The following is a 50724-nucleotide window of genomic DNA, read 5'->3' as shown; positions in this document are numbered from 1 at the left end:
CACCGGCACGTGCACCGGCGCCTGCACCGTGTTCCCGGAGCCCACACCGGGCGAGCCCTCGGCGTCTCCGCCGGCGTGCGAGCCGCCGTGGCCGCCGTGGCCGCCGGAGTCGCCGTACCCGCCCGAGGAGGAGCCACCCTGGTTGGCGCAGGAGTTCCCCACCGACGGATTGAGGACGCCGGCCACGTCGACCGTGTTCCCGCAGACGTTCACCGGCACGTGCACCGGCGCCTGCACCGTGTTCCCGGAGCCCACACCGGGCGAGCCCTCGGCGTCTCCGCCGGCGTGCGAGCCGCCGTGGCCGCCGGAGTCGCCGTACCCGCCCGAGGAGGAGCCACCCTGGTTGGCGCAGGAGTTCCCCACGGCCGGGTTGAGGACGCCGACGACGTTGACCGTGTTCCCGCAGACGTTCACCGGCACGTGCACCGGCGCCTGCACCGTGTTCCCGGAGAGTACGCCGGGCGAGCCGCCGGAATGGCCCGTCGCGCCGGAGTCGGCGTGGGCGGCCCCGCCCGCGGCGGCGAGTACGCCCGTGGCGGCCGCCATTGTCATCAGGCCCTTGCGGGTAACCTGTCGCATTGCTGAAATCCCTGCTCTCGACCTGGTGCCGGGAATCGGCGTTCCGCAGGATTCCCGGTGTTCCGACGTTCGATGAGACCGGACGGCCCCGGAGCGCATGGCGCGCGCTCCGGGGCCGACGGGCTCAAGCCCTCAGCGGGCACGCCCTGGAGGGCGAGGCACAACGTCAGGCGTTGACGCAGGTGTTGCCGAAGGCGGGGTTCAGCAGACCGATCACGGAGATCGTGTTGCCGCAGGCGTTCACCGGGATGTGGATCGGGGCCTGCACGACGTTGCCGGAGAGGACACCCGGGGAGTGCACGGCGGCACCCTGGGCACCGGAGTCGGCGGCGGCCATGCCCGCGCCCGCGAGAACCAGACCACCGGTGGCGGCAGCGACGGCGACGACCTTCTTGAACATTATTCCTCCTTGTTGGCAAAGCGATCCAAAGTCGCGGATCACATCACGGCTAACGAGGACGGAGTAATGAGGCTACGAGCTTATGGTCGCATTCACTCTTTTCAGTCAACTCCGCACGTCTGGACGATTATTGAGGTCATCGGGTAACCGTCTCAGCACGCGTCGAGGAAGCGGTCGAGCACCCGCACGCCGAACTTCAGGCCGTCCACCGGCACCCGCTCGTCGACCCCGTGGAACATGCCGGCGAAGTCCAGCTCCGGGGGCAGCTTCAGCGGCGCGAAGCCGAAGCCCCGGATACCGAGGTCGTCGAAGGACTTGGCGTCCGTCCCGCCGGAGAGCATGTACGGGACGGCCCTGGCGGCCGGGTCCTCGGCCACCAGCGCGGACTGCATCGCGTCCACGAGGGCCCCGTCGAACGTGGTCTCGACGGCCTTGTCGGAGTGGACGTCCTCGCGCCGCACCTTCGGACCGAGGATCCGGTCGAGGTCGGCGAGGAACTCCTCCTCGTGTCCGGGCAGGAAACGGCCGTCCACATGCGCGGTCGCCTCGCCCGGGATGACGTTGACCTTGTAGCCCGCGCCCAGCTGGGTGGGATTGGCGGTGTTGCTCAGCGTCGCGCCGATGAGCTTGGCGATGCCGCCGAGCCTGGCGAGGGTCCCCTCCATGTTCTCCGGGTCGAGCTCGGTCCCGAGGGCGTCGCCCAGTTCGTCGAGGAAGGCCCGGGTCGTCTTCGTGACGCGGACGGGGAACGTGTGCCGGCCGAGGCGCGCGACGGCCTCCGACAGCTCGGTGATGGCGTTGTCGCGGTGGATCATCGACCCGTGCCCGGCGGTGCCGGCCACGGTCAGCTTCATCCAGTGCATGCCCTTCTCGGCCGTCTGGATCAGATACAGGCGGCGCTGCTCGCTGACGGTGAACGAGAAGCCGCCCACCTCGCTGATCGCCTCGGTGACGCCTTCGAAGAGGTGCGGGTGGTTGTCGACCAGGTGGCGGGCCCCGTACGTGCCGCCGGCCTCCTCGTCGGCGAGGAACGCCAGCACGACGTCCCGGGGCGGCCTGCGTCCGCTGCGCAGCCGGTCGCGGACGACCGCGAGGGTCATGGCGTCCATGTCCTTCATGTCGACGGCCCCGCGTCCCCACACGCATCCGTCGGCGATCTCGCCGGAGAAGGGGTGGTGGGTCCAGTCGTCGGCGTTGGCCGGTACGACGTCGGTGTGGCCGTGGATGAGGAGCGCGGGCCGGGAGGGGTCCTCGCCCTCGATCCGGGCCACCGTGGAGGCGCGCCCCGGGTGCGACTCGAAGATCTGCGGTTCGAGTCCCACCTCGGCGAGCTTCTCGGCGACGTACTCGGCCGCCTTGCGCTCGCCGGGGCCCGAGTGGTCGCCGTAGTTGCTGGTGTCGATCCGGATCAGCTCGCGGCAGAGGTCCACGACCTCGTCCTCACCGGTGACGCTCCTGGCCGTGTCCGTCTCGCTCACGTGCTTCCTCCCGCTGCTGGTGTTCACGCCGGTGGGTCGTCCCCATCCTCTCTCCCCCGCGGGCGCGCCCCAAGACCCGGCCCCGCCCGTCATCCGCCGTTCACACGACGACGCGGCCGGGCGGGTGTGATCGGCCACCCCGGAACACCTGGTAATGTTTACTCCGTCGCCGCAGGGGGAAACCCGCGCGACAGACACCTTGTCCGGGTGGCGGAATGGCAGACGCGCTAGCTTGAGGTGCTAGTGCCCTTTATCGGGCGTGGGGGTTCAAGTCCCCCCTCGGACACATGAAGCGCGAGGGCCGCGACCACGAGGTCGCGGCCCTCGGGCGTTGTCGCGGAGGCCGACCATGACCACACCTTCCTGCCCCTGCGGGCTCCCCGAGGCGTACGCGGACTGCTGCGGCCGGTTCCACACCGGGGCCGCCGCCGCTCCCACCGCCGAGCGGCTGATGCGGTCGCGGTACTGCGCGTTCGTGCGGCGGGACGGCGCGTACCTGCTGCGGACCTGGCATCCGCGGACGCGGCCGGAGCGGGTCGACTTCGATCCCGGGATGCGCTGGACCGGGCTGGAGATCCTGGACACCGACGGCGGGTCCGCCTTCCACTCCGGCGGGACGGTGACGTTCCGGGCGTCCTACCGGGGCGGCTCGCTGCACGAGCGCAGCCGGTTCGAGCGGGTCGACGGGGCGTGGGTGTACGTCGACGGGGACTTCCTGAGCTGAGGCCAAAGGCGCCGACGGCCCCGGTAGGCCGGCGGCGTGCGAGGAGCAGGCCTCAAGCGGGCAGCCTCGTGTCGACGACGAAACCGATCTCGACGAGCCGGCCGGGCCCCATCGGGCCGGGGCCTCGCGCCGCCCGGCGGCGGCGCGGTCAGGGCGCCAGGATGTCCAGTTCCTGGAGGGCGCCCTCGGTGATCTCGCGGGTCAGCTTCTCCGCGCGGGTGGCGTCGCGTTCGCGGACCGCCTCCGCGAGCCGGACGTGCAAAGTGACGGCGGCCGGGTCGGGGTCCTCGAACATCACGTCGTGGTGGGTGCGGCCGGACAGCACCTCCGCGACGACGTCGCCGAGGCGGGCGAACATCTCGTTGCCCGAGGCGGTCAGGATCACGCGGTGGAACGCCACGTCGTGGAGGAGGTACCCCTCCAGCCGGTGACCGCTGGAGTTGGCGACCATGCCGAGCGCGCACTCGGTCAGTTCGGCGCACTGCTCGGGGGTGGCGTTGCGGGCGGCCAGGCCCGCCGCGACCGGCTCGATCGCCGAGCGCAGCACCGTGAGGGAGCGCAGCTGGCGGGGGCGGTCCGCGCCGGCCAGGCGCCAGCGGATGACCTGCGGGTCGTACACGTTCCACTCGGGGGTCGGCAGGACCGTCACGCCGACGCGGCGCCGGGACTCGACCAGGTGCATGGACTCCAGGACGCGGACGACCTCGCGCATCACGGAACGTGACACGTCGAAACGCTGTGCGAGCTCGTCGGTGCGCAGGACGCTGCCCGGCGGATACTCCCCCGCGGTGATCTCGGGGCCGAGGGTGTCCAGTACGCGGCCGTGCAGCCCCCGGCCCGTGGTGCTCATGCACTCAGAGTACGGGGCGGATCACGGGAACAAAAAGTCAGACTTATATGTCACAGGCTCTTGAATTCGTCGTACCTAATGAGCTTCAGTTGCGTCGACATCACGTGTCGACGAAGACAGCAGACAGTGAGGCAGCGATGAAGACCCCCCATGTCGTCGTGGTCATGGGCGTCGCGGGCACCGGCAAGACCACCATCGGTCCCCTGCTCGCGGCCCGGTACGGCGTCCCGTACGCCGAGGGCGACGACTTCCACCCGCCGGCCAACATCGCCAAGATGTCGGCCGGCACCCCGCTCACCGACGACGACCGGTGGCCCTGGCTGGACGCCCTCGGCGAGTGGGCCCACGGCCGGGCCGGTCTCGGCGGGGTGGTCAGCTGCTCGGCGCTGAAGCGGTCGTACCGCGACCGGCTGCGGGCCGCCGCGCCCGGCGTCGTCTTCGTGCACCTCACCGGTGACCGCGCGCTCGTCGAGGACCGGATGTCGCACCGGCAGGGCCACTTCATGCCCACGGCACTGCTCGACTCCCAGTTCGCCACGCTCCAGCCGCTGGAGCGGGACGAGGCCGGGGTCGCCGTGGACGTGGCGGGCAGCCCCGAGGAGATCACCGCACGGGCGGCCGCCGCCCTGGAGTCCCTCCCCGAGCCGGCCGCTTAGGTCCCTGGCCGGACACCAGTTCCCGGGGCGCCCCCACCTCCCCGGCCCCTCCCCGCCCCCCGTACCCACAAGGAACCACCGTGACCAGACTCAGCGTTGAGATGCTGGCAGCGGACGCACCCGAGCCGATCACCTCGGCCGGCCACGCCCAGCTGGGCATCGCCGTGCTGCTGGGCATCGCCGTCATCGTCCTGCTCATCACCAAGTTCAAGCTGCACGCCTTCCTGTCGCTGACCATCGGGACACTGGCGCTCGGCGCGTTCGCCGGCGCGCCGCTCGACAAGGTCATCACCAGCTTCAGTGCCGGACTCGGCTCCACCGTCGCCGGTGTGGGCGTGCTGATCGCCCTCGGCGCGATCCTCGGCAAGATGCTCGCCGACTCCGGCGGCGCCGACCAGATCGTCGACACCATCCTCGCCAAGGCGGGCGGCCGTTCCATGCCGTGGGCGATGGTGCTGATCGCCTCGGTGATCGGTCTGCCGCTGTTCTTCGAGGTCGGCGTCGTGCTGCTGATCCCAGTGGTGCTGATGGTCGCCAAGCGCGGCAGCTACTCCCTGATGCGCATCGGCATCCCGGCGCTCGCCGGTCTGTCCGTGATGCACGGTCTGGTCCCGCCGCACCCCGGCCCGCTGGTCGCGATCGACGCCGTCGGCGCCAACCTCGGGGTGACGCTGGCGCTGGGCGTGCTCGTCGCCATACCGACGGTCGTCATCGCCGGTCCGCTGTTCTCGAAGTACGCCGCCCGCTGGGTGGACGTCCCGGCCCCGGAGCGGATGATCCCGCAGCGGCCCTCCGAGGACCTGGAGAAGCGTCCGAGCTTCGGCGCGACGCTGGCCACGATCCTGCTGCCGGTCGTGCTGATGCTGGCCAAGGCGCTGGTCGACATCGTCGTCGACGATCCCGAGAACAGCGTGCAGCGCGTGTTCGACGTGATCGGCTCCCCGCTGATCGCACTGCTCGCGGCCGTGCTGGTCGGCATCTTCACCCTCGGCATGCCCGCCGGGTTCAGCAGGGAGCGGATGCAGCAGCTGGTCGAGAGGAGTCTCGCGCCGATCGCGGGCATCCTGCTGATCGTCGGCGCGGGCGGCGGTTTCAAGCAGACGCTGATCGACACCGGCGTGGGCCGGATGATCCTGGAGATCTCCGAGGACTGGTCGATCCCGGCGCTGCTGCTGGCCTGGCTGATCGCGGTGGCGATCCGGCTGGCGACCGGTTCGGCGACGGTGGCGACCGTCTCGGCGGCCGGTCTGGTGGCGCCGCTGGCGGCCGACATGTCGACCACGCACGCGGCCCTGCTGGTGCTGGCGATCGGTGCCGGTTCGCTGTTCTTCAGCCATGTCAACGACGCCGGGTTCTGGCTGGTGAAGGAGTACTTCGGGCTGAACGTCGGACAGACGATCAAGACCTGGTCGATCATGGAGACGATCATCTCGGTGGTCGCCGGCGCCCTGGTGCTGCTGCTGTCGCTGATCATTTAGGTGTCCGGCTGATCATTCGGACGCAGGCCGGCCACGGGCCCCGGCACCTCGACGAGGTGCCGGGGCCCGTGCGCGTTCCGGGGGCGCGACAGCGTCCTACGGGGTGCGCTCGGCCTCCTTCTCCAGCTGGAACGCCTCGTTGCCGAGCCCGATGCGGGCGTGCTTCTCGGGGGCGCGGGCGCGCAGGACGGCGCCCTGGACCAGACCGACGACCAGGGCGAGCCCGATGACGCCGGGCAGGATCCAGCTGAGCGAGGAGTCGGGGCCGGTGCCGACCAGGACGTCGAAGTCCTTGACCGTGTACCCCGCGATGACCACCAGGGCGATGCCCGCCAGCGCGGAGGTGACCAGCCGCCAGCCCTGCGCGCCCGCGGCGCCGCGCCGGACGAAGAAGACGACGACGGACAGGGAGGCGGTCGCCATCAGCACGATCACGCCGAGCGCGCCGATGTTGCCGCCCCAGGTGAACAGGTGCAGGACGGGCGCGGTCGGGTCGCCGGTCGGCTTGTCGTCGGTGAGCGCGAAGGCGAGGACGAGCACGGCGGCGACGGCGGTCTGGAGCAGGGAGCCGGTGCCGGGGGCGCCGCTGGTGCCGGTGGTGCGGCCGAAGGCGGCGGGCAGCAGGCCCTCGCGGCCCATGGCGAAGGCGTACCGGGCGACGACGTTGTGGAAGCTGAGCATGGCCGCGAACATGCCGGTCACGAAGAGGACGTGCAGGACGTCGGTGAAGGTGGAGCCGAGCCGGTCCTCGGTGAGGAAGAACAGCAGTCCCGCGCTCTGCTCCCGGGAGGCGCCGACGATCCCGGCGGGGCCGGTGGCGACGGTGAGGGCCCAGCTGCTGAGGGCGAAGAAGACGGCGACGCCGGTGACCGCGAGGAACATCACGCGCGGCACGAGGACGTGCGGCCTGCTGGTCTCCTCGGCGTAGACGGGGGCCTGTTCGAAGCCGAGGAAGGCCGCGATGCAGAAGCACAGGGCGGTGCCGACGCCGGCGCCGGTGAGCGTGTCCGGGTCGAAGGCGTGCAGCGACAGGCCCTCCGTGCCGGGGTCGGCGACGGCGGCGATGTCGAAGACGACGACCAGCAGCACTTCGACGACCAGCAGCACGCCGAGCACGCGCGCGTTGACGTCGATCTTCAGCCAGCCCAGCGCGCCGACGGCGAGCACGGCCACGAGCGCCGGTATCCACCAGGCGACCTCGAGGTCGGCGTAGGTGGCGAAGAGGCCGGACACCTCGAAGCCGAAGATGCCGTAGATGCCGACCTGGAGGGAGTTGTAGGCGACGAGCGCGACGAGCGCGGCGCCCGCTCCGGCGGTGCCGCCGAGTCCGCGGGAGATGTAGGCGTAGAAGGCGCCGGCGTTGTGGACGTGCCGGCTCATCTCGGCGTAGCCGAGGCTGAAGAGGACCAGGACGACGCCGAGGGCCACGAAGAGCAGCGGCTGGCCGACGATGCCCATCACCGCGAATGTGGTGGGCATGACACCCGCGACCACCATGAGGGGGGCGGTCGCGGCGAGGACGGAGAGCAGCAGGCCCCCCGTGCCGAGGCGGTCGGCGCGCAGGGCGCGCTCCTGCCCCTTGAAGGTGCTGATGCCGTCGGCTGTGGCTCTGCGCGTGCTCGAACTGTCCGTCGTCATCGGAAGGCCGTCCTTGGTCGGTCGTGGTGGTGGCGGGTGGGTGCGGGGGGTGGGTGGGGCGTGGGGGTTGGGTGGGGCGTGGGGTCAGGTCGTGCCCAGGGCCGCGGCACGGGCGGTGCGGAAGGCGGTCAGGGCGTCCCGGTCGGGATAGGACCAGGGGGTGGGCGTGGCGTGGTCGCCGATGCGGTGGAAGAGGGCGGCGGCCTCGGCGCCCCGGCCTTCGCAGACCTTGGCGTGGGCGAGGAAGTTGAGGTCGACCAGGCGGCGCGGGTGGCCTTCGTGCTCCCACTCCAGCCACCAGTCGAAGGCGGCCTTCATCACCTGCCGGGCGCGGCGGCCGACCCAGTGGCCGGAGGCGACCGGGTCGGCGGGTTCGTGTCCGGCGGCGGCCAGGGTGCGGTAGCGCTCGGCGTGCGCGACGACCGGCAGGATCGCCAGCGGCGAGTCGGCGGGTGCCTGCTCGGCGGCCCAGTTGGCGAAGTCGTACACCTCGTGCAGCGGGTCCGGGCCCGCCTCCACGCGGCGCTCGGCGAGCCAGGCGACCACCAGGTGGTGGGCGTGGTGGTGGTCCGCGTACCGGGTGCGGATCTGCTCGAAGAGCCGGACCACGTCCCCCTCGGCCCCCTGGGCGCACTCCAGCAGGAGCAGTCCGAGCCAGGGGGTGGGGTCGGCGGGCACGAGTCCCGCCGCCCGGTGGCAGGCCTCGCGGGCCCGGGCCGGATTCTCCTTCCCGTGCAGCGCACGCCGCGCCTGGGCCAGGGCGAGCAGGACGGACGCGTCACCGGAGTCGGGCTCGGCGAGCAGCCACTCGCGGGCCCAGGCGGCGCAGTACGGCTCCCGGGCGAGCACCGTGACGCGGTGGCCCCGGCGGTCCCAGTCCTCCCCCGTACGGACCAGCAGCGAGCGGGTGTTCTGCCATCGGCCCTGTGCCAAAGCGGTCCGCGCGGCGGCGAGTTCGGCGTCGTCGAGGGCCTCGTCGAAGGTCTGTGCGGCCCGTCTGCGGGCACGGCCGAGGGGAGGCGGGGGTGGGGACACCGCGGAACTTCCTCACGCGCTCTTCTTGGGGTCGCCGGCTCACGGCGGGTGGTCGGTACGGCAGTGGTCGGCTGCCGAACGCCATGGCCCGGTCACTCACAGCAAACCGTCAGCCGGTGGATCACGTCAAGGGCACCCCAGGCGTTACTCGCGTCAACTTCGGTCACAGACACACCACTTGTGACGTCCGGGGCCGGAGAGCCGCCCAGGTGGGGCGGGCGGCGGGGGCCGGCCGCTGCTTGGATGGCCGTATGAGTGCTGAGGAGATCATCGACATCGTCGACGAGAACGACCGGGTGGTCGGGCGGTCCCCGCGCGGGGAGGCCTACGCGCGGGGTCTGCGCCACCGCTGCGCCTTCATCCTCGTCCGGGACGCCGAGGGGCGGGTCTTCGTCCATCGCCGCACCCCGACCAAGCTGGTCTTCCCCTCCTTGTACGACATGTTCGTCGGCGGGGTCGTCGGCGCGGGCGAGGGCTACGACGAGGCGGCGCTGCGGGAGGCCGAGGAGGAGCTGGGCGTGAGCGGGCTGCCGCGCCCCGAGCACCTCTTCACGTTCCTGTACGACGACGGGGCGGGCCGCAGCTGGTGGTCGGCGGTGTACGAGGTGCGCTGCGACCGGCCCGTACGGCCGCAGGCGGAGGAGGTGGCCTGGGGGGACTTCCTGTCGGAGGCGGAGCTGGAGCGGCGGCTCGGGGAGTGGGAGTGGACGCCGGACGGGCTGGCGGCGTACGAGCGGCTCAAGGCGTTCCGGGCGGGGCGGGCGGAGCCGTCGGGGCAGGTGGGGCCGTCGGGGCGGGTGGGGCCGTCGGGGCGGGCGGAGGGCTGAGAAGGCCCTCGTCACCGGCCGTCGGACCGGCGGGAGGGCGGCCCCGGTAGGGTCGCGGCGTGATCGACTTTGTGCGGAACGTCCGGTTGTGGTTCGCGCCCGGCGAGGTGCGGCGGGAGGGCGACACGCCCGACTACCGGTTCTCCCTGGCGAACGAGCGGACGTTCCTCGCGTGGTTGCGCACCGCGCTCGCGTTGATCGGGGGTGGGTTCGCCGTGGACCAGTTCCTGCCGGATCTGCGGTGGGGGTGGCGGATCGGGCTGGCGCTGGCGCTGCTGGCCGTGGGGGCGTTGTGCGCGTTGCGGGCGGTCAACCACTGGGTGCGGTGCGAGCGGGCGATGCGGCGGGGGGAGGATCTGCCGGTGTCGCGGTTCCCGGCGCTGCTGAGCCTGGTGGTGGCGGTGGTGGCCGTGGCGATGGTCGCCGTCGTGCTCTTCGGGTGGAACGGATGAACGAAGCGGCGGACCGGGATCCGGGGCTGCAGCCCGAGCGGACCCGGCTCGCGTGGCGGCGTACGACGCTGTCGACCACGGTCACGGCCGTGCTGGCCGTGAAGACGACCCTGGCGGGCGGGGTGTCGGCGGCCGGGGTGGTCGCGTGCGCGCTGTGCTGTGCCTGCTGGCTCGGGTTCCTGTGGATCGCCCACCGGCGGATCCGGGGGCTGGCGGCCGTGAGCGCGCCGGGGGCGCTTGTTCCGCCGTACGCGGCGGGTGCGGTGGTCTGCACGGTGGCCATGGCCGTGTGCGGGGCGGTGCTTGTCGGGTCGGGGTGAGGGGGCTCGGTGGGTTTTTCGCCCCCGCCGCCCCTTCCCTTCCCGTCCCTGGGGCTGCGCCCCAGACCCCGTTCGGTCCTGAAGGGGCCTTGTCCTCAAACGCCGGACGGGCTGGTTGAGCCGGACGGGCTGTCGGTGCCGGGCGGGGTCATTCGCCCACCGTCACCACGATCTTGCCGCGGGTGCGGCCCTCCTGGTTCAGGCGGTGGGCGTCCGCCGCTCGCTCCAGGGGGAAGGTTTCCGAGACGTGGACGGTGACCGTGCCCTGGTCCGCCAGGTCGGAGAGGTGCTGGAGGTCCTGGGGGTCGGGGCGGACGAACCAGTAGCGGCCGCCGTAGCCCACCACCTCGGGGTCGGTGACCGAGGCCAGGCGGCCCTCGGGGGCCAACAGGTTCGCGGAGTCCCTGAGGGCGTCGCCGCCGACCGTGTCGAACACCGCGTCCACGCCCTCGGGGGCCAGCCCCCGCACCCGTTCGGCCAGGCCCTCGCCGTGGCTCACCGGCTCCCCGCCCAGCCCGCGGACGAAGTCGTGGTTGCGCTCGCTCGCCGTGCCGATGACCCGGGCGCCCAGGTGGGCGGCGAGCTGGACGGCGACGGACCCGACGCCGCCGGCCGCGGCGTGCACCAGGACGGTCTCGCCCCGCCTGACCTCGAGGACGCGGTGCAGCACCTGGTACGCGGTGAGCCCCGCGAGCGGGAGGCCGGCCGCCTCCTCGAAGGACAGGGCGCGCGGCTTGCGCGCGAGGGCGCGCACCGGGGCGGCCACGTACTCGGCGAAGGTGCCGTGCGCGAGGACGTCCTGGCGCACATAGCCGATGACCTCGTCGCCGACGGCGAACTCCGGCACGGCGGGACCGGGCTGGACGACCACGCCCGAGACGTCCCAGCCGGGGACGACCGGGAACACCGGCTGGAGGACCGAGTCGAGGTAGCCCTCCCGGCACTTCCAGTCGACCGGGTTGACGGCCGCCGCCCGCACCTTCACCAGGACCGAGTCGGGGCCGACCCTGGGGTCGTCGACCTCCCCGAGTCCGAGCACTTCGGGGCCGCCGTACCGCGAGTAGCTGATCGCCTTCATGGGTCCGACCCTCCGGTGTCCGCGCGTGCCGTGCAAGCCGAATGGCTCGATATACGCCATTCGCGTGGCGGCCGGACGGGGCGCGGGCGCGACGAGCGCCTATCGTGGCACCGGTCACGTTCGGCCGCCCCTCTGGACGACATACCGACCGGTCGGCATCATGAGCGGGTACTGTTCCCTGCCCGTAGGAGCGACGATGAGCCCCGACCACCCGCCCGGACTCGATCTCGACCGGCTGCGCGGCCTGCTCGAACGGGAGCGGCCCGGCCTGGTGAACGGCCCGCTCTCCGGCCGGCTGATCGAGGGCGGCAGGTCGAACCTCACGTACGCGGTCTCCGACGGCAGTGCGAAGTGGGTCGTACGGCGTCCCCCGCTCGGCCACGTCCTGGCCACCGCGCACGACATGAGGCGCGAGCACCGGGTGATCAGCGCGCTGCAGCCGACCGCCGTGCCGGTGCCGCGCACCGTGCTGCTGTGCGAGGACGAGGAGGTGCTCGGGGCGCCGTTCTACGTCATGGACTTCGTCGAGGGCACTCCGTACCGGACGGCGGGCCAGCTCGCCCCGCTCGGCGCCGGGCGCACCCGGGACGCGGTGCTGAACCTGGTGGACACGCTGGTCGAGCTGCACGCGGTGGAGCCCGGCGAGGTGGGTCTTGCGGACTTCGGCCGTCCCGAGGGCTTCCTGGACCGGCAGCTGCGGCGCTGGGGCAAGCAGCTGGACGCCTCCCGCAACCGGGAGCTGGCCGGGATCGACGAGCTGCACGCGGCGCTCGGGCGCGAGCTGCCCGCCTCCCCCGCGCCCGCCGTGGTGCACGGCGACTACCGCCTCGACAACGTGCTGATCGGGGAGGACGACACGATCAGGGCCGTCCTCGACTGGGAGATGTCCACGCTCGGCGATCCGCTGACGGACCTGGGACTGCTGGTGATGTACAGCATGCCGCTGGGCATGCCGGACTCCCCCGTCTCCACGACCGCCGAGGCCCCCGGGCACCCCGCGCCCGCCGAGCTGATCGAGCGGTACGCCGCGCGGTCGGGGCGCGACGTCTCCGCGGTGTCCTGGTACACGGCGTTCGCCTGGTTCAAGCTCGCCGTGATCCTGGAGGGCATCCACTACCGCTACACGCTGGGCCGGACGGTGGGCCGCGGCTTCGACCGCATCGGCGATCTGGTCCCGGTCTTCATCCGGCACGGTCTGACCACCCTTCAGGAAGGCTGACGAACCATGGACTTCGCGTTCGACGCGCGCACCGAGGAGCTGCGCGCCAAGCTGCTCGCCTTCATGGACGAGTACGTCTACCCGGCCGAAGCGGTCGTCCACGAGCAGCGTGCCGGGCTGGCCTCGCCGTGGCAGAACGTCCCCGTGGTGGAGGAGCTGAAGGCCGAGGCCCGCCGGCAGGGCCTGTGGAACCTGTTCCTGCCCGACTCCGAGTACGGTGCCGGGCTGACGAACCTGCAGTACGCGCCGCTCGCCGAGATCATGGGCCGCTCCCCGCAGATCGCGCCCACCGTCACCAACTGCGCGGCGCCCGACACCGGGAACATGGAGGTGCTGGCGCAGTTCGGCGACGAGGCGCAGAAGAAGCAGTGGCTGGAGCCGCTGCTGGCCGGTGAGATCCGCTCGGCGTTCGCGATGACCGAGCCGGAGGTGGCCTCCTCGGACGCCACCAACATCACCACGCACATCGAGCGGGACGGCGACGAGTACGTCGTCACCGGCCGCAAGTGGTACATCTCCGGGGCGATGCACCCGGACTGCGGCGTCTTCATCGTGATGGGCAAGACCGACCCCGGCGGGGCGGACATCCGCCGCCAGCAGTCCATGGTCCTCGTCCCGCGCGACACCCCGGGCGTCACCGTCGAGCGCGCCATGCAGGTGTTCGGCTACGAGGACCACTACCACGGCGGGCACGCCGAGGTGGTCTTCGACCACGCGCGCGTGCCGGTGGCGAACCTGATCGGCGAGGAGGGCGGCGGTTTCGCGATCGCGCAGGCCCGGCTCGGCCCCGGCCGGATCCACCACTGCATGCGGCTGATCGGCATGGCCGAGCGGGCCATCGAGCTGATGTGCCGGCGGGCGGTGTCGCGTGACGCCTTCGGCAAGGCGCTGGCGCAGCAGGGCGTGGTGCAGAACTGGATCGCCGACGCGCGCGTGGCGGTCGAGCAGCTGCGGCTGCTGGTGCTGAAGACGGCCTGGATGATGGACACCGTCGGCAACCGGGGCGCCCACACGGAGATCCAGGCCATCAAGATCGCCACCCCGCGCACGGTCGTCGGCATCCTCGACCGCGCGATCCAGCTGTACGGCGCGGGCGGGGTCAGCCAGGACTTCCCGCTGGCCGAGCTGTACGCCGGCGCCCGCACGCTGATGATCGCCGACGGCCCGGACGAGGTGCACCAGCGGTCGCTGGCGCGCCGGGAGCTGAAGAAGTACCTGTAGGGGTCCCTCCGGCAGCCACCGCACCACGGACCGTGGTGCGGTGGGGCCGTCCGGGGCGGCTCAGGGGCGCAGCGCCCGCAGCAGCAGGTCCGCCAGGTGGTCGGCGACCTCCTGCGGGCCGAGCGGGCCGTCGGGGCGGTACCAGGTCGACAGGTGGTGCACGGAGCCGAAGTGGTAGTCGACCACCAGGTCGGCCGGGGTCGCCGTGGAGAAGACGCCCTCGCGCTGGCCCTCCTCGATCAGCGCGCGGAAGCGTTCGTGGTAGCGGCGGCGCTCGGCGCGCACCTGCTTGTTCTTCTCCGGTCCCAGGTGGTGCATGGAGCGGAAGAAGATCGACGCGTCGTCGAGGTTCTCGATCGTGGTGACGACGACGTCGGCCGCCGCGCCGCGCAGCCGCTTCTCGATCGGCTCGTCGGCGTCCGCGAAGTGGTCCAGGCGTTCCTGCTGGAGGCGCAGCACGCGCGCGTACACCTCGTGCAGCAGGTCGTCCTTGGAGCCGAAGTAGTGGTAGAGCGCCCCCTTGGTGACGCCGGCCGCCTCGACGATCTCCTGCACCGAGGTGCGGTCGTAGCCCTGCTCGGCGAAGAGCCGGGTGGCGGCCGCCAGGAGCCGCTGCGGCACAGGAGCCCCGTCACCGTCCGTCGTCCTGGGCACTGCCGCCACCCGCCTTTCCGTGTCGCTGCTAGTCGTCGTGGGTCAGGGAACGCAGTTCCCGCCGGAGGATCTTCCCACTGGCCGTCTTCGGCAGGTCGGGCAGGATCTCCACCTGGCGCGGGTACTTGTAGGCGGCCAGTCTCTCCCTGCAGTACGCGGCGAGCGCGTCCGGGTCCGTGTCGGCGCCGGGGAGCAGGCTGATGAAGGCCTTGACGGTCTCCCCGCGGTATCCGTCGGGCACGCCCACGACGGCCGCCTCGCGCACCGCCGGGTGCGTGTGGAGCACGTCCTCGACCTCGCGCGGCCACACCTTGAAACCGGACGCGTTGATCATGTCCTTCTTGCGGTCGACGACGTACAGCCAGCCCTCGGGGTCCATGAAGCCGATGTCGCCGGTGCGCAGTTCGCCGCCGGGGAAGGTCCCGGCGGTGGCGTCGGGCCGCCGCCAGTAGCCGGGCACCACCTGCGGGCCGCGCACGACGATCTCGCCCTGCTCGCCGAAGGGCACCTCCTCGCCCAGGTCGTCGACGATTCGTACGACGGTGTCGGGGCCCGGCACGCCGACGGCCAGCGTCCCGGAGGCCGCGTCGACCGGCGCCTCCAGGTGCGGCGGGACGGAGGCGCAGGGGGCGGTGCACTCGGTCAGCCCGTAGCCGTTGCGGAGGTACGGCCCGAAGCCGGCCCGGAACCTCTCCACCAGGGCGGGCGGCAGTGGGGCGCCGCCGGAGGAGATCACCCGGAAGGAGGAGAAGTGGTCCCGGCTCGCGTCGGGGTGGGCGGCCAGCGCCATGAAGGCGGTGGAGGGGCCGACGGTGTAGTGCGGCCGGTGTTCGGCGAAGGCGTCCAGGACCACGCCGGCCTCGAAGCGGTACGCGAGGACGAGGGTGCCCGCGCTGTTGAGGCAGGCGCCGAGCTGGCAGACCATCCCGGTGATGTGGAACAGGGGCGCGAGCGCGAAGTAGACCGGCGCCTCGGGCAGGCCGAGCCCGGTGCGCTGCCGCTCGGCGTTGTACATGATGTTGCCGTGCGTGTTGGTGGCGCCCTTGGGGGTGCCGCTGGTGCCCGAGGTGTAGCTGATCAGCGCGGTGTCGCCGGGGGCGGGGTCGCGGGGTTCGGGGGCCGGCCGGCCCCGGCGGGCGACGGTGGTGAGGTCGTCGGCGTCCGGGGCCTGCGGGAGCCGCTCGAAGGTGAGCACGCGCGCGTCGCCGCGGGTCTGGAAGTCCAGCTCGCAGCCGGTGAGCACGATCCGCACCGGCGAGCCGGCGGCCGTGTCGCGCAGGTACGACTCCCAGGCCCGGTCGGAGCAGATCAGCGCGGCCACGTCCGCGTCCCGCAGGACGTGCGTCACCTCGCCCGACTTGTACATCGGGTTGACGGGCACGACGACCGCGCCCGCCTTCCAGGCGCCGAGCAGGGCGAGGACGAAGAGCGGGGAGTTCTGCAGCAGGACCGCCACCCGCTCGCCGCGCTCCAGGCCGCGCGCGGCGAGGTGGCCGGCGACGGAGTCGCTGAGCGCGTCGGCCTCGCGGTAGGTGAGGCGGCCGTCGAAGTAGGCGAGGAAGGCGCGGTCGGGGGTCTCGGACGCCGCGCGGCGCAGGGCGTGCACCAGGGAGTCCGCGGGCTCCACGGGGGCACGCTGGGCGTCGGTGAGAAGGGCCAGCCAGGGCTTGGCGGCGTAGCGGGAGGCGGTCACCGGGTGGCCTCCCACTGCTGCTGGAGGCGGTTCATGCCGGAGAGCCAGCGGTCCGGCTCGGCGGCCCGGGCCCGGTAGTACTCGGCGACCTCGGGGTGCGGCAGGATCAGGAAGCGGTCCTCCTCGATGCCCCGGAAGAGGGCGTCGGCCACGTCCTCCGGTTCGATCGCGGTCGGCTTGAGGACCAGGTCGCCCGCGCTGCCGCTGGCGTCGAGCATGTCGGTGCGCACGCCCTGCGGGCAGATCGCGTGGACCTTCACCCCGCGGTGGCGGTACGTCAGTGACAGCCACTCGGCGAAGGCGTAGGCGCCGTGCTTGGTGACGCTGTAGGGGGCGGTGCCGATCATGGTGAGCAGTCCGGCGGCGGAGACGGTGGAGACGAAGCGGCCGCTGCCGCGCTCCAGCCAGTCCGGGAGCAGGGCGTGCGCCGCGCGGACGTGCGCCATGACGTTGACGTCCCAGGAGAGCGCCCAGCCCTGTTCGTCGAGCGGTTCGCCGGGCTCCCCGCCGTCGCGGCCGACGCCCGCGTTGGCGCAGTACACGTCGACCGTCCCGCCGAGCGCGTCCCGGGCCTCGGCGACGATCGAGGAGGCGTCGCCCACCACGGCCAGGCCCCCGATCTCCTCGGCGACGGCCTTCGCGCGGTCGGCGTCCAGGTCGTTGACGACGACCCGCGCCCCCCGGTCGGCGAAGCGGCGGGCGAGCGCCGCCCCGATGCCGCCCCCGGCTCCCGTGACGACCACCTTCGCACCCTGCACGGCTTGCACCATCGGTCTCCTTCGACGCGGCTCCCAGCGGCTACCGGCGTCAGACTAACCGGTCGGTATGCCCGGTGGAAGGGGTGTTCCGCGGGGGATCGGTCCGGTTCGTTCCCCGGGGCGGCCGGGCGCGCTAGCGTGCGTGGGCATGACACCCGCCGCGATCACGGAGGTCACCGCATGAAGCTGTCCAGACGGGGGCTGCTCGCCACCACCACGGCCGCGGCCGCGGCCTGTGCCGCACCGGCCGCCGCCGCTTCCGGGCCGGCGGCCGGGGGTGGCCGCAGGCTGCGCACCGGGTTCGAACGGCTCGCCGCGGACGGCTACGCCCTGCTCGACGGCCGGCGCGTGGGCGTGGTCACCAACCCGACGGGCGTCACCCGGGAGGCGCGGCACATCGTCGACGTCATGCACGCCGACGACCGGGTGGGGCTGACCGCCGTCTTCGGCCCCGAGCACGGCTTCCGGGGCACCGCCCAGGCGGGCGGCTCGGAGGGCCACCACGACGACCCGGCGACCGGTCTGCCCGTCTACGACACGTACCTGAAGAGCGGTCAGGCGCTCGCGGACGTCTTCACCGCGTCCGGCGTGGACACGGTCCTCTTCGACATCCAGGACGTCGGGGCGCGCTTCTACACGTACATCTGGACGCTCTTCGACTGCATGGAGGCGGCCGCGCTCGCGGGCAAGCGGTTCGTCGTCCTCGACCGGCCGAACCCGGTGACCGGACGGGCCGCGCTGGGACCGGTGCTGCACGAGGAGTTCGCGTCGTTCGTCGGCCGGCGGCCCGTCTCGCAGGCACACGGGATGACGGTGGCGGAGCTGGCGCTGCTGTTCAACGGGGAGTTCCTGACGGTGCCGGTGCCGCTGGAGACCGTGCGGATGTCGGGCTGGAGGCGGTCGGACTTCCACGACGCCTCCGGGCTGCCGTGGGTGCCGCCGAGCCCGAACATGCCGACACCGGAGACCGCGCTGGTGTACTCGGGGACGTGCCTGTTCGAGGGGACGAACCTGTCGGAGGGGCGCGGGACCACCCGGCCGTTCGAGCTGCTGGGGGCCGAGGGGATCGACGGCCGCTGGGCGGACGGGGCGAACGCCCTGGGACTGGAGGGCGTGCGCTTCCGGGAGGCGTACTTCGCGCCGACCTTCTCCAAGTTCCGGGGGAGGACCGTCGGGGGCGTCCAGCTGCACGTGCACGACCGGGAGGCGTTCGATCCGGTGCGGACCGGGATCGGGCTGCTGATCACCGCCAAACGGTCCTGGAGCGGCTTCGCCTGGCGGGCGGACGGCTGGATCGACAAGCTCACGGGCTCCGCCCTCGTACGCACCATGATCGACGCGGGCGCGGACACGGACGAGGTGGTGGCCGGCTGGCAGGAGGAGCTGGCGGGGTTCCGGAGGATCCGGCGGGAGTACCTGCTCTACCGCTGAGAGCGGGTGGTGCGGGACGGCGGCGGGCGGCGGCCCGCCGCCGTTTTGCGTCGGACGTGCATATCGACGGGGTCTTCAGGAACCCGTGGAAGCCGCCGGGAGTTCTCAGGCTGTCGGGGAGGGGCTTCCCCTCCGCGGGGAGGGCACGGAGCGGGTTACCGCCAGTATCCCCGTGAATGACCACAACTGAAGCAGGACTCAAGGGAGTTGGCCCGCGAGCCCCCGCGGCCGGCCGAGGGGGCCATCGGAAAAAGGATGGAGCCGATTCGCGTGTCGATACGTCTATTCGGCGACGTCCGTTCGACGACGCCGAAGTGATCGGATTACAGGTGCAGGTGTGACGGAGGTGCAGGACGATGGCCGGTTTCCGAAGTCTGGCGAGACAGGTCCGAGATCCGCGGTGCGATCTGGCGCTGCGGCGCTATTCACTGCGCAAGTGCCTTGAGCGATTCGCTCCTTATGGGCACAGGGCGACCTGGGACCACCTGTGCTCGCGGGCCGGGTTCGATCCCGAGGACCGCTCCGTCGACCCGGCGCGGCTCGTGGCCGCACTGGAGGAGCTGGAGGAGGCCCGGGCGGTCTGGCTGGCCTACGAGGTGGAGTTCGCCGAGCGCCGCAGGAAGGAGAAGCACGACGGGCTGCGCAGGCCGGGCAGTGTGGACGACTGGCACCGGCTGACCTGGGGCGGTTTCGGTGTGGCCTGGTGCGACGATCCGCGGGTGCATCCGCGCGAGCCGCTGGCCGAGGTGCTGCGGCGGCTGATAGCCGCGCTGGAGCGCGAGCCGGGTGCGGTCTGCCCCGTGTGCCGGGGGGAACGGCTCGTGTGGCGCTTCGGCCTGGACCACGAGCCCTCGACGGGCCCGGTCTGCACGGACTGCGGAATCCTGGTGCCGCGTCCCGTGCTCACCCCCGGAGCCCTGGCGGACGCCCGCAGGGCGAGGCTGCTGGTGTCGGCCTGAGCGACAGGGAGCGTCGGGCGGCGGGGGTGCGCAGGGGATGCCGCGCCCCCGCCGCCTCCCGCCGGGGCCCGCGGGGACGGAGAACCGCGGTGCGCGCGGGCCGGCCCGGGGCCGGGGGAGCACGCCGGCGAACCGGAGACGCCCTCGTCACCGAGTAGCGGCGGGCGTGGCGCGGGCGAGCGTGACGTACGCGATTGCGCCGCGGGTGTATGCGGCTGCCGTGGGCGGGCGTGACGTACGCGGCAGTGCGGGCGGGTGCCCCGTACGCGGCAGTGCGGGCGGGCGCGCCTCAGGGGCCCGGGCGAAATCCCGGGGCGGCACGGGTGGGTGGTGGGGAGCGCCTCCCGCTCATGGGGCGCCCCGCTCGAGCGCGGCCGGGAGCGGGGGAGGCGCCCGGCGCACGCCGGGGCGGCACCCCCGTGCGGGTCAGTGCCCGTCCGGCCGCCGCCCGCCGCCGCGGGCGCCGTTCTCGGGCAGCAGGCGGGAGCCCGTCAGGCGTTCGCCGGAGATGTCGTCCGGGTTGGACAGGACGCACGTGTCCAGCGAGAGGCAGCCGCAGCCGATGCAGTCCGTGAGGTGGTCGCGCAGCCGGTTGAGCTGCCTGATGCGCTCGTCCAGCTCGGAGCGCCACGCCTCGGAGAGGCGCGCCCAGTCGTCCCGGGTGGGCGTGCGCTCCTCGGGGAGTCCGGCGAGCGCCCCGCGGATCGTGGCGAGCGGGATGCCGACGCGCTGGGCGGCGCGGATGAAGGCGACCCGGCGCAGGGTGTCACGGGTGTACCGGCGCTGGTTGCCCGGGGTACGGCGGCTGCTGATCAGCCCCTTGGACTCGTAGAAGTGCAGGGCCGAGACGGCGGCGCCGCTGCGCGCCGAGAGCTGGCCGACCGTGAGCTCGTGGATCTTCTCGGGAAGCTGGGGCACTCCCCGAACCCTACCCACCCGTCCGGCGGCCGGTCGCCGTTGACAGGGACCGCCCGGCACACCATGCTAAGCAGTTGCTTAGGCATGCGCACACCGATGCGCTGCGACTCCGTGACGCGAGAGGCCGGGACATGGCAGAGCCGAGGATCTTCACGTCCGTCGACGACCTGAGGGCGGCGGTGGGCGAGCAGCTGGGGTACACCGACTGGCTGGAGGTCGACCAGAAGCGGATCGACCTGTTCGCCGAGGCCACCGGGGACCACCAGTGGATCCACGTCGACCCGGAGAAGGCCGCGGCGGGGCCGTTCGGGACGACCATCGCGCACGGCTATCTGACGCTGTCGCTGCTGCCGCTGTTCGGCCCGCAGCTGATCTCCGTCGAGGGCGTGAGGATGGGCGTCAACTACGGCACCAACAAGGTGCGCTTCCCCGCCCCGGTCCCCGTCGGCTCGCGGGTGCGCGCCACCGCGACGATCACCTCCGTCGACGAGGCGCCGGGCGGCGTCCAGGTGGCCACGGCGTTCACCGTGGAGCGCGAGGGCGGCGACAAGCCGGTGTGCGTCGCCGAGTCGGTGGCCCGCTACTACCTCTGAGCGGGGCCGGCCTCCCGGGCCCCGACCATCCTGAGCACGAGGTCGGCGTAGAGCGCGCCGACCTCCTCGGGGGTGCGGGGGCCGTTGACGTTGAACCAGCGGGCCACGTCGATGCAGAGGGAGAGCACGGCGAGCGTGGTGCCCTGTACGTCGATGACGTCGAACTCGCCGGAGCGCACGCCCTCCTCGATGATCCCGCGCACCTCGGCGTCGACCTGCCGGCGCAGTCCGAGGATCTCGGCGCGGGCCTCGATGCCGAGCGAGTCGAGCTCGTACTGCACGACCCTGGCGGTGGTGCGGCCCCCCGCGTGCCAGCGGACGAAGGAGCTGACCGCCTCGGCGAGCCGACGGGTCGGGCTGCCCTCGGAGCGGGCCGCCGTGCGCAGGATCTCGACGGCCTTCTGGTGGCCGATCCTGCTGATGCGGTGGAGCAGCTCTTCCTTGGTCTTGTAGTGGATGTAGAGCGCGGCCGGGCTCATCCCGGCACGGCCCGCGATGTCGCGGGTCGTCGTGGCGTGGTAGCCGCGCTCCGCGAACGCCTCCACGGCGGCGAGCAGCAACCGCCGGGCCGCGTCGGGCGTGACCTCACCCCACGGTTGCGCCTCGGCGCCGGCCGTCTCCTCCGCCGTACTCATCGCTCACCTCATTCACTGGCAGGAGTAACACCATACCGGCAAGGGTGAGCGCTCGCTTAGCGTGCCCGGCGTCACAGCTTCTGCAGCGGGTCGTGTTCGGCGAGCAGCTTCTCCAGGCGGGCCTGGTCGACCCGGTTGACGATCTGCCCGGCCTCCTGGCGGTCGCGGACGACCTTGGCCAGGGTGAAGGCGGAGGTGACGAGGTACAGGACCGCGATGCCCAGGAAGGCGCGGACCCAGGCGTCGGTGTCGAGGTTGAAGATGCCGACCGCGGTGGCGCCCATGGCCACCCCGAAGGACGCGACGGCCTGGCCGTAGAAGGCGGCCGTGCTCTGCTGCTTGACCGGTGTGTCGCTCATGGGGACAAGGATCGGCGGATGTGGCCGCGGCCACATCCGCTCGGGTACTCAGACCGTACTCAGAACGCCGAAACCCCGGTCAGCGCACGGCCGATGACCAGTTTCTGGATCTGGCTGGTGCCCTCGTAGAGGGTCATCACGCGTGCGTCGCGCAGGAGTTTGCCGGCCGGGTACTCGTCGATGTAGCCGTAGCCGCCGAAGACCTGGAGGGCGTTGTTGGCGGCGCGGACGGCCGCCTCCGAGGCGAAGAGCTTGGCCTTGGAGGACTCGACGGCGAAGGGCCGGCCCCGGTCGATCAGGTCGGCCACCCGCCAGGTGAGCAGCCGGGCCGCGTCGACGTCCACGGCGATGTCGCTGATCAGCTCCTGGACGAGCTGGTGACGGGCGATGACCTTCCCGAACTGCTCCCGCTCCCCCGCGTACCGCACGGCCGCGTCCAGGGCCGCCTGCGCTATGCCGACGCAGCCGGCCGCGACCGACATCCGGCCCTTGGCGAGGGCGGACATGGCGACCGAGAAGCCCTTGCCCTCCTCCCCCAGCATCGCGGAGGCGGGCACGCGCACGTCCTGGAGGACCAGTTCGGCGGTGGCCTGGCCGCGCAGGCCGAGCTTGCCGTGGACGGCGCGGCGGGTCAGACCGGGGGTGTCGGTGGGGACGAGGAAGGCGGAGACGCCCTTGTGGCCGGGGGCGTCGGTGGAGCGGGCGAAGAGCAGGACGACGTCGGCCCAGGTTCCGTTGGTGATGAACATCTTGGTGCCGTTGACGACGTAGTCGTCGCCGTCGCGCACCGCGCGGGTGGTGAGGTTGCCGGCGTCGGAGCCGGTGCCCGGCTCGGTGAGGCCGAAGCAGCCGACGTACTCCCCGGAGGTCAGGCCCGGCAGCCAGGCGCGCTTCTGCTCCTCGCTCCCCCGGGCGGCGATCGTCTTGGCGACCAGGCCGAGGGAGACGGAGACGATGCCGCGCACGGAGGAGTCACCGCGGCCCAGCTCCTCGGTGACCAGGCAGTACGCGAGGTGGTCGCCGCCGCTGCCGCCGTACTCCTCGTCGATCGTCAGCCCCAGGAAGCCGACCTCGCCGAGCTTCTTCACGATGCCGCGGTCGACCTCCTCGGCACGGTCCCAGGCGGTGGCGTGGGGCACGACCTCGCGCTCCACGAAGTCCCGGGCCAGCCGACGGACGGCCTCCTGCTCCTCGCCGAGCTCCAGGTTCATACCGAGTCACCCCATGTGAGATCCGCTTGCCGTGCACATCCGGAGGACCGTGCACATTTAAATTAGCACTGCTAGTTTCCTGTCGCGGTCCTACTATGTGCGCCATGGCCCGACCGCGCAAGCCCCTGCTCAGCACCGACCGGATCGTCGGTACGGCCCGTGCGCTGGTGGACGCGGAGGGCCTCGCGGCCGTCTCCACGCGCCGGCTCGCCGCGGAACTGGGGGTGAGCGGGCCCTCGCTCTACAACCACTTCCGCACCAAGGACGAGATCCTGGAGGCGGTGGCCGACTCGGTGAGCGCGCTGGTCGACCTGTCGATGTTCGAGGACGGCCGGGACTGGCGGACCGCGCTGCACGACTGGGCGGTCTCCTACCGGGCCGCGCTGCGCGACCACCCGAACATCGTCCCGGTCCTGGCCCGCGGTCCGGGCCGCCGCCCGGCGGCGCTGCGGCTGGCCGACGCGGTCTACGGCGCGATGGTCCAGGCCGGCTGGCCGCCCGCGCAGGCCACCTCCATCGGCGCGCTGATGCGCTACTTCATCATGGGGTCCGCGCTCGGCTCCTTCGCGGGCGGCTTCGTGGACGACGCCAGCGCCTACGACCCCGCCGACTACCCGCACCTCGGGCAGGCCCATCTGCTCGCCGAGCAGCAGGAGAAGATCGACGAGCGGGCCTTCGAGGCGGGGCTGACGGCGCTGCTGGAGGGGCTGGCGCTGCAGTACGAGCGGGTGCGGGCCGGCGCCTGAGCGCTCCGCTGGGGGTGCGGTGATGTGCCGTCGATCGTCCGCGGCGCCTTCGTGGCCGGTCGCGCCCGCGCGGCGGCAGCCGCACGAAGGCACGGTCCCGCGCCCCTTCGGGGCCGGACGCTTCGGCGAGGGCCGAAGGGTCCGTGCCGCATGCTGGAGGCCATGACCACCAAGGATCCCCGGGCGGCCGGTCTCGCGCGGCTCGCCGCGCTGGTCGCCGACGAGACGCGGGCCGCGTGCCTCCTGGCGCTGCTGGACGGGCGGGCCTGGACGGCGGGCGAGCTGGCCCGGCACGCCGGTGTCGCCGCGTCCACGCTGAGCGAGCACCTGGGCAAGCTGGTCGCGGGCGGGCTGCTGGCCGAGGAACGCCAGGGGCGGCACCGGTACGTACGGCTGGCCGGCGCGCGGGTCGCGCAGCTGGTGGAGGACCTGACCGCGCAGGTGGCTCCGGGCGCCGCCGAGCGCCCGCGCACCCTGCGGCAGGCGGGCGCCGGGTCGGCCATGGCCCGCGGGCGGACCTGCTACGACCATCTCGCCGGGCGGCTCGGCATCGCCGTCACGGACGCCTTCACCGCGCGGGGACTGCTGCTCCAGGAGACCGGGTTCGCGCTCACGGACGCGGGGCTGCGCTGGTTCGACGCGGCGGGCATCGGCCTGGACCGCCGCGGCCGGCGGCCGCTGGCCCGCGCCTGCCTGGACTGGACGGAGCGCCGCCCCCACCTCGCCGGCGTGGCGGGCGCGGCCCTGTGCCGGCACGCCCTGGAGACGGGATGGTGCGTGCGCATCGGCTCCGAGCGGGCGGTGCGGGTGACGGAGGCGGGCGAACGCGCCCTGTCCGAGCTGCTGGGGATCCCGGCGCGGGCCCTTCGCTGACCCGGCCCCCGCGTCGCGGCGGGAGGCCGGGAAGCACCGTCCGCACCGGTCCCGGGACCGGTGCGGACGGAAGGCGTCTAGAAGACCACCAGGGCCCGTCCGCCCTTGCCCGCCAGCATGGTGTCGAAGGCGGCCGGGATGCCGTCCAGGCCGATGTGTCCGGTGACCAGGGCACCCGGGTCGAGGCGGCCGGCCCGGATGTGCCCGGCGAGGACCGGGAGGTCCCGGGCCGGGTCGGAGTTGCCGTAGACGCAGCCGGAGAGGGTCCGGCCCCAGTGGAAGATCTCCAGGGCGTTGAAGGTGACCTGCTGGTCCTTGCCGCCGATGCCGACCACCGTGGTGCGTCCGCCGCGCCGGGTGGACTCCCAGGCCGTGCGGATGGCGGTCGCGCGGCCGGCGCACTCGACGGCCGCGTCCACGCCCTCCTTGCCGGTGAGCGCGCGGATCTGCCGGGCGGTGGTGTCGGAGGCGACGAGGTAGTCGGTGGCGCCCGCGGACCGGGCGAGCTCCTCCTTCTCCGGGGAGACGTCGACCGCGACGATCGTGGACGCGCCCGCGATCCGGGCCGACTGGAGCGCCGCGAGGCCCACTCCCCCGACACCGAACACCGCGACCGTCTCCCCCGGCCGGACCCGCGCGGAGTGGTGGACGGCGCCGTAGCCGGTGAGCACCGCGCAGCCCAGGAGCGCGGCGTCGGCGAGCGGGACGCCGTCCGGGGCGGGCAGCACGCAGGAGGCGGGCACCACCGTCTCCTCGGCGAACGCGGCGACGTTCAGCCCCGGGTACAGGTCGGTGCCGTCGTCGGCGCGGCGGGCGTGCACCTCTGCGGCGCCGGCCAGGGCGCCCGCGCACAGCCAGACCTCGCCGCGCGCGCAGGCGGGACAGGTGCCGCAGGAGGGCGCCCAGTTGAGGACCACGCCGTCGCCGGGCGCGACATGGGTGACGCCCTCGCCGACGGCGACGACCGTGCCGGCGCCCTCGTGGCCGAGGACGGCCGGGACCGGCAGGCGCATGGTGCCGTTGGACAGGGACAGGTCGGAGTGGCAGACCCCGGCGGCGGCGAGCCGGACGCGGACCCGGCCGGGGCCGGGTTCGGGCAGGTCGATCCCGGTGATCTCCAGCGGGGCACCGACGGCGGGCAGGACAGCGGCGCGTACGGCCATGGTGGTGACGACTCCCCTAGAACTGGAGGGACTTGGTCTGGAGGTACTCGGTCAGCCCGTGCGTGCCGAGTTCGCGGCCCACACCGGACTGCTTGTAACCGCCGAAGGGCGCCAGCGGGTTGAAGCGGCCGCCGTTGATGTCGACCTGGCCGGTCTCCATGCGGCGGGCGAAGGCCACCGCCTCCGCCTCGTCACCGGCCCAGACGGCGCCGGCCAGTCCGTAGACGGTGCCGTTGGCGATGCGCAGGGCGTCCTCCTCGTCCGCGTAGCGCAGGACGGACAGGACGGGGCCGAAGATCTCCTCCTGGGCGATGGTCATCTCCGGGGTGACGTCGGCGAAGACCGTGGGGCTGACGTAGTAGCCCTTCTCGTGGGGGGAGTCGGGGCCGCCCGCGACCAGCCGGGCGCCCTCGGCGACGCCCTTGGCGATGTAACCGCGCACGCGCTCCCGCTGTGCGGCGTTGACGAGCGGGCCGATGCGGTCGCCGTACTTCGCGGCGGCGGCCGCGGCGAGTTCCACGGCCTCGTCGTACCGGTCGCGGTGGACCAGCATGCGGGTCCAGGCGCTGCAGGTCTGGCCGGAGTTGGACATGACGTTGGCGACGCCGACGTTGACCGCGCGGGCCAGGTCGGCGCTCGGCAGGATGACGTTGGCGGACTTGCCGCCGAGTTCCAGGGCGACCTTCTTCACCATGCCGGTCGCGATCGCGCCGATGCGGCGGCCGACGGCGGTGGAGCCGGTGAAGGAGACCAGGTCGACGCCCGGATGCTCGGCCAGGGCCTGCCCGGCCACCGGGCCGAGCCCGGTGACCAGGTTGAACACGCCCGCCGGGACCCCGGCCTCGTGCACGGCCTCCGCGAACAGCCGCGCGACCAGCGGGGTGTCCTCGGCGGGTTTGACGACCAGGGTGCAGCCGGCCGCGAGGGCGGGGGCGGTCTTGGCGACGATCTGGTGGAGCGGGTAGTTCCAGGGGGTGATCGCGCCGACCACGCCGACGGGCTCGTGGAGGACCGTGGAGTTGCCGGTCCTCTCCTCGAAGGCGTACGTCGCCGCCAGCTCGGCGTACGAGCCGGCCACGGCGATCGGCACGCCCGCGTGGACGGTCTGCGAGAGCTTCGGGGGCGAGCCGAGTTCGGCGATCACCGTCTCGGCGATCTCGTCCTGCCGGGCCACGAGCAGGTCCCGCAGCGCGGCCAGCCGGGCGGCGCGCTCGGCGGGCGGGGTGGCGGCCCAGGCGGGGAGTGCGGCGCGGGCGGCGCGCACGGCGGCGTCGACGTCCTCCACGGTGCCCGCGGGGACGGTGGCGATCACCTGTTCGTCGGCCGGGTTCACCACTTCGATCACGTCCGGGCCGGCGGCGGGGCGCCAGGCGCCGTCGATGTACATGCCGTCGTATGCCTTCATCGCGCTTCCTCCGGGGCGGGGTGTCGGTGTCCGACCGCTCAGTTTCGTGCGAACTCCTAAACTAGCGGTGTTAGTTTTTCCGCGCCAGAGGTCTCCGCACGCCGGTGTCGCTCCTCCAGGCCGGGCAGCCGTCGGGGCGCGTGGGTCACGGAAGCCAACGGAAAGCAGCCGCCGGGAAGCCACCGGACGGGATCGGGACGCTCCGGTCCGCCAGGCGGGAAAGCGGACGCCTGCATTCGGAAAATCGGCGGTCGTGCCGCCCCGGTGCCCGAACGGCCCGGCGGCCACCCCCGGCGCCGGGTGGCGCGGCCCCGCCCCGCCCTCGCGCCGGCACCGCTCACGTCACCCCTCGACGCGCCGTCGCGCCCTCGCACCCTCCCGCGCCCCTTTCCCGACGCCCGCCCCCTCCTCCCCTCCCGGGCGGGGCGGGGTGCGCAGGGCGACCCCCGAAGCCAGGAACAGCAGGACGCCGAGCATCGCGAACGGGGCCGCCACGCCCGCGACCCCCGCGACCAGGCCCGCCGCCGCGGGCGCGGCGACCTGGCCCAGGCGGTTGCCGGTGAGGCGCAGGGCGAGGGCGGTGGAGCGGGCCTCGGCGGGGGCGGCCTGGACGACCGTCGTCATGGACAGCGGCTGGCCGACGCCCAGGCAGAAGCCGAGGACGGCCAGGACCAGGGCCAGCGCCCAGACCGGCAGCGGCAGCGCGACGCCCGCGCAGAGCAGCGCGGCCAGCAGACAGGTCACCGTCAGCAGCACCGTGCGGCCGAGCAGGCGCAGCAGCGGGGTGAGGACCAGCCGGCAGGCGATCGTGGCCGCCGCGCGGAGGCTGAGCAGCAGGCCGACGACGGCCGGGTCGATGCCCCGGTGCTCGCCGACCACCGGGAGGTAGGCGGTGAGGATGTCGGTGGCGGACAGCACGGCCAGGCTGATGAGGATGCCCGCCGGTACGCCCCGGGCCCGCAGGATGCCCCGGACCGGCACCCGCGCGGCCTGTCCCGTACGGGGTTTCAGGACCCCGGGCCGCTCTATGCGCCACAGCGAGGTGAGCGCGACGGCGCCGCCCGCGCCCGCCGCCAGCAGGGCGAGCGCGCTGGTCCGGGCCATGTCCGCGCCGATCAGCGCGCCCGCCGCGACGGGACCGACCAGCTGGCCGAGCGAGGCGCCGATGGTGAAGTGGCCGAAGTTGCGGTCCTGGTCGTGCGGTGCGGACTGGCGGGCGACGAGGGACTGCGCGCCGATGACGAAGCAGAGGTGGCCGAGGCCCATCACCCCGCTCCACAGGGCCATCGCCCACAGCGAGCCGGCGAGGCCGCTGAGCGCGCAGCCGCCGGATATGAGCACCACGCCGGCCGGGAGCAGGGGCGCGCAGCGGCCGTGGTCGGTGCGCCGGCCGAGCGGTACGGCGGCGAACAGCGGCAGCAGCGCGTACACGCCCGCGATCACACCGATCGCCCGCTCGTCCGCGCCCAGTGCCAGCGCCCGGTAGGAGACGGCGGGCCGGGCCATCGACACCGCCCCCTGCGCGAAGCCGAAGGCGATGACGAGACGGAGCAGCCAGCCGCGGTTCCCACCGGGCGCCATGGTCGGGTCCTTCCTGGGACGGGCCGGGACGGTCAGATGATGCCGAACAGGATCCCGGCCGCGAGAATCACCAGGCAGATCATGGCAGCCCACTTCACCACGAAGCGGGTGTGGTCGCCGAACTCGACCCGGGCCATGCCGACCAGGACGTACACCGCGGGGACGAGCGGGCTGGACATGTGCAGCGGCTGGCCGACGAGGGAGGCGCGGGCCATCTCCAGCGGGGAGACGCCGTGCGCGGCGCCGGCCTCGGCGAGGACGGGCAGGACACCGAAGTAGAAGCCGTCGTTGGACATGAAGTACGTCAGGGGCAGGCTCAGCAGGCCGGTGACCAGCGCCATGTGCGGGCCCATGCCGTCGGGGATGATGTCCACCAGCCACTTGGCCATGTGGTCGACCATGCCGGTGCCCTGGAGGACGCCGGTGAAGACGGCGGCGGCGAAGACCATGCCGGAGACGTTGAGGACGTTGTCGGCGTGGGCCGCGAGACGGGCCTTCTGGTCGGGGATGTGCGGGAAGTTGACGGAGAGCGCGAGGGCGGCGCCGAGCAGGAACAGCACCGGGATCGGCAGCAGCTCCATGATCATGGCGGTGAGCAGCGCGACCGTGAGCAGCGCGTTGAACCAGTAGAGCTTCGGCCGCAGGGTGGGGCGGTTCGGGTCGAGGCCCTGGAAGTCGTCGTCCTCCTCCGCGGCGGCGTCCGTACCGGCGCCGGAACCGCCGGCCGGCCGGGCGCCCTTGCCGGGACCGCCGGCGGAACCCGCGCCGACCAGCACGGTCTCCGTCTCCTCGGCCTCCTCCTTCACCAGCGCCTCGTCCAGCGTCAGCACGCCCAGCCGCCTGCGCTCGCGCAGACCGAGCACGTACGCGAGGACGACGACGCCCAGCAGGCCGACCAGCAGGGCGGGGATCATCGGGACGAAGATGTCGCTGGCGTCGAGCTTGAGCGCGGTCGCCGCGCGGGCCGTCGGGCCGCCCCAGGGGAGGGTGTTCATCACGCCGTTGGCCATGGCGGCGACACCGGTCATCACGACCAGGCTCATCTTCAGGCGCTTGTACAGCGGGTACATCGCCGAGACGGTGATCATGAAGGTGGTGGAGCCGTCGCCGTCCAGCGACACGATCGCGGCGAGCAGCGCGGTACCGACGACGATCCGCATCGGGTCCGCCTTGCAGAACCGGAGGATGCCGCGGACGATCGGGTCGAAGAGTCCGACGTCGATCATCACACCGAAGTAGACGATCGCGAACATGAGCATCGCCGCGGTGGGCGCGAGGCTGGACACGCCGTCGATGACGTAGTCACCGAGGTGGGCGCCCTTGCCGACGACCACACAGAACAGCGCGGGGATCAGCACGAGCGCCGCGATCGGCGACATCTTCTTCAGCATGATCAGGACCAGGAAGGTCGCGATCATGGCGAAGCCGAGGATGGTCAGCATGAGTGGATACCTAACGTTCGCCCTTGAACATCCCACCAGGGCCGGCGGTGCGACGACGTTAGGTGCCGTAAAGCCGCGTTAACAAGACGTTGACGTGCGAGCAATAAGCGCAAAACCCCAGGTCACAGCTTTGCTCAGGTCAGAGCGCCGAACGTTTTGGTCACGGCGGCGCTCAGCGGGGCCACCTCGACGGGGACGCCGTTGAGGACGGCGTTGCCCGACAGCGGGTCGAGGAGGCCGCCGTCGAGGAGCTGGTTGACGTTGACGCCGGGATCGGCGGCGGCGTGCCGCGTACGGGTGCCGGGCCGGTCGTGGCCCCAGCCGTGCGGCAGGCTCACGACCCCCGGGCGCACGTCGTCGGTGACCTCGGCGGGGGCGGTCACCGCTCCCCCGGCGCCCTTGATCCGCACCGGCTGTCCGTCCCGTACCCCGAGGCGTTCGGCGTCCTCGGGATGGAGGTGCAGGGTGCAGCGGTTGGAGCCGCCGGTGAGGGCGGGCACGTTGTGCATCCAGCTGTTGTTGGAGCGCAGGTGGCGGCGGCCGACGAGGACGAGTCCGGCGGGGCGTTCGTCCAGGGCGGCGCGCAGGCGCGGGAGGTCGGCGGCGATCGGCTCCGGCAGCAGCTCCACCTTGCCGCTGCGGGTCTTCAGCGGCTGGGGCAGCCTCGGGCGCAGCGGGCCGAGGTCGATGCCGTGCGGGTGGGCGAGCAGTTTCTCCAGGGTGAGTCCGTCCGGGTCGGCGCCGAAGCCGTCGCCGTACGGGCCGAGGCGCAGCATCATGTCGAGGCGCCGTTCGGGGCCGTCGTCGCCGGTGAGCAGGCCGGCGAGCTCCTCCGGGTCACGGCCGTGGACCGGGGAGTGCGGCTCCCGGACCGCCTTGCCGAGGGTCTGGCCGATCACCATGGCGTCGACGGTGCCGGGGTCGGCGCCGTGGGCGCCGGTCGCGGCGAGGACGAGCCGGGCGAGGATCTCGGTCTCGGCCATGCGGCCGGGCTCCAGAGGGACGGCGGGCCGGGTGTAGCGGACCTGGTTGCGCACGGCGAGGGTGTTGAAGGCGAAGTCGTGGTGCGGGCTCTGCGCGGGCGGGGGCGGTGGCAGGACGACGTCGGCGTGCCGGGAGGTCTCGTTGAGGTAGGGGTCGACGCTCACCATGAAGCCGAGCGAGCCGAGCGCCTTGTCGAGCCGGTCGCCGTCCGGGGCGGAGAGCACCGGGTTGGCGGCGACGGCGATGAGGGCACGGATCGGCTCGCCCTCGTCGGTGGGGGTGTCGATCTCCTCGGCGAGGGCGGACAGCGGCAGTTCGCCCTTGGCCTCGGGGTGCCGGCTCACCCGGGAGTGCCAGCGTCCGAGGGCGAAGCCGCGGCCGGGTCCGGCGGGGCGCGGGGTCCTGTCGGTGGCGGCCTGCGGGAAGAGGGCGCCGCCGGGCCGGTCGAGGTTGCCGGTGAGGATGTTGAGGACGTCGACGAGCCAGCTGGCGAGGGTGCCGTGCGGGACGGTGCAGCTGCCGATGCGTCCGTAGACGGCGGCGGTGGGGGCGGCGGCGAGTTCCCGGGCGAGGGTGCGGAGGGTGGCGGCGTCGACGTCGCAGGCGGGGGCCACGGCCTCGGGGGTGAAGTCGCGCAGCGCCGCGGCGAGGTCGTCCAGGCCCTGGACGTGCGGCGCCCGCTCCCCCAGGTCGACGAGGCCCTCGTCGAACAGGGTGTGCGCCACCGCCGCGAGCAGCAGTGCGTCGGTGCCGGGGCGGACGGCGAGGTGCCGGTCGGCGAGGCGGGCGGTGCGGGTGCGCCGCGGATCGATGACGGTGAGGGTGCCGCCGCGGGCCCTGAGCGCCCTGAGCCGGCCGGGGAAGTCGGGTGCGGTGCACAGACTGCCGTTGGACTCCAGGGGGTTGGCGCCGATCAGCAGCAGGTGGTCGGTGCGGTCGAGGTCGGGTACGGGAATGGCGTTCGCGTCGCCGAAGAGCAGTCCGCTGGAGACGTGCTTGGGCATCTGGTCGACCGTGGACGCGGTGAACAGGCTCCGGGTGCCGAGCCCGGCGATCAGTACGGGCGGGTAGAGGGCGCCGGCCACGGTGTGCACGTTGGGGTTGCCCAGGACGAGGCCGACGGCGTGCGGTCCGTGCCGCTCGACGACGGGCCGTATCCCGGCGGCCACGGCGTCGAACGCCTCCGCCCAAGTGGCCTCGCGCAGCTCCCCGTCGACGCGGACGAGCGGGGCGCGCAGCCGGTCGGGGTCGGAGTCGACGGCCCCGAAGGCGGCGCCCTTGGGGCAGATGAAGCCCTTGCTGAAGACGTCGTCCCGGTCACCGCGGGCACCGGTGACCCGGCCGTCGTCGAGGGTGAGCGTCAGGCCGCAGGTGGCCTCGCACAGGGGACAGATACGAAGGGCGGTGCGGGACACGGGACCTCCCGGGTGCGGCGGCTGCGGTGACGCGCGGACGGGCCGAGCATACCGACCGGTATGCACGGAGGGGAGGGGTCGCGGGGCGGTTCAGTCCAGCGTCCGGGCCAAGTAGGCCCGCAGCATCCCCCGCAGCTCGCCGATGACCTTCTCGTCCCCCTCGGGCGCCATCCGGAACGCCAGGTGGACGAGGGCGTCGGCGGTCTCCACGGCGATGAGGAAGGAGCGGCGCAGGTCGTCGTCGGCCTCGCGGCCGAGGTAGCCGGAGAGCAGGCCGGTGAGGCGGTCGGCGACGCGGTGGTTGGGTTCGGCGCGGCGGGTGCCGACGGGTATCTGGTTGCCGAAGTCGACGAGGGAGAAGCCGGGGGCGGTGCGCTTCATGTCGAGGTACTCGTCGAGCACGACGTCCATGGCGTGCCGCCAGCCCCGGTCGCCGGTGACCTCCAGGCGTTCGGTGACCCGTTCCGTGAAGCGCTCCAGGTTGCGCCGGGCCAGCGCGTCGGCCATCTGGCGCTTGTTGCCGAAGAAGCGGTAGACGGAGCCGATGGGCACGCCGGCGCGCTGGGCGACGGCACGGGTGCTGAGGTCGTCGTAGCCGGCCTCGTCGAGGAGTTCGGCGCAGGCGTCGAGGATCCTGGTCAGCCGTTCGGCGCTGCGCCGCTGCACCGGCGCTCGGCGGAGCGATGTCGCGTGGGGCACGGGCCTCATCATGCCTGCTCGCCCCCGCCCGGTGAACCCAGCCCTCCGCCGCGGTCCCGCCGGTCCGTTCCGCGCGCCCGTTCCGGGGGCGCCGTGGCGCTCGCGCCGGAGGACGGCTCCCGGTCCGACACGGTGATGTCGGCCGTGCTCTCCACGGGCTCCCCGTCCACGGCCCACACCGAGCCGTCGTCGGCGTACAGGCGGGCGGTGACGTGGTGCGTGCCGCGCGGGACGGCGTGGCCGGGGAGGTGGTACTCGGGGGTGCGCAGCAGGGCGACGCGGCGGCCGTTCAGTTCCAGGTGGGCCAGTCCGCGTCCGGCGACCGCGCGCCCGCCGGTGCCGTCCGGCGAGAAGCGGAAGTTGCGCACGGACAGCCGTACGTCCCAGCCGCCGTCGGCGTCGGGGGTGACCTCGACGCCGACGGCGGGCGCGTCCTCCTCGTCCACCTCGCGGTAGGGGCGGCCCTCCGCGTCCCGCTCGTCCAGGAGTTCACCGGCCGGCGAGGACGGCTTCCCGTCCCGCCCCCGGGCATCGCTCGGGCCGCAGCCCGCGGATCCGGCCAGGAGTGCGACACAGACCGCGAGCGCGGTGATCAGGCTCCGCGTCCACGACATGCCCGGGAGCGTAGAACACCGGTACGAGCGCGCGGATCCACCTGAAGTCGGGTTCCGGGTCCTCCGTCGAGAGGAGGAGGGCGCGAGGGGGGACAAAGGCCGCGCGTCCCCCTTGCGCCGCGGAAATCGCAATCCTACGGTGTCGCATAGGAATCCGATCGCAAGGGAGCACCGGGATGAGCGATGGGGGCACCACCCGCGCGAGCACGTTCGAGCGTGGGGGAGCGCGCAAAATCGCCGAAGGGCTGGAGCACCTCTCCGGTTTCGGCAACGAGCACAGCTCCGAGGCGGTCCCGGGCGCCCTGCCCGAGGGCCGCAACGCGCCGCAGCGCGCACCGCTCGGGCTGTACGCGGAGCAGCTGAGCGGTACGGCGTTCACCGAGCCCCGCGCGGAGAACCGCCGCTCCTGGCTGTACCGGATCCGTCCGTCGGCCGCCCACCCGGCGTTCACCCGCACGGGCAACGGATCGCTGCGCACCGCGCCCTTCACCCAGACCGTGCCCGACCCCAACCGGCTGCGCTGGAACCCGCTGCCGGAGCCCGCCGGAGGCACCGACTTCCTGGCCGGACTGTGGACCCTGGGCGGCAACGGCGACGTCACCCAGCGCACCGGCATGGCCGTGCACCTGTACCACGCCACCGCCTCGATGGACCGCGTCTTCAGCGACGCCGACGGTGAGCTGCTGATCGTCCCCGAGCGCGGCGGGCTGCTGCTGCGCACAGAGTTCGGACTGCTGCATGTGGAGCCGGGACACATCGCGTTGATCCCTCGTGGGGTGCGGTTCCGTGTGGACCTCCTGGAGGACTCCGCCCGCGGTTATGTGTGCGAGAACTACGGGGCGGCGTTCCGGCTCCCCGACCTCGGTCCGATCGGTGCCAACGGGCTGGCCAACGCCCGGGACTTCCGGGCACCCGTCGCCGCGTACGAGGACGTCGAGGGGCCGGTGGAGGTGGTGAACAAGTTCTGCGGCAACCTGTGGTCGGCCACCTACGACCACTCCCCGCTGGATGTCGTCGCCTGGCACGGCAATCATGTGCCCTACGCCTACGATCTGCGCCGCTTCAATGTGATGGGCACCATCTCGTACGACCATCCGGACCCGTCGATCTTCACGGTGCTGACGTCTCCGAGCGACACCCCGGGTCTGGCCGGGGTGGACTTCGTGGTCTTCGCGCCCCGCTGGCTGGTGGGCGAGGACACCTTCCGGCCCCCGTACTTCCACCGGAACGTGATGAGCGAGTACATGGGGCTGATCGAGGGCGCGTACGACGCGAAGGCGGAGGGCTTCGTGCCGGGCGGGGGTTCGCTGCACAACATGATGTCGGCGCACGGCCCCGACCGGGAGACGTTCGAGAGGGCGAGCGCCGCGGAGCTGCGCCCGCAGAAGATCGACGACGGTCTGGCCTTCATGTTCGAGACCCGCTGGCCGGTGTCGCTGACCCCCCAGGCGGCGCGGGCGGAGCACCTGCAGCAGGACTACGACCATGTGTGGCGGGGGCTCGAGCGTCACTTCCGGCCGTTGCACTGAAGGTTCTCCGACCGGTACGGATAGCCCGTGACCTCCTTCGCTCCGGATTCGATCGTCCTGAACCGCAAGTTGCCGCTCTGGTACCAGGTGTCGCAGTCGCTGCGCGCCTCGATCCTCGGCCGCTCGCCCCAGGACCCCCTGCGTCTGCCCACCGAGGAACAGCTGGCCGGGCACTACGGGGTGAGCGTGCTGACCATGCGGCAGGCGCTGAAGGAGCTGGAGGACGAGGGGCTGATCACCCGCCACCGCCGGCGCGGCACGTTCATCGAGCCCGACGTCCGGCGGGGCGCCCCGGTGCGGCTGCTGGGCTCGGTGGACGCGATCGTGGCCCAGCAGTCCGGCATGACGACCGAACTGCTGGAGCACGGTCCGGCGCCGGTGCCGGCGGAGATCGCCGAGTACTTCCCGGACCTGTCCGAGGCGGCGGCGTACCACCGGCTGCGCGGCGACGAGAGGACGGGCGAGCCGACCAACCACGCCCGCAACTGGGTCCGTCCCGAACTGGCCGCCCGGATCGACCCGGACGACCTGGTGCGGTGGCCGATGACCAAGGTGCTGCGGGACGTCGTCGGGGCGGACATCAGCCGGATCACGGACACGGTGGAGGCGCGGCTCGCGGACCCGGAGACGGCACGGCTGCTCCGGGTCCCGCTGCTCAGCCCGATCCTGCACTACACGGGAGTCACCTACGACACCGGCGGTCGGCCCCTGGACGTGGCCGTCATCCACTACCGGGGCGACCGCTTCTCCTTCACGGTGACCCTGGACGCCACCTGATCCGCCGCCTTTGCAGGCCGTACGATGCCGTGCGTGACGCACGACGACGCTCCGCTGCTGGCGGACCTCATGCCGTGGTCCGTCGCACCGCCGCGGCTCGGCCGGGGGTGGCCGGCGGCCCCCGACGCGGCGTCCCTGAAGGCCCGTTGGGACGCCCTGATGAGGGCCGGGGGGCCGGACCGCGAGGCGCTGTTCCGGCCGACGCGTTCCCGGACACCGCACACGGCGGTCGGTCAACTGCCGGGCCGGAGCGGCGGCACGGAGAAGCTGGCCCGCGCCTCCGGCCCGTGCCCCGAGCCGGTACGGGTCCTGTACGCCCCGTTCGACGAGCAGTGGCTGATCCCCGACCAGCGGCTGATCGACGCGGCCCGGCCGGAGCTGTGGCGGGTGGCGGACGAACGGCAGATCTTCGTCGTGGAGGCGGGCACGGCCCGGGACCTCACCGGTCCGCCCCTGCTGGCCACCTCCCTGCTGCCGCTGCTCCGCACCGGCCGCGTCCGCCCGCTGTACCGCCGGCCCGGCGCCGCCGAACCCAACCTGGCCCCGGGCCTGGCGGAACACCTCGCCGCCAGGCTCGGCCGGGACACCCCGCCGGTGGACGTCCTCGCCTGGGCGATGGCGACGGCGCGCCCCACGCCCGCCGGGCTCGCGGTGCCGCTCACCGGGGACGCCGGCGTGTGGGCGCGGGGCGTCGAGGTGGGCCGCCGGGTGCTGTGGCTGTCACGGCGCGACGGGGAGCGGCCCAGACTTCCCGGCGGGCGCCGCCCGTACGTCCGCGCCCCGCTGCCCTCCCGGCCGGTGACCGTGGACTACGACCGGGACAAGGAGGCCCTGTTGCTCGGCGAGGGCCGCATCTCCCCGGTGCCGCCCGGGGCCTGGGACTTCGAGGCCGGCGGCGTGCGGGTGCTGGAGCGGTGGTTCGCGGCCCGCACGGAGCCGGCCGAGCCGGGCGCGCTGGCCGCGATCGGCCCGGCGGCCTGGCCCCAGGCCTGGACCTCGGAGCTGCTGGAACTGATCACGGTCCTCGCCCTGCTGGCCGAACTGGGCCCGCAGCGGGGGGCGCTGACGGCCCCGGCCCTCCCCGACCCGGTCACGCCGGCCGAGCTGCGCGCGGCGGGCGTGCTCCCGGTGCCGCCCTCCGCACGCCGCCCCGCCTCGGTGCTGGACGCCCGCGAGGAGGGGCCGGAGGGCCAGCTCGCGCTGATCTGAGGGTCAAGGGGCCGGAGGGCCGGGGGATCCGCAGGCCGGAGGGTCAGCCGCGGGGCTCGAAGCCGTCCAGCATCCGGCCGAGCGCCCGCTCGAACACCGCCTCCAGATCGATCGGCCCGGTGTCCTCCGCGAAGGCCGCCGCCATCCGCGGGTACTCTCCGGTCGCGATCCGGCCGCCCAGATAGGCGATCCGGATCGCGTTCTCCTGCTCCTGCGACCAGGGCAGCGAGCGGGTGCGCTCGGCGGTGGCCAGCTCGTTGGTGACGTACGTCGTCACGATGCCGTTCAGCATCGCGATCAGCTCCAGCTTGGTGCCGTAGGGCCCGGGGAGCGGGTCCAGGCAGACCAGGCAGTGTTCGAGGTAGCGCAGGGAGTTGGGGCTGAAGCCGTAAACCGGTGACATCAGCCGCGGCAGCCACGGGTGGCGGTGCATCAGCGCGCGGGTTCGGTGGGCCACCTTGAGCATGTCGGCGCGCCAGTCGCCGCTGGGCTCCCACAGTTCGTGCTCGCCGGCGACCGCGTCCACCATCAGCTCGTACAGGTCCTCCTTGCGGGGGACGTAGTTGTACAGCGACATGGTGCCGCAGCCCAGTTCGGCGGCGACGCGGCGCATGGAGACCGCGTCCAGGCCCTCGGCGTCCGCGATCCGCACCGCCGCCGCCGCGATGTCGGCGCGCGTGTACGCCGGTCGCGGTCCACGGCCGGTGCGCTCGGGGCGCGCCCAGATCACTTGGGGTTCGGCCGCTCGGCCCGCCATCGGTCATCACCTCTTCCACCATCTTAGTTACGTACACCGTACGTAGTGCGCTATGGTCACCCCATGACTACTACGTACGCTGTACTTAGTGAGGGTCTGGAGAAGCGCTTCGGGGAGGTGCGTGCCCTGCGCGGGCTGGATCTGGCGGTGGCCGCGGGCACGGTGTGCGGGGTGCTCGGGCCCAACGGGGCGGGCAAGACGACGGCCGTCCGGCTGCTGACCACGCTGCTGCGGCCCGACGCGGGCTCCGCGCGGATCGCGGGCCACGACCTCGTGCGGGAGGCCGCCGCCGTACGGCGCAGGATCGGCGTCACGGGCCAGGACACCTCGGTCGACGGGGACCTCACGGGCCGCGAGAACCTGCTGCTGTTCGCCCGGCTGCACCGGGTGGGCGGGGCGGCCGCGCGGGCCGCCGGGCTGCTGGACCGCTTCGGGCTGACGGAGGCGGCCGACCGGCCGGCGTCCGCCTGGTCGGGCGGTATGCGGCGGCGGCTGGACCTGGCGGCGAGCCTGATCCGCCGCCCCGAGGTGCTGTTCCTGGACGAGCCGACGACCGGGCTCGACCCGGCCGGCCGCAATCTGATCCGGGACGTGGTGCGCGAGCTGACCGGCGAGGGCACCACCGTACTGCTCACCACCCAGTACCTGGAGGAGGCCGACCGGCTCGCCGACGACATCGCCCTGGTGGACCGGGGCCGGGTCGCGCACACCGGCTCGCCGGCCGAGCTCAAGGCGCTGGTCGGCACGCACGCCGAGGTGGTGGTGGCGGACGCGGAGGCGCTGGCGGCGGCGGCCGGGGTGCTCGACCGGCTGACGGGCGCACAGCCCTCCCTCGACCGGGAGCGCAACGCCGTCGGCGCGGTCACCAGGGACCCGACCCTCACGCTCCCGCACCTGGTGCGCACGCTGGACGCGGCGGGCGTGCCGCTGCTCGACGCGAGCCTCAGACCACCGACCCTCGACGACGTGTTCCTGCGGCTGACCGACGGGCAGGACCTCCACCCCTCCGACGACAAGGAGCGTGCCGCATGAGCACGTTGGCGTACGAGGGCACCGCGATGCTCGGCCGGCAGCTGCGGCGGATGCGGAACAACCCGGGGCTGCTGGTGCTCACCCAGACGATGCCCATCAGCATGCTGCTGTTCTTCGGCTACGTCTTCGGCAGCGCGCTCGCCGTGCCGGGCACGGAGTACCGGTCCTTCCTGGTGCCGGGGCTGCTGGTGGCGACCGCGGCGGGTGGCGTCATGACCGGCATGTTCCAGTCGGCGCAGGACGTCCACCGGGGGGTGACGGACCGGTTCCGCACGCTGCCGGTGAGCCGGGCGGCCGTGCCGGTGGGCCAGGCGGTGGCGGACGTGCTGGTGACGGCGGCCGGGACGGTGCCGTTCCTGCTGGTGGGGCTCGCGGTGGGCTGGCGGGTGGAGGGCGGCGTGTCCGGAGCCGTGGGCGCCGTCGCCCTGTTGCTGCTGTTCCGGTTCGCCTGCGTGTGGATCGGGATCCACCTCGGTCTGCTCACCCGGAACGAGGAGGCGGCCGGTCAGCTGGGCGGGGCGACCTTCCTGCTGCCGCTGCTGTCCAGCGCGTACATCCCGACGGCGGGGCTGCCGGACGGGCTGCGCACGGTCGCGGAGTGGAATCCGATCAGCGCGGTGGCGACGGCGCTGCGCGACCTGTTCGGCAACGCGCCCGTGCCCGAGGGGGCGGCCTGGCCGGTGGCGCATCCCGTGGCGGGGTCACTGGGCTGGTGTGTGGTGCTGCTCGTGGTGTTCGTGCCCCTGGCGGTACGGCAGTACGGGCGCGGGAGGGAGTGAGGCCCCACGGCGTGTCAGGTTCCTGCCAGGGAGAAGCCGGCCGGTGTGCCCCCGGAGCACTGCCGGGTGGGAACGGGGGCGCCGGCCTGGGGAAGTGCCGGTGTCGGACCGAGCGCCGGACGCCGCCGGTGCCGCGGGGACGACGGGCGGGGCGGGGCGCTGCGCCGGGACGGTGGTGGGCCGTCCGGGCGCTGGCGCTACCGGCTGCCGAACAGGGAGCGACGCAGCCGGCGCAGCGGGGCGAAGAGCGAGACGCGGCTCGCCCGGGCCCGCGCGCTCCTGGCGCCGCGGTCGTGCGCGGTGTCGCGCGCGATGAGCTCACGCATCAGCGACGTCGCCTCGGCCGTCTCCCGCTGCGGGACCGCGGGTCCTCCGAGGACCGAGAGATGGCGGTCGAGGCGCGAGCTGGTCGCGCTGCCACCGCAGGTGATCGCAGGGACCCTGGCCCTGCTGCGCACTGTTATCTGTTCCATGTCACTCCCCACCCGTACGAGTCCACCCGGCCCGGGCAGGGTAACCCTATCGCCCCACCCGGGCACGCGCGTATCGAGGTCACAGGATTCACCTTCCCCATAAGGGGATTGACGAACACTCGACGATTACTCTCCGAATCCGACCGTTTTCAGGGCGAGTTGGACGACGGGCCGTGAAGTGGGCCGCGGCGACCCGCCAGCGGGTTCGACGGTCACGGCGAGTGACGTCGCGGCGGTGTCGAGGCCGGAGGCGATCAAGGGCGTGCCGCCCTCGAACAGCCCCAGGGAACGCGGTCGTGCGTCCGGGCCCATGAGCCAGAGCTGGCGCACACGTCCGTTCGGAGGGTCCCCGTATCCGCCGAGGGTGACGACCGCGCCGCGGGCCCATACGGAGGCGACCACTCCGATCGTGCGGCCCCGTGCGTCCCGGCCGCTGCTCGCGCGGGCGTCCGGGGCGGCGAGAACGTGGGCGATCTCACGTGACCGGTCGCGCTCGGCGTCCAGCCGGTCCTGGGTCCGGCCCGCCTGGACGGCGAAGAGCGCGGCGACGACGAGCGCCGCGGCGGCGGTGGCCGTCGCGAACGGCACGAACAGCGGCGTGCGGCGCCGCTCGCGTGGACGCGGCGGGGGCGCGGTGCCCCAGACGTGCGGCGGGAGCTGCGGCGCACGCGCGCGTGCCGGCCCCCGGGGCGCGGGCTCCTGCGGGGTGGTCCGTACGGCGGCCAGGACCCGGTCCCGCAGCGCGGCGGGCGCGGGGGCGGCCGTGGACCAGGCGAGGCGGACGGCGTCCTCGGCGAGGGCCCGCACCTCGGCGGCGCAGCGGGCGCAGGACGTCAGGTGCCTCTCGAAACGGACGCGTTCGGCGGGTTCCAGGGCGTCGAGGGCGTAGGGGGCGGCGAGCGAGTGCGGGTCCCCGCGGCGCGGCAGTCGGTCGAACAGGCTCATGCCGCGCCTCCCAGGCAGTCGCGCAGGCGGGTCAGTCCGTCGCGCATACGGGTCTTGACCGTGCCCAGCGGGAGCGACAGCCGCTCGGCCACCTCCCGGTAGGTGTAGCCGTCGTAGTAGGCGAGGGTGACCGACTGTCTCTGGAGCGCGGTGAGCCGGTCCAGGCAGCGGCGCACCCACTCGCGTTCGAGTCCGGCCTCCACCTCCTCGGCGACCTGGTCGAAGGCGGGGCCGTGACCGCGCCGGGCCTCGCGCTGCTCGCGTTCGCCGGCCGCGCGGGCGCTGCGCACCCGGTCGACGGCGCGGCGGTGGGCGAGGGTGAGGACCCAGGACAGCGCGCTGCCCCGGCCGGGGTCGAACCGCGCGGCGGAGCGCCAGAGCTCCAGCAGTACCTCCTGGGCCACCTCCTCGGACTGGGCGGGATCGCGCACCACGCGCCGCACCAGCCCGTACACCGGCCCGGAGACCAGCCCGTACAGGTCCTCGAACGCCTTCTGGTCCCCTCCGGCCACCAGCACCAGCAGCTCGTCCGCCTCCAACGCGCACCCCCCCTCTCCGGCCCCGGCGGGCCGCCCGGTCACCCGAGGCCCGCGCGGCGAGCGGGCCTCCGGACGGTAAGTACGGATCAGCGGAGCGAAAACGCGGGTCGGCAGCGAGAAACGCCGGGGGGGCGGACCGGCGCGGGGGAAGAAGGCCCGGACGAGTCGCGGAACTCGACCAATCCGGCCCGCCGCGCGTTCCGAGTGCCGTTGCGTCAAGCGCGCCGGGCCGGGCCGCTCGCCCCGGTCGTCGAGGGGCTGTCGCGGAAGGATCCGGCTGAACAACCGCCGGCGGAGCGGGCGCTGCGGGACCTGCGGCTGATCGGGGCGGGGGGGGCGCTCCCCGCGCGGACACGGCGCGTCCGGTGCCGTACCCCCCGACGGCGGCCACGCCGTCACAGCCGCACCCGCACCCGCACCCGGGGACGCCCTCCCCCACTCCCCCGGCGCCGGACGCGGGAGCGCCGGCGGCCACCACGGTCACCCGATCCGGACGCGACCGGCGTACCGCGGTCGTCCTGGTGGCGGGTGTGGTCGTCCTGGCCCTGGCGCCGGCCGGGCTGACGTACGCGCCGCTGGACCGCGGGGACGGTGCTCCCTACGCCAAGGGCACCGGGGATCCGGTGAGTTCGCCCGCGCGGGCCGGTGACGACGAGGACGACGGGGGGACGCCGAGGACGGACGGTCCGACGCCGTCCCCCACCGCGAGCGAAAGCGAGGAGGAGGAGAGGTCCGCTCCTCCGCCGCAGACGGTGTCGGTGACGGTGACCGGCGCACGCACGGAGTACGCCGGAAGCTGTCCGCCGGCGCGTGAGCGGGCGCCCGCGTTCACGGCGACGTTCACGGTGGGGCGGCTGCCGGCCGAGGTCTCCTACCGCTGGGTGGCCGAGGACGGCTCGGTGGACGATCCGGGCCGGCGGAAGCTGTCGTTCCCCGAGGGGGTCGGACGCACGAAGCACGACACGGTGACCGTGACGACGTACGCGGAGACCGGAACGCATCGGAGCGGGATCGGTGTGGAGGTCCGGGATCCGGTGCGGACGGCCTCCGAGACGGTGCCGTTTTCGGTGACGTGCGAGCCGGAGACCCCGGCGGACGGGGTCTCCGCTTCTCCTTCCGGTTCGGACGACGGGTACTGACGGTCAGGCCGCGGCGTCGAGCACCGGCAGATAGCCCCCGGACTGCCCGGCGGCCGTCGGGTGGTACGAGTTGCCGATGTTGAGCCAGTCCACGCTGTGCAGCCAGGAGCTGCCGGAGCAGATCTCGTGGCCGGTGAAGGTGGTGCGTACGTCGCCGAAGGCGAAGCCGTGCGCGCCGGCGCGCCGGGCGATGGCGCCGGCGAGGTAGTCGGAGGCCTCGTTGATCGCCTTCCGCTTGGTCTCGGAGAGACCGACGCAGGAGGTGCCGAGCTGGTAGAAGCGGGGGTAGCCGAGCACCACGACACGGGCGTTCGGGGCCCGGTCGCGGATCGCCGTGTAGACGCTGTCGAGCCTGCCGGGCAGCGTCGAGTCGACGTACGCCCTCGCGGTGGCGATCCGCGAGAGGCAGGTGCTGTCGGACTGGAGCACACAGGTCGTCATGACGTCGGCGAAACCGGCGTCGTTGCCGCCGATGCTGATCGAGACCAGACCGGTCGAGGTGGAGAGCGGACCGAGCTGCCCGGAGAGGACATCACCCGTACGAGCGCCCGAGCAGGCGGTGAAGTCGAAGGACGAGGGTGAGTTGGCGGCCGCCCAGAGGTAGGGGTGGGCCTTCGTGCTGCGCTTGCAGTCGCCGCTGGAGGAGATGTAGCTGCCGGCTCCGACGCCGGAGGCGTAGGAGTCGCCGAGCGCCACATAGCCGCCCGCGGCGGCCTGTTGGGACGCCTGCGCCGTCGCGGCCCCGGTCAGGGCGGTGGTGACGGCGAGGAGGAGTGAGCCGAGGAAGACAACAAGTCGGGAACGTCTCATGGAACCTCCCTTTAGCAGGATCTCTGCCGCAACAGTCGTACCAACTACGCGTGTTGATAGGAAGTGTCCATGCCAAAAGTGTTGCCGTTCGATCCTGGACGAAAACCGGTCGGGGGAACTTTCGAGCCCCTGACGGCCCCTACGGGGTGCGCCACATCGAAGCCCGGCATCCGACGCTTCGGGGGGCAAAGTCGGCCATGTGGAAACACCCGTCCGGGCAGGAGACTCACGTAAAGGCCAAACCAGCGGAAACGTGAGCGGCCCTTTCAGGTCTTGCCCTTCGGGTTCAACCGTCAATACCGTCACACATCTCACCCGCATCGGTCCGTCGGCACACGGCTCCAGGGGAGGGCTCAGGACCGCGACGAACCGGCGCGGGCGCGGTAGGGGGTGCCGTGCCCGGTGACCGGGCCGTGCCGCGCGGTCGGCCGCCGTTCTCGCGGCCGGCCGGCTTTGCCAGCTCACCCGGTGCGCATGCCGGCGCCATCGGTGTGCCCGCGGGGTGAGAACCCCCCTTTCGAACCGGACGAACAGCCGGGCCGCCCGAGGGGCGGGCGGTCCACCGGACGAGAGGGACCAGACTCATGAGTTCCGTTCTGCAGCCGGCGACCGCGGACCAGGATCCGCCGGCCGCCCGCACGTACCGGCCCGTCTCCTCCCACCTGGCCATCGCGCCACCGGTGAGCGTGGTGATACCGGCCATGAACGAGGCGGAGAACCTGCCGTACGTCTTCAGGACGCTTCCCGACTGGATCCACGAAGTGGTCCTGGTCGACGGTGACTCCACCGACAACACCGTCGAGGTGGCCCGCGACCTGTGGCCCGGCGTCAGAGTCGTCGGGCAGAGCGGCAAGGGCAAGGGGGACGCGCTGCGCTCCGGGTTCGAGGCCTGCACCGGCGACATCATCGTGATGGTCGACGCGGACGGCTCGGCGGACGGCAACGAGATCGTCGGCTGCGTCTCCGCGCTGGTCTCCGGCGCGGACTTCGCCAAGGGGTCCCGCTTCGCCAACGGCGGCGGCACCGACGACATGACGTTCATCCGCATGCTGGGCGACCGGGTGCTGTGCGCCGTCGTCAACCGCAAGTTCGGCGCGCGGTGCACCGACCTCTGCTACGGCTGCAACGCCCTCCGGCGGCACTGCCTGGGCAAGATCGAACTCGACTGCACCGGCTTCGAGGTCGAGACCCTGATGAACATCCGGGTCGTCAAGGCCGGCCTCAAGGTGCAGGAGATACCCGGCCACGAGTACCTGCGCATCCACGGCACGAGCAATCCGCGGGCCGTGCGCGACGGGTTGCGCGTGCTCGGAGTCATCCTCGGGGAGCGTTCCAACCGGCCGGGCGCCGCGTGTCCCCCGGAAACCGGGTGCACGCGGCGCCCGTGTGACCGATCATGGCGGCATGTCCGCGCAACCGCACGACGCACTGCCGATCCGGCTCAACGTCGACGACAGCGACTCCCCGTCCGACGTCGTCGACGCGCTGTTCCTCGGCCGCTTCGCGACGGGCGAGCAGCCGTACTCGCACGCCGTCACCATCGACCGCGTACGCTCCGGCGCGACCCTGCTGCCCGCGAACGCGCGGGTGCTGCGGATCGCCAGGGACGACGACCGCAGCTCCACCCTGGCCGAGGGCGAGGGCTGGACGCTGCTGGTCTCCCGCTGGAACCGGGGGGCCGACGTCACGGTCACCGCGACCGGCGCCGACCTCGCCGCGAGGATCCTGGACGAGGCCACCGACGGCGCGGCGGACGAGCCCGAACCACAGCCGGAGAACGTCACCATGGGCTTCTGGTACGTCTCCCCGCGCCGCGGCCCGCACCGCACCACCCGGCAGATCTCGGCGGGCACCTGGGAGGAGATCCGGCCCAACTACACCGCGCCGGTGGCGGACGCCATGGACCGCCTGATGAAGACCACCCCCGAGGACATCTCGGGCCGGCTGCTCCTGCTGCACGGCCCGCCGGGCACCGGCAAGACCTCCGCGCTGCGCACACTGGCCCGGTCCTGGCGGGACTGGTGCCAGGTGGACTGCGTGCTGGACCCCGAGCGGCTGTTCGGCGACGTCGGCTACCTGATGGACATCGCGATCGGTGAGGAGGACGCGACGGGCAGGGGCCGCTGGCGGCTGCTGCTCCTGGAGGACTGCGACGAGCTGATCCGGGGCGAGGCCAAGCACACCGCCGGGCAGGCGCTGTCCCGGCTGCTGAACCTGACGGACGGTCTGCTCGGCCAGGGCCGCAACGTCCTGGTGGGTGTCACCACCAACGAGGACCTGGAGCGCCTGCACCCGGCCGTGGTCCGCCCCGGCCGCTGCCTCGCCCGGATCGAGGTGGGGCGGCTGACCCGTGCGGAGGCGGTGAACTGGCTCGGCCGCGAGGAGGGCGTCGGCCGCGAGGGCGCGACCCTGGCCGAGTTGTACGCCCTGCGCCGGGGCACCTCCCCCACGTCCCTGCCGGAGCCCCGCGGGGACGCGGACGCGGGCCTGTACCTGTAGGCGCTCCGAAGGACCGGCACAGGGCGAGCGGCGCACCCACCGCTCACCGACACCCCTCAGAGGCACAGGGCGAGCGGCACGGCCACCGCTCGTCCCTGCCCCCCGGGGGCGCGGGGCTGTGCCGGCTTGCGGATCCGCCGCGCGGGCGCGACCAGCCACAACGGACCTGCGGCCGGAACCGACTGCCCGCCGCGACGGCACTCACGCCCCGTAGGCCGCACGCAGTGCGTCCCGCACGGCGGCCAGTGCCTCCTCCTCGCCGAGCCCCAGCCGCCGCGCCCTGGCGGCATACCCCTGCGCGGCGGACGCCAGCTCCCGCTCCGCCGCCGCCCCCGCGGCGGCGATCAGCGTCCCGTTGCGCCCCCGCGTCTCGATCACCCCGTCCGCCTCCAGCGCCCGGTACGCCTTGGCCACCGTGTTCGCGGCGAGTCCGAGCGTCTCGGCCAGCCCCCGCACCGTCGGCAGCCTGTACCCCACGGGCAGCGCTCCCGACCGTGCCTGCTCGGAGATCTGCGCCCGTACCTGCTCGTACGGGGGCGCGCCGTCGTCGATCCGGATCTTCAGGGTCACGGCCCGATTGTCGCGCACCCCGGCGGAAAACAGGAGGCGCCCCCGGCGCGTCCCCCGTAGCGTGCGACTCCATGACCGTGACCGTCCGCGATCTCCGTCCCGACGCCCGCGCCGACCTCGAGGGTTTCGCCCGCGTCCGGCACGCCGCGCTGCCGTTCGTCCTCGTCACCCCGGAGTCCCTGGTCCACGACCTGACCCGGCTGCACCCCGCCGCCCACTACCGGCCCCTGGTCGCCGTGGCCGACGGCGAGGTGATCGGCACGGCTCAGGTGCACCTGACCCACGAGAGCTCCGAGCCGGGCCAGGGCAACGTCAACGTGTACGTGCACCCCGGCCACACCCGCCGGGGGGCCGGGACGCTGCTCGTGCGGGCCGCCGAGGAGCACCTGGCCGCGCACGGGGCGACCAGGCTGTTCGCCTGGGTGCTGGACGAGCCGGGCAACCGCGCCTTCGCCGAGGCGCACGGCTACCGGGTGAGCCGCGCCGCCCACTTCCTCCGCCTGGACCTGGCGAACGGCACCCTCCCCCCGCTCCAGGACCCGCCGCCGGGCGTGGAGCTGCGCCCGGGCTCGGACTTCGCCGGTGACCCGCGCCCGCTGTTCGAGCTGGACGCGGAGACCACGGCGGACGAACCGAGCGACGTGGACACCGAGTTCACGGACTACGAGGCATGGCTGGAGGAGACCTGGCGGCACCCCCTGTTCAGTCCCGCGCTGACCACGGTGGCGCTGGTCGACGGCCGTCCCGCCGCGTTCTCCGCGGCCCGCACCGACGGCGGCGCCCGGTACGGCACGGTCATGACCGGCACCGCCCGCGCCCACCGGGGCCGGGGGCTGGCCAAGCTCGCGAAGAACGACTCCCTGCATCGTGCCCGCGCGGCCGGGTACACGGAGGCGTTCACGGGCAACGACACCGGGAACGGGCCGATGATCGCGATCAACAAGTGGTTCGGGTACGAGATCTGCGGGACGGAGGTGCGGTATGTCCGCACACTCGGCTGACGGGCCGACGCTGGTGGAGGTCGTCCTCGTCAAGGCGGGACGCATGAAGATCCGCTATCCGGCCGAGCTGCTCGCCGACGACGGCACCCGCGTCAGCGTGCGCGCCCCCTGGGCGGGTGACGGCGTGCGCGACTTCGGCTTCGTCCGCTTCGAGCCCGGCGACGTCTTCACGGAGCACTACTGGCGCGACCGGTGGTACTCGGTGAAGGAGGTGCGGGCCGCCGACGGCACCCTCAAGGGCCACTACTGCGACATCACCCGGCCCGCCGAGCTCTCCGCCGGCCGGCTGGTCGTGGAGGATCTCGACCTGGACCTGTGGGTCTCCGGGGACGGCACGGACGTACGGCGGCTGGACGAGGACGAGTTCGCGGCGAGCGGTCTCCTCACCACGGACCCCGAGGCGGCGGCCGCCGCGGTGGCCGCCCTCGACGAGCTGGACGCCCGGGCCCGCGAGGGCGGGCTCGGCGCGCTGCTCGCCTGAGGGCGCCGGATCACTCCGGGACCGCGACCACCGCGTACCGCTCGTCGTCCACGTCCCGGCCCCACAGCGCCCTGTCCCCGGACAGCCGCTCCACGCCCACCCGCCCGCCGAGCGGGGCCAGGAGGGCGGTGAGCCGGCCGGCGGGTATGCCGACCGGGCTCACCGTCCCCCACACCCCCTCGACCAGCACCAGCCGTCCTCCCGGCCGCAGCAGGCCCCGCCAGTGCCGCAGCGCCCGGCCGGGTTCGGGCAGCGCCCACAGCACGTGCCGGACCAGGACGGCGTCGTAGCGCTCCTCGCCGACCGGCGGGGCCGTCGCGTCGCCGACGAGGAACACGGCGTCATGCCCGGCGAGCTTCTCCCGGGCGAGCGCCACCATCGCCGGGGACCGGTCGACGCCGGTCACCCGGTGTCCCCGCTCGGCCGCGAGGAGGGACAGGCTGCCGGTGCCGCAGCCGAGATCGAGGACGGCGCCGGGCCGCCCCGGCAGCCAGGCCCGCAGCCGCGCCGCCCAGGCCGCGCGCACCTCCGGGTCGCGCAGCCCGTGGTCCGGCTCCTCGTCGAACGCGGCGGCCCGCGCGTCCCAGTCGACACCGTCCGTGCCCGTCCCGTCACCGTCCCGGATCGTCATGACCCCAGAGTGACACCTGCCACTGACAATCGATTCGTGACAGCGGCCACAGACAGAACGGGACCGATGAGGAACTCTCCCCCGAAAGGTCTACCTCCGTGAGAACGCGGAACCCGGTGGACCCTGAAGGAGGCAGCCATGCGCCGTGTCACCGTGCAGAAGCCCCCGAGGAAGACGGACACCCGCCGGGTCCGCGAGGAGGCCGACGAGCGCCCCGCGGGACGACCCGAGGTCCGCAAGGACGTCGCCCGCACCTGGTGGCCCGACGGCTGACCGTCCGGCGTTTACCTGATCCCAGCCTGAGCACTCCCTTAACGCGGCCATAAGGATCCCTTCCCGCGGCCTCCGACAGCCGATTCCGCCGGTTCGGGGGGCTAGTTTCTGAGCCACCCCCACGGGATTCACCACCCCCCACCCCGATCCAGTGATCGCTGTCGAGGAGTTGCTGCCCCATGCCCGCACGCCGCAAGGCCGCCGTGGCCGTCGTCGGTCTCGTTCCGCTCGCCCTGACCGGGCTGTCCGCCGCACCGGCGTCCGCGCACGGTTCGATGGGCGACCCGGTCAGCCGCGTCTCGCAGTGCTACGCCGAGGGCCCGGAGAGCCCGACGTCGGCCGCGTGCAAGGCGGCGGTCGCGGCCGGCGGCACCCAGGCGCTGTACGACTGGAACGGCATCCGCATCGGCGACGCCGGCGGACGCCACCGGGAGCTGATCCCCGACGGCGAGCTGTGCAGCGCGGGCGGCGAGGAGTTCAAGGGGCTCGACCTGGCCCGCGCCGACTGGCCGGCGACGAGCGTGAGCAGCGGTTCGCACACCTTCAGGTACCGCGTGACCGCCCCGCACAAGGGGACCTTCACGGTGTACATCACCAAGCCGGGCTACGACCCGTCGCAGCCGCTGGCCTGGGACGACCTGGACCTGGCGAACCCGGTGGCGACCTCCACCGACCCGGCCGCCGCGGGCGGCTTCTACACCTTCGCCGGCACCCTCCCCGAGCGCTCGGGCAAGCAGCTGCTGTACGCGGTCTGGCAGCGGTCGGACAGCCCGGAGGCGTTCTACTCCTGCTCGGACGTCGCCTTCGGCGACGGATCCCAGGCGGGTGGATCCCAGACCGGTGGGGACCGGACGGCCGGGGACGGGGCCGACGGCGGTGCGGCCGCCGCCCCGGCGCCGGCCGCCTCCGCCCCGTCCCGGGAGCAGATCGAGGACGGCGCCGACAGGTCGACCGTCGAGAACCACGGGCACGGCGACGACGACCCCCACACCTCGGCGGAGCCGGCCGCGGCGGACGACGCCACCACCCCGGAGGCCGCCGACGACGGCGCCACCGGCAACCGGCCGAAGGTGGCGGGGGGCTCGTCGCAGAACCTCGCGGAGACCGGCGGTGACGGCACCACCCCGTACCTGATGATCGGCGGCGCCGCGGCGCTGGCGCTCGGATCGGCGGCGCTGTTCGCCTCCGCTCG

At 73.3% G+C, this 50724-nt stretch carries 52 protein-coding genes, 1 tRNA gene and 1 pseudogene (1 of these 54 only partly in view); 26 read left to right on the top strand and 28 right to left on the bottom strand.

The window, feature by feature from the left end:
• The 3 genes from ACFY3N_RS30580 to ACFY3N_RS30570 all read right to left on the bottom strand — a co-directional run.
• Positions 1-579: chaplin family protein (locus ACFY3N_RS30580; protein ID WP_390820023.1), on the bottom strand; the 579-nt coding region annotated here is incomplete at its 3' end.
• A 166-nt stretch (positions 580-745) separates the two neighbouring features.
• Positions 746-979 (bottom strand): chaplin ChpH, encoded by a 234-nt coding sequence (chpH, locus tag ACFY3N_RS30575; protein WP_390820022.1) that lies wholly within the window; start codon positions 977-979, stop codon positions 746-748.
• A 152-nt stretch (positions 980-1131) separates the two neighbouring features.
• Positions 1132-2457 (bottom strand): M20/M25/M40 family metallo-hydrolase, encoded by a 1326-nt coding sequence (locus tag ACFY3N_RS30570; protein WP_390820021.1) that lies wholly within the window; start codon positions 2455-2457, stop codon positions 1132-1134.
• A gap of 201 nt (positions 2458-2658) precedes the next feature.
• Between ACFY3N_RS30570 and ACFY3N_RS30565 the strand changes: the two genes are divergently transcribed.
• A tRNA-Leu gene (locus tag ACFY3N_RS30565) sits at positions 2659-2743 on the top strand.
• Between the two features lie 63 nt (positions 2744-2806).
• Positions 2807-3181 (top strand): YchJ family protein, encoded by a 375-nt coding sequence (locus ACFY3N_RS30560; protein WP_390820020.1) that lies wholly within the window; start codon positions 2807-2809, stop codon positions 3179-3181.
• A 148-nt stretch (positions 3182-3329) separates the two neighbouring features.
• On the opposite strand, the gene ACFY3N_RS30555 is transcribed toward ACFY3N_RS30560, so the two are convergent.
• Positions 3330-4031 (bottom strand): FadR/GntR family transcriptional regulator, encoded by a 702-nt coding sequence (locus ACFY3N_RS30555; protein WP_390820019.1) that lies wholly within the window; start codon positions 4029-4031, stop codon positions 3330-3332.
• Between the two features lie 137 nt (positions 4032-4168).
• On the opposite strand from ACFY3N_RS30555, the gene ACFY3N_RS30550 reads away from it, so the two are divergent.
• Both ACFY3N_RS30550 and ACFY3N_RS30545 read left to right on the top strand, forming a co-directional pair.
• Positions 4169-4687, top strand: coding sequence for a gluconokinase (locus ACFY3N_RS30550; RefSeq protein ID WP_390820018.1), 519 nt, complete (start codon positions 4169-4171; stop codon positions 4685-4687).
• 80 nt (positions 4688-4767) lie between these two features.
• Positions 4768-6165 (top strand): gluconate:H+ symporter, encoded by a 1398-nt coding sequence (locus ACFY3N_RS30545; RefSeq protein WP_390820017.1) that lies wholly within the window; start codon positions 4768-4770, stop codon positions 6163-6165.
• Positions 6166-6261: 96 nt separating this feature from the next.
• Here ACFY3N_RS30545 and ACFY3N_RS30540 read toward each other — a convergent pair whose 3' ends face one another.
• The gene (locus tag ACFY3N_RS30540; protein WP_390820016.1) at positions 6262-7803 is read right to left on the bottom strand and encodes an APC family permease; all 1542 of its coding nucleotides are present in this window, start codon (positions 7801-7803) and stop codon (positions 6262-6264) included.
• A gap of 84 nt (positions 7804-7887) precedes the next feature.
• Positions 7888-8838, bottom strand: coding sequence for a hypothetical protein (locus ACFY3N_RS30535; protein WP_390820015.1), 951 nt, complete (start codon positions 8836-8838; stop codon positions 7888-7890).
• Positions 8839-9089: 251 nt separating this feature from the next.
• Here ACFY3N_RS30535 and ACFY3N_RS30530 point away from each other — a divergent pair, with 251 nt between their 5' ends.
• The 3 genes from ACFY3N_RS30530 to ACFY3N_RS30520 are packed head-to-tail and all read left to right on the top strand — an operon-like array spanning position 9090 to position 10437.
• Positions 9090-9665 carry an NUDIX domain-containing protein gene (locus ACFY3N_RS30530; protein WP_390820014.1) on the top strand — a complete coding sequence of 192 codons (576 nt, stop codon included), beginning with the start codon at positions 9090-9092 and terminating at the stop codon, positions 9663-9665.
• A 59-nt stretch (positions 9666-9724) separates the two neighbouring features.
• Positions 9725-10117, top strand: a complete 393-nt coding sequence (locus ACFY3N_RS30525) for a YidH family protein (RefSeq protein WP_390820013.1) — start codon at positions 9725-9727, stop codon at positions 10115-10117.
• Complete coding sequence (locus ACFY3N_RS30520) at positions 10114-10437, top strand: DUF202 domain-containing protein (RefSeq protein ID WP_390820012.1); 324 nt, start codon at positions 10114-10116, stop codon at positions 10435-10437. Before ACFY3N_RS30525 ends, ACFY3N_RS30520 begins: the two co-directional genes overlap by 4 nt.
• A 148-nt stretch (positions 10438-10585) precedes the next feature.
• On the opposite strand, the gene ACFY3N_RS30515 is transcribed toward ACFY3N_RS30520, so the two are convergent.
• The gene (locus tag ACFY3N_RS30515; protein ID WP_390820010.1) at positions 10586-11515 is read right to left on the bottom strand and encodes an NADP-dependent oxidoreductase; all 930 of its coding nucleotides are present in this window, start codon (positions 11513-11515) and stop codon (positions 10586-10588) included.
• A 196-nt stretch (positions 11516-11711) separates the two neighbouring features.
• On the opposite strand from ACFY3N_RS30515, the gene ACFY3N_RS30510 reads away from it, so the two are divergent.
• On the top strand, positions 11712-12734 hold the full coding sequence (locus ACFY3N_RS30510; RefSeq protein ID WP_390820009.1) for a phosphotransferase family protein: 1023 nt from the start codon (positions 11712-11714) through the stop codon (positions 12732-12734).
• Positions 12735-12740: 6 nt separating this feature from the next.
• The gene (locus ACFY3N_RS30505; protein WP_390820008.1) at positions 12741-13955 is read left to right on the top strand and encodes an acyl-CoA dehydrogenase family protein; all 1215 of its coding nucleotides are present in this window, start codon (positions 12741-12743) and stop codon (positions 13953-13955) included.
• 60 nt (positions 13956-14015) lie between these two features.
• Here ACFY3N_RS30505 and ACFY3N_RS30500 read toward each other — a convergent pair whose 3' ends face one another.
• Genes ACFY3N_RS30500 through ACFY3N_RS30490 form a run of 3 tightly spaced genes read right to left on the bottom strand, consistent with a single transcriptional unit; the run spans position 14016 to position 17072 of the window.
• Positions 14016-14609 (bottom strand): TetR/AcrR family transcriptional regulator, encoded by a 594-nt coding sequence (locus tag ACFY3N_RS30500; RefSeq protein ID WP_390820007.1) that lies wholly within the window; start codon positions 14607-14609, stop codon positions 14016-14018.
• Positions 14610-14637: 28 nt separating this feature from the next.
• Positions 14638-16302: a class I adenylate-forming enzyme family protein gene (locus tag ACFY3N_RS30495; protein WP_390820006.1), complete on the bottom strand. Its 1665-nt coding sequence runs from the start codon at positions 16300-16302 to the stop codon at positions 14638-14640.
• Entirely contained in the window at positions 16299-17072 is a 774-nt protein-coding gene (locus ACFY3N_RS30490; RefSeq protein WP_390820005.1) for an SDR family oxidoreductase, read from the bottom strand. Before ACFY3N_RS30490 ends, ACFY3N_RS30495 begins: the two co-directional genes overlap by 4 nt.
• A 168-nt stretch (positions 17073-17240) precedes the next feature.
• Between ACFY3N_RS30490 and ACFY3N_RS30485 the strand changes: the two genes are divergently transcribed.
• Together ACFY3N_RS30485 and ACFY3N_RS30480 are read left to right on the top strand one after the other, a co-directional pair.
• Positions 17241-18491 (top strand): exo-beta-N-acetylmuramidase NamZ domain-containing protein, encoded by a 1251-nt coding sequence (locus ACFY3N_RS30485; RefSeq protein WP_390820004.1) that lies wholly within the window; start codon positions 17241-17243, stop codon positions 18489-18491.
• Between the two features lie 356 nt (positions 18492-18847).
• Entirely contained in the window at positions 18848-19450 is a 603-nt protein-coding gene (locus tag ACFY3N_RS30480) for a hypothetical protein (RefSeq protein WP_390820003.1), read from the top strand.
• A gap of 426 nt (positions 19451-19876) precedes the next feature.
• Here ACFY3N_RS30480 and soxR read toward each other — a convergent pair whose 3' ends face one another.
• The gene (gene soxR / locus ACFY3N_RS30475; RefSeq protein WP_390820002.1) at positions 19877-20368 is read right to left on the bottom strand and encodes a redox-sensitive transcriptional activator SoxR; all 492 of its coding nucleotides are present in this window, start codon (positions 20366-20368) and stop codon (positions 19877-19879) included.
• 131 nt (positions 20369-20499) lie between these two features.
• Between soxR and ACFY3N_RS30470 the strand changes: the two genes are divergently transcribed.
• Positions 20500-20961 carry a MaoC family dehydratase gene (locus ACFY3N_RS30470; protein WP_390820001.1) on the top strand — a complete coding sequence of 154 codons (462 nt, stop codon included), beginning with the start codon at positions 20500-20502 and terminating at the stop codon, positions 20959-20961.
• On the opposite strand, the gene ACFY3N_RS30465 is transcribed toward ACFY3N_RS30470, so the two are convergent.
• From ACFY3N_RS30465 to ACFY3N_RS30455, 3 genes are all read right to left on the bottom strand, one after another.
• Positions 20952-21596 carry a TetR/AcrR family transcriptional regulator gene (locus tag ACFY3N_RS30465; protein WP_390820000.1) on the bottom strand — a complete coding sequence of 215 codons (645 nt, stop codon included), beginning with the start codon at positions 21594-21596 and terminating at the stop codon, positions 20952-20954. The genes ACFY3N_RS30470 and ACFY3N_RS30465 overlap by 10 nt on opposite strands.
• Before the next feature lie 71 nt (positions 21597-21667).
• Complete coding sequence (locus ACFY3N_RS30460) at positions 21668-21955, bottom strand: YiaA/YiaB family inner membrane protein (protein WP_381227548.1); 288 nt, start codon at positions 21953-21955, stop codon at positions 21668-21670.
• Positions 21956-22014: 59 nt separating this feature from the next.
• Positions 22015-23166, bottom strand: a complete 1152-nt coding sequence (locus ACFY3N_RS30455) for an acyl-CoA dehydrogenase family protein (RefSeq protein WP_390819999.1) — start codon at positions 23164-23166, stop codon at positions 22015-22017.
• 104 nt (positions 23167-23270) lie between these two features.
• On the opposite strand from ACFY3N_RS30455, the gene ACFY3N_RS30450 reads away from it, so the two are divergent.
• On the top strand, positions 23271-23912 hold the full coding sequence (locus ACFY3N_RS30450; protein ID WP_390819998.1) for a TetR/AcrR family transcriptional regulator: 642 nt from the start codon (positions 23271-23273) through the stop codon (positions 23910-23912).
• A gap of 150 nt (positions 23913-24062) precedes the next feature.
• Complete coding sequence (locus ACFY3N_RS30445; RefSeq protein ID WP_390819997.1) at positions 24063-24785, top strand: ArsR/SmtB family transcription factor; 723 nt, start codon at positions 24063-24065, stop codon at positions 24783-24785.
• Positions 24786-24862: 77 nt separating this feature from the next.
• On the opposite strand, the gene ACFY3N_RS30440 is transcribed toward ACFY3N_RS30445, so the two are convergent.
• From ACFY3N_RS30440 to ACFY3N_RS30410, 7 genes are all read right to left on the bottom strand, one after another.
• On the bottom strand, positions 24863-25948 hold the full coding sequence (locus tag ACFY3N_RS30440) for a Zn-dependent alcohol dehydrogenase (protein WP_390819996.1): 1086 nt from the start codon (positions 25946-25948) through the stop codon (positions 24863-24865).
• A 16-nt stretch (positions 25949-25964) separates the two neighbouring features.
• Positions 25965-27353, bottom strand: coding sequence for an aldehyde dehydrogenase family protein (locus ACFY3N_RS30435; RefSeq protein WP_390819995.1), 1389 nt, complete (start codon positions 27351-27353; stop codon positions 25965-25967).
• A 342-nt stretch (positions 27354-27695) separates the two neighbouring features.
• On the bottom strand, positions 27696-28934 hold the full coding sequence (locus ACFY3N_RS30430; RefSeq protein WP_390819994.1) for an MFS transporter: 1239 nt from the start codon (positions 28932-28934) through the stop codon (positions 27696-27698).
• 32 nt (positions 28935-28966) lie between these two features.
• Complete coding sequence (locus ACFY3N_RS30425; protein ID WP_390819993.1) at positions 28967-30412, bottom strand: CitMHS family transporter; 1446 nt, start codon at positions 30410-30412, stop codon at positions 28967-28969.
• 98 nt (positions 30413-30510) lie between these two features.
• Positions 30511-32775, bottom strand: a complete 2265-nt coding sequence (locus tag ACFY3N_RS30420; RefSeq protein WP_390819992.1) for a molybdopterin-dependent oxidoreductase — start codon at positions 32773-32775, stop codon at positions 30511-30513.
• Between the two features lie 90 nt (positions 32776-32865).
• Positions 32866-33483 carry a TetR family transcriptional regulator gene (locus tag ACFY3N_RS30415; protein ID WP_390820060.1) on the bottom strand — a complete coding sequence of 206 codons (618 nt, stop codon included), beginning with the start codon at positions 33481-33483 and terminating at the stop codon, positions 32866-32868.
• On the bottom strand, positions 33483-34088 hold the full coding sequence (locus ACFY3N_RS30410; protein WP_390819991.1) for a hypothetical protein: 606 nt from the start codon (positions 34086-34088) through the stop codon (positions 33483-33485). The genes ACFY3N_RS30415 and ACFY3N_RS30410 overlap by 1 nt, the downstream gene beginning before the upstream one ends.
• A gap of 176 nt (positions 34089-34264) precedes the next feature.
• Here ACFY3N_RS30410 and hmgA point away from each other — a divergent pair, with 176 nt between their 5' ends.
• From hmgA to ACFY3N_RS30395, 3 genes are read left to right on the top strand one after another with little or no spacing between them, the layout of a single operon-like run.
• Positions 34265-35617 (top strand): homogentisate 1,2-dioxygenase, encoded by a 1353-nt coding sequence (hmgA, locus tag ACFY3N_RS30405; RefSeq protein WP_390819990.1) that lies wholly within the window; start codon positions 34265-34267, stop codon positions 35615-35617.
• Between the two features lie 27 nt (positions 35618-35644).
• Complete coding sequence (locus tag ACFY3N_RS30400) at positions 35645-36394, top strand: GntR family transcriptional regulator (protein WP_390819989.1); 750 nt, start codon at positions 35645-35647, stop codon at positions 36392-36394.
• Between the two features lie 24 nt (positions 36395-36418).
• A complete protein-coding gene (locus ACFY3N_RS30395; RefSeq protein ID WP_390819988.1) occupies positions 36419-37603 on the top strand; it encodes a type ISP restriction/modification enzyme in 1185 nt (394 codons plus the stop codon).
• Between the two features lie 43 nt (positions 37604-37646).
• Here ACFY3N_RS30395 and ACFY3N_RS30390 read toward each other — a convergent pair whose 3' ends face one another.
• Positions 37647-38360, bottom strand: a complete 714-nt coding sequence (locus ACFY3N_RS30390) for a TetR/AcrR family transcriptional regulator (protein WP_390819987.1) — start codon at positions 38358-38360, stop codon at positions 37647-37649.
• Positions 38361-38423: 63 nt separating this feature from the next.
• Between ACFY3N_RS30390 and ACFY3N_RS30385 the strand changes: the two genes are divergently transcribed.
• Both ACFY3N_RS30385 and ACFY3N_RS30380 read left to right on the top strand, forming a co-directional pair.
• Positions 38424-39392, top strand: a complete 969-nt coding sequence (locus ACFY3N_RS30385; RefSeq protein ID WP_390819986.1) for an ATP-binding cassette domain-containing protein — start codon at positions 38424-38426, stop codon at positions 39390-39392.
• Entirely contained in the window at positions 39389-40171 is a 783-nt protein-coding gene (locus tag ACFY3N_RS30380; protein ID WP_390819985.1) for an ABC transporter permease, read from the top strand. The genes ACFY3N_RS30385 and ACFY3N_RS30380 overlap by 4 nt, the downstream gene beginning before the upstream one ends.
• Before the next feature lie 197 nt (positions 40172-40368).
• Here ACFY3N_RS30380 and ACFY3N_RS30375 read toward each other — a convergent pair whose 3' ends face one another.
• From ACFY3N_RS30375 to ACFY3N_RS30365, 3 genes are all read right to left on the bottom strand, one after another.
• Positions 40369-40644 carry a hypothetical protein gene (locus ACFY3N_RS30375; RefSeq protein WP_390819984.1) on the bottom strand — a complete coding sequence of 92 codons (276 nt, stop codon included), beginning with the start codon at positions 40642-40644 and terminating at the stop codon, positions 40369-40371.
• 126 nt (positions 40645-40770) lie between these two features.
• Positions 40771-41589 (bottom strand): anti-sigma factor domain-containing protein, encoded by an 819-nt coding sequence (locus ACFY3N_RS30370; RefSeq protein WP_390819983.1) that lies wholly within the window; start codon positions 41587-41589, stop codon positions 40771-40773.
• Positions 41586-42128 (bottom strand): sigma-70 family RNA polymerase sigma factor, encoded by a 543-nt coding sequence (locus tag ACFY3N_RS30365; RefSeq protein WP_384717154.1) that lies wholly within the window; start codon positions 42126-42128, stop codon positions 41586-41588. Before ACFY3N_RS30365 ends, ACFY3N_RS30370 begins: the two co-directional genes overlap by 4 nt.
• Positions 42129-42493: 365 nt before the next feature.
• On the opposite strand from ACFY3N_RS30365, the gene ACFY3N_RS30360 reads away from it, so the two are divergent.
• On the top strand, positions 42494-43267 hold the full coding sequence (locus tag ACFY3N_RS30360) for a hypothetical protein (protein WP_390819982.1): 774 nt from the start codon (positions 42494-42496) through the stop codon (positions 43265-43267).
• A 3-nt stretch (positions 43268-43270) separates the two neighbouring features.
• Here ACFY3N_RS30360 and ACFY3N_RS30355 read toward each other — a convergent pair whose 3' ends face one another.
• On the bottom strand, positions 43271-44077 hold the full coding sequence (locus ACFY3N_RS30355; protein ID WP_390819981.1) for an SGNH/GDSL hydrolase family protein: 807 nt from the start codon (positions 44075-44077) through the stop codon (positions 43271-43273).
• 584 nt (positions 44078-44661) lie between these two features.
• On the opposite strand from ACFY3N_RS30355, the pseudogene ACFY3N_RS30350 reads away from it, so the two are divergent.
• Positions 44662-45417, top strand: a pseudogene (locus ACFY3N_RS30350) (glycosyltransferase family 2 protein); the annotation flags it as partial.
• A gap of 64 nt (positions 45418-45481) precedes the next feature.
• Positions 45482-46576 carry a DUF5925 domain-containing protein gene (locus tag ACFY3N_RS30345; protein WP_390819980.1) on the top strand — a complete coding sequence of 365 codons (1095 nt, stop codon included), beginning with the start codon at positions 45482-45484 and terminating at the stop codon, positions 46574-46576.
• Positions 46577-46777: 201 nt separating this feature from the next.
• On the opposite strand, the gene ACFY3N_RS30340 is transcribed toward ACFY3N_RS30345, so the two are convergent.
• Complete coding sequence (locus ACFY3N_RS30340; protein WP_390819979.1) at positions 46778-47146, bottom strand: GntR family transcriptional regulator; 369 nt, start codon at positions 47144-47146, stop codon at positions 46778-46780.
• Between the two features lie 71 nt (positions 47147-47217).
• Here ACFY3N_RS30340 and ACFY3N_RS30335 point away from each other — a divergent pair, with 71 nt between their 5' ends.
• Both ACFY3N_RS30335 and ACFY3N_RS30330 read left to right on the top strand, forming a co-directional pair.
• Positions 47218-48147, top strand: coding sequence for a GNAT family N-acetyltransferase (locus ACFY3N_RS30335; protein WP_390819978.1), 930 nt, complete (start codon positions 47218-47220; stop codon positions 48145-48147).
• Entirely contained in the window at positions 48128-48628 is a 501-nt protein-coding gene (locus tag ACFY3N_RS30330) for a DUF402 domain-containing protein (protein ID WP_390819977.1), read from the top strand. Before ACFY3N_RS30335 ends, ACFY3N_RS30330 begins: the two co-directional genes overlap by 20 nt.
• 10 nt (positions 48629-48638) lie before the next feature.
• Here the strand turns inward: ACFY3N_RS30330 and ACFY3N_RS30325 are convergent, their stop codons facing one another.
• Positions 48639-49259 (bottom strand): class I SAM-dependent methyltransferase, encoded by a 621-nt coding sequence (locus ACFY3N_RS30325; RefSeq protein WP_390819976.1) that lies wholly within the window; start codon positions 49257-49259, stop codon positions 48639-48641.
• A gap of 138 nt (positions 49260-49397) precedes the next feature.
• Between ACFY3N_RS30325 and ACFY3N_RS30320 the strand changes: the two genes are divergently transcribed.
• Together ACFY3N_RS30320 and ACFY3N_RS30315 are read left to right on the top strand one after the other, a co-directional pair.
• Entirely contained in the window at positions 49398-49532 is a 135-nt protein-coding gene (locus tag ACFY3N_RS30320; protein WP_390819975.1) for a hypothetical protein, read from the top strand.
• A gap of 179 nt (positions 49533-49711) precedes the next feature.
• On the top strand, positions 49712-50724 hold the 5' portion of the coding sequence (locus ACFY3N_RS30315) for a lytic polysaccharide monooxygenase (protein WP_390819974.1). 34 nt of this gene lie beyond the right edge of the window; only the first 1013 of its 1047 coding nucleotides appear in the window; the start codon lies at positions 49712-49714; its stop codon lies off the right edge, out of view.

The organism is Streptomyces sp. NPDC000348, assembly GCF_042898795.1.
Classification (GTDB): Bacteria; Actinomycetota; Actinomycetes; order Streptomycetales; family Streptomycetaceae; genus Streptomyces.
Note: the sequence above shows the minus strand (reverse complement) of the source record. Positions and strands in the feature narration are given on the sequence as shown.

What these genes read in the sequence shown, in the direction of transcription:
- ACFY3N_RS30435 (WP_390819995.1), bottom strand. Translation starts at nt 27,353, where the DNA reads ATGAAGGCATACGACGGCATGTACATCGACGGCGCCTGGCGCCCCGCC.
- ACFY3N_RS30520 (WP_390820012.1), top strand. Translation starts at nt 10,114, where the DNA reads ATGAACGAAGCGGCGGACCGGGATCCGGGGCTGCAGCCCGAGCGGACC.
- ACFY3N_RS30325 (WP_390819976.1), bottom strand. Translation starts at nt 49,259, where the DNA reads ATGACGATCCGGGACGGTGACGGGACGGGCACGGACGGTGTCGACTGG.
- ACFY3N_RS30355 (WP_390819981.1), bottom strand. Translation starts at nt 44,077, where the DNA reads ATGAGACGTTCCCGACTTGTTGTCTTCCTCGGCTCACTCCTCCTCGCC.
- ACFY3N_RS30490 (WP_390820005.1), bottom strand. Translation starts at nt 17,072, where the DNA reads ATGGTGCAAGCCGTGCAGGGTGCGAAGGTGGTCGTCACGGGAGCCGGG.
- ACFY3N_RS30515 (WP_390820010.1), bottom strand. Translation starts at nt 11,515, where the DNA reads ATGAAGGCGATCAGCTACTCGCGGTACGGCGGCCCCGAAGTGCTCGGA.
- ACFY3N_RS30375 (WP_390819984.1), bottom strand. Translation starts at nt 40,644, where the DNA reads ATGGAACAGATAACAGTGCGCAGCAGGGCCAGGGTCCCTGCGATCACC.
- ACFY3N_RS30415 (WP_390820060.1), bottom strand. Translation starts at nt 33,483, where the DNA reads ATGAGGCCCGTGCCCCACGCGACATCGCTCCGCCGAGCGCCGGTGCAG.
- ACFY3N_RS30450 (WP_390819998.1), top strand. Translation starts at nt 23,271, where the DNA reads ATGGCCCGACCGCGCAAGCCCCTGCTCAGCACCGACCGGATCGTCGGT.
- ACFY3N_RS30540 (WP_390820016.1), bottom strand. Translation starts at nt 7,803, where the DNA reads ATGACGACGGACAGTTCGAGCACGCGCAGAGCCACAGCCGACGGCATC.
- ACFY3N_RS30395 (WP_390819988.1), top strand. Translation starts at nt 36,419, where the DNA reads ATGCCGTGCGTGACGCACGACGACGCTCCGCTGCTGGCGGACCTCATG.
- ACFY3N_RS30460 (WP_381227548.1), bottom strand. Translation starts at nt 21,955, where the DNA reads ATGAGCGACACACCGGTCAAGCAGCAGAGCACGGCCGCCTTCTACGGC.
- ACFY3N_RS30555 (WP_390820019.1), bottom strand. Translation starts at nt 4,031, where the DNA reads ATGAGCACCACGGGCCGGGGGCTGCACGGCCGCGTACTGGACACCCTC.
- ACFY3N_RS30550 (WP_390820018.1), top strand. Translation starts at nt 4,169, where the DNA reads ATGAAGACCCCCCATGTCGTCGTGGTCATGGGCGTCGCGGGCACCGGC.
- ACFY3N_RS30470 (WP_390820001.1), top strand. Translation starts at nt 20,500, where the DNA reads ATGGCAGAGCCGAGGATCTTCACGTCCGTCGACGACCTGAGGGCGGCG.
- ACFY3N_RS30320 (WP_390819975.1), top strand. Translation starts at nt 49,398, where the DNA reads ATGCGCCGTGTCACCGTGCAGAAGCCCCCGAGGAAGACGGACACCCGC.
- ACFY3N_RS30390 (WP_390819987.1), bottom strand. Translation starts at nt 38,360, where the DNA reads ATGGCGGGCCGAGCGGCCGAACCCCAAGTGATCTGGGCGCGCCCCGAG.
- ACFY3N_RS30410 (WP_390819991.1), bottom strand. Translation starts at nt 34,088, where the DNA reads ATGTCGTGGACGCGGAGCCTGATCACCGCGCTCGCGGTCTGTGTCGCA.
- ACFY3N_RS30440 (WP_390819996.1), bottom strand. Translation starts at nt 25,948, where the DNA reads ATGGCCGTACGCGCCGCTGTCCTGCCCGCCGTCGGTGCCCCGCTGGAG.
- ACFY3N_RS30430 (WP_390819994.1), bottom strand. Translation starts at nt 28,934, where the DNA reads ATGGCGCCCGGTGGGAACCGCGGCTGGCTGCTCCGTCTCGTCATCGCC.
- chpH (WP_390820022.1), bottom strand. Translation starts at nt 979, where the DNA reads ATGTTCAAGAAGGTCGTCGCCGTCGCTGCCGCCACCGGTGGTCTGGTT.
- ACFY3N_RS30480 (WP_390820003.1), top strand. Translation starts at nt 18,848, where the DNA reads ATGGCCGGTTTCCGAAGTCTGGCGAGACAGGTCCGAGATCCGCGGTGC.
- ACFY3N_RS30510 (WP_390820009.1), top strand. Translation starts at nt 11,712, where the DNA reads ATGAGCCCCGACCACCCGCCCGGACTCGATCTCGACCGGCTGCGCGGC.
- ACFY3N_RS30385 (WP_390819986.1), top strand. Translation starts at nt 38,424, where the DNA reads ATGACTACTACGTACGCTGTACTTAGTGAGGGTCTGGAGAAGCGCTTC.
- ACFY3N_RS30465 (WP_390820000.1), bottom strand. Translation starts at nt 21,596, where the DNA reads ATGAGTACGGCGGAGGAGACGGCCGGCGCCGAGGCGCAACCGTGGGGT.
- ACFY3N_RS30330 (WP_390819977.1), top strand. Translation starts at nt 48,128, where the DNA reads ATGTCCGCACACTCGGCTGACGGGCCGACGCTGGTGGAGGTCGTCCTC.
- ACFY3N_RS30560 (WP_390820020.1), top strand. Translation starts at nt 2,807, where the DNA reads ATGACCACACCTTCCTGCCCCTGCGGGCTCCCCGAGGCGTACGCGGAC.
- ACFY3N_RS30455 (WP_390819999.1), bottom strand. Translation starts at nt 23,166, where the DNA reads ATGAACCTGGAGCTCGGCGAGGAGCAGGAGGCCGTCCGTCGGCTGGCC.
- ACFY3N_RS30505 (WP_390820008.1), top strand. Translation starts at nt 12,741, where the DNA reads ATGGACTTCGCGTTCGACGCGCGCACCGAGGAGCTGCGCGCCAAGCTG.
- ACFY3N_RS30530 (WP_390820014.1), top strand. Translation starts at nt 9,090, where the DNA reads ATGAGTGCTGAGGAGATCATCGACATCGTCGACGAGAACGACCGGGTG.
- ACFY3N_RS30485 (WP_390820004.1), top strand. Translation starts at nt 17,241, where the DNA reads ATGAAGCTGTCCAGACGGGGGCTGCTCGCCACCACCACGGCCGCGGCC.
- ACFY3N_RS30335 (WP_390819978.1), top strand. Translation starts at nt 47,218, where the DNA reads ATGACCGTGACCGTCCGCGATCTCCGTCCCGACGCCCGCGCCGACCTC.
- ACFY3N_RS30345 (WP_390819980.1), top strand. Translation starts at nt 45,482, where the DNA reads ATGTCCGCGCAACCGCACGACGCACTGCCGATCCGGCTCAACGTCGAC.
- ACFY3N_RS30380 (WP_390819985.1), top strand. Translation starts at nt 39,389, where the DNA reads ATGAGCACGTTGGCGTACGAGGGCACCGCGATGCTCGGCCGGCAGCTG.
- hmgA (WP_390819990.1), top strand. Translation starts at nt 34,265, where the DNA reads ATGAGCGATGGGGGCACCACCCGCGCGAGCACGTTCGAGCGTGGGGGA.
- ACFY3N_RS30370 (WP_390819983.1), bottom strand. Translation starts at nt 41,589, where the DNA reads ATGAGCCTGTTCGACCGACTGCCGCGCCGCGGGGACCCGCACTCGCTC.
- ACFY3N_RS30445 (WP_390819997.1), top strand. Translation starts at nt 24,063, where the DNA reads ATGCTGGAGGCCATGACCACCAAGGATCCCCGGGCGGCCGGTCTCGCG.